We start from the raw sequence: 56,952 nt of genomic DNA, 5'->3' as shown, positions 1-56,952 counted from the left end.
AGAATCGTACAAGAGCACAAAAGCAATGGAAAGGAAAAATCCAATGACGAACGCCATGACGATGTTTAATAGCGGTCTTGGAGAGACGGGATTGGGATTATCCGATGCCTTTGCTTCCGAAATTACCTGTATGTTGTCGATCTTCATGATGTCCTTGATCTCTTCCACGGAAATGCGGGACAACGTGTTGGCGATCTCCACTGCAGTCACTGGCGACGGGTCTCGAACCGTAAGTTCGATCACCTGGGATGATTTTACGGGCTTGACGGTGATTTTGCTGTCCAGTTCTGTCGGAGACATCCGCAGTTTCATCGCAATCATCGCCTTTTCAAGCACGCGTGGACTCTTGATGATGACCTGGTACGTGTCCATCAGCTTGATGCTCGTTTGAATGTCGTTATAATCAATCTCTCTTGCCTGCTCGTCACCGTTTGCAGGGTTCGGCATCACGAGCAGTTCTACAGTCGCTCCGTAGATTGGAGTCATGTACCAGTAGCTGTAAATGCCGATGCCAGAGGTGACAACCGTGGTGAAGACAATGACAATCCAGAATCGCCGCCAGATCATGTCAAACAGCTCGCGTACTCTCATATGCCCTCCCGGACGTGCAACGTGAATGTTCTTTTTACAGAACATTTCTTTTAGTTTACTCTATCTTTTGGGAAAATGGAATCATCACACATTCGTGATTATGCACATGATTCCGCTATATCCCTCCTTATTTTGACAATATTCTCCCGCTTCGTCTTACAAAGCAGCATCGTTCTTTATGAAGAATGATCCGGACATACATTTCCCAGGCAATGCCCGGCGCTCTCCTCATACCCAGACACCATTTTTTTCGATCTCATCCCATGTCATATAAATCCGGATAATATCTTCTTCCACCAGCGATTTCCCCGTCTGTACCTCGATGAACTCCAGATCGGTGATCGCCTTGATCGCATGCTTCGCTTCGGCGGGAATGGTGAGGACGTCACCTGCCTTTACATGGGAGATTTTGTCGTTCAGGCAAAAGATTCCCTCGCCCCGGATGATCGTCCACACTTCGCTGCGCATGTAGTGAAGCTGATAGCTCAAGTTTTTGCCTGCCGCGACCCCGATCCGCTTGGTCAGCACCTCTCTGCCTTCCACGGATTGGTCATGGTCCAGCACTCTGTACCAGCCCCATCGGCGCTCCTCGAACTTCGGCCGGGTCGCAATGTCCTTGACCAGCTCTTTTACGTGGTGGCTCACCGATTTTTCGGAAATCAGGATGCCGTCCGGGCTGGCTGCCACGATCGCGTTGGACAGGCCCATGACGACGACGGGAATGTCCAGCTCATTGACCAGGTGCGTAGATGGGGAGCTTGCGTCCACCAGACCTTTTCCGATCTGGCAATCTTTCATTTGATCGGTCAGCGTATTCCACGTTCCGAGATCGCTCCAGCTCCCTTCGTACGGAAGCACGACGATCCTGCTCGTTTTTTCCGTAATTTCATAATCGAAGCTGATCTTGGGCAGCGACTGGTACTGCCTGCGCAGCTCCTCGTAGTGAATGGGAATGCCTCTTTCGATCAGCCTGGCGATCATCGTCTCCAGGCGGAAGGCAAACACGCCGCAATTCCACAGCGCCTGCTCTGCGATGAGCTGGCGTGCCGCCGCCTGTGTCGGCTTTTCCGTAAAGCGGCGTACACGGCGATACGGCTTGTTCCCCTGTGGCTGCTCCGGAACGATATAGCCGTACTTTTCCGACGGGTAGGAAGGCTTCACCCCGATCAGCGCCAACTCCGAGTGCGAATCTTCCAGAACGGCTTTTAGTTCCTTCAGCTTTTCAAAAAAAGCGTCCTCCACGAAGGCGTCGACCGGAACAACCACGCACACTTCCTGCATGCTGATTTCCTTTCGGGCGTACAAATAGACAGCCGCGAGTGCGATCGCAGGAAAGGTGTCTCTCCGCTCTGGCTCGACCAGCAGCTCGACGTCGCTGCCGATCTGGCTCGTGATCATGTCGACCTGCGAGCTGCCGGTCGTAATCAATGCGTCTTCCTGCAAACCTGCTGCTTGCAGCTGCCGCCAGATGCGCTGGATCATCGACTCCGGCTCGCCCTGCTCATTGTGCAGAAGCCGCAGAAATTGCTTGGACCTGGCATCGTTGGACAAAGGCCACAATCTCTTTCCTGAACCGCCCGACAACAAAATCAGCTTCATGGGCACATCCTCCGTTCATCCGTTTTCACTCGTTATTCGCCGTATTTGCCCTGTCGTAATAGCCGAAGAGCCGCAAAAGCTTTTGTTTGTTCTCGTCATTGTCATCGCTCACCCCGGCCGCCTGTCCTCTCTGCAAGACGACGCGTATGGTCTGGAGCAAAATTTTGATGTCGAGCACGAACGAGTACGACTTGACGTACAAAATATCAAAGCGGAGTTTGTCTTCCACCTTCGTGCTGTAATTGGCCAACACTTGAGCCAGGCCAGTGATCCCCGGCTTGACGGACAAGCGGTAAGCGTAATCCGGGATGCTTTCCTGGAATTGCCGAATGAAAAAAGGGCGCTCCGGCCGCGGCCCGACGAGGCTCATTTCTCCTTTGAGCACGTTGAGCAGCTGGGGAATTTCGTCCAGGCGGGTGGCGCGCATCCATTTGCCGATCGGAGTGATTCGCGGGTCGTGAGCGGTGGCCAGAACCGGTCCGGTCCTGCTCTCCGCATCTGCCACCATGCTGCGGAACTTGTAGATCAAATAGGAACGCCCGCCTTCGCCCAGACGCTCCTGCTTGAAGATCGCAGGACCCGGCGAGGTCAGTTTGATGAGCACGTACAGCACCAGCATGACGGGCGACAGCAGGATGAGCATGAAAGACGATACGAGAATGTCAAAGCAGCGCTTCATCAGCCATTTTCCCGGCACCAGCCGCGGCGGCTGGATCGACAGCACGAGCAGATCGTCGATTTGCTGCGGTTCGGATTCGATGGCGAGCAGCTCGACCATTTCCGGTACGACCAGCACTTCCTTCCCTTGCTTGATACACAGACTGATGATCTCCGCCTTGTCTTCCCGATTCAGGCTGGGGCCGACCAGAACGACGTCGACCTCCGGCATTTTTTTGTGCAGCAATCGCCTGTTGTGGGCAGGCAGGAAGCCGTGGATGATAAACCAGCCCCTGGAGTGGTTCATGCATTTCTCTGCCAGCGACACGCCGCTCTCGAGGGTGGTGCCCACGACGAGCACCTTCTTGCTGCCGTGCCGCTTCCGCCCCAGATGCCAAAGAAAGGCACGGCTTGCCCCCAGCACGAGCATCTGCAAAAACGTCGCAAAGAGGATCACGCTGCGCGGAAAGGAAAAGCCTTTGCCCAAATACGTCAGCGACATGGTCAGGACCATGACCAGCAGCACGGCGAGGAAAATGGTGTAGAGGAGATGGTGCAGGCTTTTGCGCTTCCAGTTGGAGTACAGGTCAAACATGTAAAACGCGACGAAGCAAAAGATCGAAATCCATGGAAACAGCGTCAGGTACGGCTGCACATTGCGAAAGGGAACATCAAGCGAGAAACGGAAAAGAAAGGAAATCACATAGCATGCGTTCAACAATCCTGCATCGAGTAGTGCCAGCAAAAACAGGCGAAGCTTCAACGAGTTGCCACCCATAGGTCCCTCCTGCGTTTTTTCCAAAAAATCATCCGCTGACGATGGACATCGCGCTCCGTACATATTCGATCGTCTGGTGCAATCCCCGGTGCAAAGTGACCTGTGGCTCCCACTGCAGGATCTCCCTTGTCCTGTCGTTGCTTAGGCAGCTGTGGCGAATATCTCCTTCCCGGGCAGGCAGGTAGACCGGCTCGATGTGCAGGGACATCATTTCGTTCAGCAGCGTCACCAGGTCGTTGATGCTCAGGGCCTGGCTCGTGGATACATTGAGCACCTCCCGCGTTCCGTAGCGCAGGGCCGCCACATTGGCGGCAGCGACGTCCCCCACATGGATGAAGTCTCTCGTCTGCTGCCCGTCACCGTATATGCCCGGCGGGGTATTCTGCAGCATATTTTGGATGAAGCGAATAATCACTCCCCCCTCCCCTGCCAGCTCCTGGCGTTCGCCGTACACGTTGGCATAGCGCAGGATCGTGTAATCAAGGCTGCTCTGCTCGGACAGGACGCGGATGTAATGCTCGGGAGTGAATTTGGAGATGCCGTAGCAGGAAAGAGGGAGCGGCTGGTGGGTTTCATCGATGACGGCGGCGCTGGGCACACCGTAGATGGCTGCCGAGGAGGCGTAAATAAACTTTTGAACCTGATACCGGACCGCGCACTCCAGCAGCCGAAGCGTCCCGATGATGTTGACCATCGCGTCGTGCAGCGGCGAGGCCATCGAGTGCCGGACGTCAATTTGCGCGGCCTGATGAATGACGGCATCCGGCTTTTCCTGTGCGAACACCGCCTGCAGCTCCGGGCTCGTAATATCGCACAGATAAAACGCTGCGGACGGGTGAACCCGACTTTTTTTTCCTGTCGACAGATTGTCTACGACGACGACTTGCTGCTGCTGTGCGACGAGTTGATCGACAATGTGGGAACCGATAAAACCGGCACCGCCCGTCACTAGTACTTTCATCGTTCTCTCCTTTTTTCGTGGATACTTGTCAATACAGGCTCACTGACCTCTCCTCTGCCGATCGGGTAATACTCCACGCCCTGTTCCCGCATGACAGACGCATCCAGGCAGTTCCTTCCGTCGAACACGACCTTTGCCTTCATCCTCTGCAGTTGCCTGGCAAAGGCAGGGCGGGTGAACTCCTCCCATTCCGTCAGCACGAATGCGGCATCTGCGCCTTCCAGCGCCGCTTCGGCACTCGCGGCGAATTGGACTTGCCCCGGCAGAAGCGTGCGAGCGTTGCCCATGCTGACCGGATCGTAGGCCGCAACCTGCGCCCCGCGTTCCAGCAAGGCTCTGGCGACCACAAGGGAAGGTGCTTCCCGCATGTCGTCCGTGTCCGGCTTGAAGGCAAGCCCCAAAAGCGCCATCCGTTTTCCCCGCAAGTCGCCCCAGCGTTTGGCCGCCTTCTCGATGAGCAGAAGCTGCTGCCTGCCATTGACCTGTTCGACCGCCTGCAGAATGGAGAAGCTGTAGCCGGATCGCTCCGCCATCTTCAGCAGCGCCTTGACGTCCTTGGGGAAGCAGGAGCCGCCATAGCCGATGCCTGCCCGCAAAAACTTTTCGCCGATGCGCTGATCCATGCCCATTCCCCGGGCGACATCCTCGATGGTTGCCCCCAGCCGCTCGCACAAGTTGGCGATTTCATTGATAAAGCTGATCTTTGCAGCCAGAAAGGCATTGGACGCGTATTTGATCATCTCCGCGCTGCGAATGTCAGTGTGCAGGATGGGAATAGACAGCGGCCGGTACACCTCCTCAAGCATGCGCGCCGCTTCTCCCTCCTCCGTGCCGATGACGATTCGGTCGCCGTGGAACGTATCATACACGGCAGAGCCTTCCCGCAAAAACTCCGGATTGGCAGCGAACCTCACCTTCACCGGATGCGCCAGCTGGCCCGCGATCAGGGACTGCAAGGAATGGGTAGTCCCCACCGGCACCGTACTCTTCACGACGACGAGCACATCCTGCCGCACGTACCGCCCGATCGCACAAGCCGCTTCCGTAAGCGCGCGCAAGTCCGGCATCCCGTCTGCTCCCTGCGGCGTGCCGACTGCAAGGAAGATCACCTCGGCCCGCGCGAAGGCGTCAGCGTGGCTGACCGTAAACGAGAGTCGCTCCCTTTGCTGTTGTTTTTCCAGCAATTCGGCCAGCCCAGGCTCGAAGAAGGGAACGCGCCCCGCCTGCAGTTGTCCGATTTTTCCGTGATCGATGTCCACGCACGTCACGCAGTGGCCGATTTCTGCCAGGCATACGCCTGTCACAAGTCCGACGTACCCTGTTCCGACGATGGCAATTTTCATCTCGTTCGTCCCTTTCCCGTCAAGTCCAGCTCACGCTTTTTTTCCACGCATTCCATCCGTAGTGGACGAAGCACCATGATGCGCGGGCGATATTCAGCCCTTCGATGTCCCGGTACAGCCTCCATGTCTGATGTGCGGCCTTCCATTTGTTGCTGGAGATCGAGCCATCCACTTTGCGGTATTCGGCAAGCACCTCCTGAAGGCCGTACGCGGTATGCCCCTGCCTTAGAATCTGCAGCCACAGCGCCGTATCCTGCCGCGTGCGCAGGTTCGGCATCTGGACTGTCCCCAGCTTTTCCCTGTCCAGCATGACAGTCAGGCAGCCGATGATCGTGTTTTTCAGCAAGCCGGTATAATCAATCTGCTCCGGGATCGGGACGACGTGCCGGGCACCGGGCCCGTTCTCCCCTATGATGCGATACTGGGTAAACGAAAAGGCGATATCCCGCTCCTGCATGAAGGCGACCTGCCGTTCCAGCTTTTCCGGCAGCCACAGGTCATCGCTGTCCAGAAAGGCGATGTACTTGCCCCGCGCTGCCTGGATGCCCGTATTCCGGGCTACGGCTGCGCCGCTGTTGCAAGTAAGCTCGATCAGCCGGATGCGCGGGTCGCCGAACTCTTGCCGGATCAAGTCGACTGTCTCGTCCCGGGAGCAGTCATCGATCAGGATCAGCTCCCAGTGCGGGTACGTCTGGCTTTTCACCGACTCGATCGTCGCCCGGATGAATCGGGCAGCGTTATAGGCAGGTGTGATCACAGACACCAAAGGATGGGATTGCGTCATGGCGCGACACCTCTCACAAGCGGCTGGCCTTGGCTGGTCAGCGATTGGTACAGGCTGATTAACTTTTCTGACTCTTTTTCCCAGTTGTACTCGTTCAGCGTGAATTGCCTCCCTCTTTCCCCCATCTCCCTGGCCAGCTGCGGAAGATCGTGCAGCATCGCCAAGGCCCGGGCGATCTCCTGCGGATCGTTCTCGTTTACGAACACCCCGGCTTCGACCTGCCCCACTTTTTCCCTCCATGCCGCAAAATTGCTGGCGATAAACGGAATGCCAAACCGCATGTACTCGAATATTTTGTTCGGGCTCGTCTTGGCGTGGTCTCCGATGTTGCGAATGGTAATCAGCCCCGCGTCCGCCCGGATCATGTAGGCAAAAGCGCGTTCCTGCGGCATGCTGCCCAGCGCATCCACGTACTTCCAGCCGTTCTGCGCCTTCGCTTCCTCCAGGCCTTCCGGATTGTGCACGGGGCCGATCAGCCACAGCCGGGCAGGGAACAGCTCGTTGACGTACTCCATTGCCTTGACCATCTCCAACAGTCCACGGGAGCGGCCGATCGTCCCTGCGTAGATCACGCGAAACTCGTGCGGCTTCGGGAGCGACAGGCTGTGTGCGTACGCCCGCTCGATCAGCTCCCCTGCTGCAATCGGGGCATTCTCGATCACGACGCTCTTTTGCCCCAATCGGGCAGCGACGTCTGGCTGGGTGGCAATCGCTGCATCAAACACTCTCCCGGCCCACGCCTCCAGCTTCCCGACCGCCCCTGCGATGCAGGTGCGCAGCATGCCGGGAATCCATTCACGCATCTGGATTCGCTGGGTAAAATCTTCGTGTGTATCGTAGATGACCGTCTTCCCCAGCAGTTTCAGGAAGAAACCGAGCAAGAGCGTGTCGGGGTTGTGCAGATGAATGATCGCCGCTCTTGTCCGCAAAATTTTTGTCAACATCAGCGGCTGGAGCAGAAATCGCTGCAGCCGGTTTTTGTACCTTGGCACACTCTCGATTGCGAGCTGCCCGCGCGATTGCTCCTCCGCCTGCTCCTCTGCCACCCTGGCCAACAGCACGACCGGGTAGCCTGCCCTCGCAATCGTTTTCGCTTCCTTTTGATACACCCGGACATCGGTGTGCGCGTGTACCGGCGCAAAAATACAAACCTTCGTCGCTGCTCCCATCCCCTATCTACGCCCACCTTCTTCCTTATGTTCGTTCTTTATAAAGAACTATATTCCTAAGTATATGCGCCTAAAAGCCAAAACAAAAACGGCTAATTCCGCCGTTTTTATCCGTTTCACCCATTTTCCTGCGCTTTCCTTTACTTTTTCACGTTTGTTCTTAAAAAAGAACAAAAATAGTACAATCAGCCCGGTTCCCTGCGGCTTTCCCCCGGTCGTCTGTTTACAGCCCGGCTCTCGCACCGCTGGACGCCGCCACGAGAAACTCGCGAATATCCTCCAGCGAGATCCCGATTTTTTTTGCCTCCAGGATCAATTCCAGCCACTCATGGTCCATTTCTTCTGCGGCAACAGCTTTTGCATGCATGTATCTTCTGCTCCTTTCCCCTGGCTTTCAACGAAATCCGTGATTTTTCACGATTGGGCAAAAGGTTTCCTACCTGCTATAATGGTAGAATCAGCAAAGTAAAAGGATGATTCTTCCGATGATTGGAACGCGAATCAAACACCTGCGAAAAGAAAAGGGCTTATCCCTGTCGCAACTCGCTGAGCGGGCAGGCGTGGCCAAATCTTACTTAAGCTCCATTGAGCGAGACATTCAATCCAATCCTTCTCTGCAATTTATAGAAAAAATCGCCCAAGTGCTTGACGTTCCCATAAACGTGCTGATCGAGAAAGAACCGTTGACCGAACAAAATCTCGATGATGAGTGGAGCCAATTGGTTCTGGAAGCGATGAGATCAGGAGTCAGCAAAGAAGAATTTCGCGGATTTCTGGAGTTCCAGAAATGGAAGCTGGCGCAAAACAAGGAGTAGCCGTCGTCACGTCTCTTGCGTGATCGTCTGTCCTTGCATCCAATTTTCCAGATAGTGCAAAAGCGGCGTGCGCAATTCATCATTTCTCATGGCGAACTCGATCGTGGTCGTGATATACCCCAGCTTATCCCCGACATCGTATCGAACTCCCTCGAACTGATAAGCGAGCACGGTCTGCTGTTCGTTCAGCCGTTGAATTGCGTCCGTCAGCTGGATCTCGCCTCCCGCTCCCGTCTCTTGCCGCTCCAGGATGGCAAATATATCCGGTGTGAGTACATACCGCCCCATGATAGCCAGATTGGACGGGGCCGTCCCTCTTCGCGGCTTCTCCACAAATGCCCGTACCTGATACAGGCCGCCCTCTCCAGCGATCGGATCGATGACCCCATACCTCGATATGTATTCGTCCGGCACTTCCTGCACGCCGATGACCGAGCACCTTTTTTTGTCGAATATTTCAGATAACTGCCGGATGCACGGCACCTTCGCGCAGACGATGTCGTCTCCCAGCAGCACAGCGAATGGCTCATTCCCGACGAATCTTCGCGCACACCAAATGGCATGCCCAAGCCCGAGCGGTTCCTTTTGCCGGATGTAATGGATGTTGGCGATTTTCGCCGATTGGCGGACGCGATCCAGCAGGTCGAGCTTTTGCTTTTCCAGCAAATTTTGTTCCAGCTCGAACGCAGAGTCAAAATGATCCTCGATTGCCCGCTTTCCTTTTCCCGTCACGATGATGATGTCTTCAATTCCCGCTTCCACCGCTTCTTCCACGATGTATTGGATGGTCGGCTTATCGACGATCGGCAGCATTTCCTTGGGCATCGCCTTGGTCGCAGGCAAGAAGCGCGTCCCCAGCCCTGCCGCCGGGATAATTGCCTTTTTGATGGATGAATGAGCCACGTTCCCACTACCTCCTAGAAAAACCGGATCAAGTCTGTCAATGCTCCCTGCAGACGAACCAGCTTGGCTTCCGCTTCCTCGCGGGAGTTCGGCGAACAGCTGCTAACGTATACCTTCATCTTCGGCTCCGTTCCTGACGGGCGCACAGCCAGCCACGATCCGTCCTCCAGAACGAATTTCAGTACATTCGATTTCGGGAGCGTGAGCGGCTTCATCTGCCTTGTCAAGGCGACGGTCAGCACCTGGCGCTCGTAATCCTCGACCTGCAGAACCGCATAGCCCGCGATCTGTCCAGGCGGGTTCGTCCGCAGCATGGCCATGCATTTTTCCATCTGCTCGCGCCCTTCCTTGCCCGCAATCGTCAGCGATTGCAGCGCTTCGCAAAAATAGCCGTACTTGCCGTAAATCTCCTCCAGCACGGCGAACAGATCTCTGCCCTGCTTCCGGTAAAACAGGGCCATTTCCGCCACCAGCACCGCTATTTGCACCGCGTCTTTGTCCCGCACAAAATCTCCCGCCAAATAGCCGTAGCTTTCTTCGTAACCGAAGACAAATGTATGCGGCCCACTCGTGCAGCACTCCTCGATCTTCTCGCCGATGTATTTGAAGCCGGTGAGCGTATTTTCCGTCCGGACGCCAAAGGTGCGCGCGATTTTTTCCCCGAGATCCGAGGTGACGATCGTCTTGAGCATGAGGCCGTTGTGGATGCGCTCGCCATTTGCCGCTGACGACTGCAGCAAATAGTACAGGAGCAGCGCCCCTAGCTGATTGCCGTTTAACCTCTCGTAGCCGGTATCTGTCCGGACGAGCACGCCCAGCCGGTCGGCATCCGGGTCGGTCGCCATGATCAGGTCGGCCTGCGTCTGCTCGGCCAATTGCAACGCCTGTACAAACGCTTCCCGCTCTTCGGGGTTTGGCGATCGGACGGTGGGAAAGCGCGGATCAGGCACGGCTTGCTGTTCCACGAGCCGGACGCGGGTGAAGCCCGCTTTCGCCAGCAGGTCGGGAACGATTTTGTACCCGGTTCCGTGCAGCGGCGTATAAACGATGGACAGCAAGTGGCCCTCTTTTTCCAGCAGCGGCCGCTGGCGCAAAAGCTTCAGCACCTGCTCGCTGTACGCCAAAATGACCTCTTCTCCGATCAGGATGATGTTCCGGGCAGCGCCCTCTGGAGGCTGCGGAGCAATCAGGAGCGGGTCGCCGAGCTGCTGCATTTCTGTGTAAATGTCCTGTGCGTCCTGTTCCGTTATTTGACCGCCGTGTCGGTTGTAAACTTTGATCCCGTTGTATTCTGGTGGATTGTGGCTGGCTGTGAGCACGATACCTGCGGAGGCATGCAGATGGCGAATGGCAAAGGAGAGCAGTGGAGTCGGAGCAATTGCAGCAAACAAGTATACCGTTATTTCTGAATGAGCCAAAAGAGCCGCCATTTCATGCGCAAACTCTTTGGAGTATTTCCGTGAGTCGTAGGCGATGGCAACGCCTTGTTTCATTGCCGGTTTCCCTTTCTTTTGGAGGAAACGGGCGATTCCCAGGGCAGCTTTTCGGACCGTATAGACGTTGAGCCGGTTCCTTCCCGCCCCGATGATCCCCCTCATCCCTCCCGTTCCGAATTCCAGGTCTTTCTCGAAGCGGTCCTCGATCTGTTCGCGGCTGGAGCGGATCTGCTCCAGCTCCTCCAGGAGGTCAGCCGGCATGCCTTGGTGAGCAAGCCAGCGCGAATACTCTTCCATCGCTCCAGAGCCGAAAGCTGCTTTGTCGTTCCTCTCGAACATGAAAGTCCCTCCTACAATCACGTCATCCCGTGTTATCCTTGCGATCGCAGGCAGCACAGGGAGGTTCGGCGGATAGGCTTATACTACAATACGCCTATTTGGCTGACAATAGACTTAATTTGTCGTTTGGCAAGAACAATTCGCGAAAAATGAGCACCTTGTCGACCTGTCCATCGTATTTTTTCCCCCTTTTCCGGCAGGAACATAAAAGACACCTCTCTTGATTCGCCGAGGTGTCTATGCGCATGTTTACGCGCCTGTATAGCTGATCATCTGTACCCAGTCGGTGTTCAGCACGTTGCTTGAGCCCGTCGTCAACCGGCACCAGCCCAGCACGATGTATTTGCTGCCGGCGTTTCCTTTGACTACCGGTGCCGTATTTTCGATGATATCCCCTGCCTTCCAGTTGCCGGCGGTCGGCATCGCCGTGCCTTGCAGACGCTTGATCCCGTTCGCCATTGTTCCTTTGTAGACGACGCCGCCCACATTGATGCAAGTCGTCGCTCCTGATTCATCGACATAATGTCCCGTGCTGTTGTTGCTGTAGGAGACGTACGGGTTTCCGTTTGTCGGAAGCTGGCACATATGAAAGACTACGTTCGCGCCGTTCTGCACGATCTGGTTAAAGTTGTTGGCGATCGTCAGGCTGTACGTCCTGTCTGCCGGGTCAAAGGTCTGGTAATTCGGGAAGCGGCAGGCGTTGAACACGACGCGGGAATTTCCTGTCACGTAAATGATCGCAGACGTCCCGCGGGAGGGTGGCGCGCCATAAAGGTAGTAGGAGTAAAATCCGTTCACAACCCCGCTCGTATTTTCAAAATAGAGCACGTCGCCCTTGATGTCTTCCGCTCCGCAGCCGTTCAGCGTGATGCCGTTGCATTTTTTGAAGGAGTACGCGCGGGAAGCTCCGGACCTTACGTGATCGACGCCGCAGCTCGTAAACGTCGAGTACGCGAGCAAGGTGATGTCAAAGCCGACCTGCGCCGTGTTTGCCCAGACGCTGCTGGCGTGCAAAGTCGTGCCTGTCCCGTTGTTCGTTCCGTCGTCCTGCCAGCACAGGGCCGATACACAGTCCCGGACATAGAATCTGTCGATGGTTGTCATCCAGGAGTCATACGTGAAAAAGCCGTAATCGCAGGAGTAGGTTTGGATGTTACTGAAGGTGGCGTGCGTCGTGCGCGGTGCGTAAATGCCGTACCGTACGTGTTTGGGGGCGGTCGAGTAAAGGGTGAGATTCGAGAGAGAGGTGTTGTAGTTCGTGGTGTTGTCTGCATGGTCTACGAGGAAGAATGCATCCACATTGTAATCATCCGTGACTGCACCTCCCCGCGCCTTCCGGGTTTTGCCGCCGATCGTGGCGTTCGTCGTCTTTTCGATGATCGTGCAGGGGACGAAGCTGAACTTTCCGGTGTAAATATCATCGAGCACGACAGAGGAAATCGATGTCCCTGTGAGCACGACCCCCTGTGGCGGCAGCAGGATCGGCTTGCGTATTTTGAACCGCTGGATGGGAAAGACGACGACCCCCTGAATGTTCGATTCAAAGCCGTTGCTGCTATTGCTTGCTTTCTGTGTCACAGCATCCACGGCTCGCTGGATGGCGTCCGACCAGTCTTCGTTTGCTGTACCGACGTTCGTCGCAAACTGCTTGTAATCCGTGATCGAGACCACATTCGGCTGTGGCGTTATTATGCTCATCTATCTCCCCCCTTTTCTTGTCCTGAATTGGACCTGCTATACGATATGCGGCAAATCCGTTTTGGACACGGCTTCCTCCATTTTCCGCAGCCATCTGGCAACCGATTTGCAGGCAAAGGGCAAGGACACACCACCCATGAACGCGAGAAAAAGGCTGACTGCCGCAGCATCAGCCCTTTTTCCTGCGTGTCGTCTTCTATGAATCCTGTTTGGCCGCCTCTGGATGATTTTCCGGAACATTCCCGTTTCGGACCGCGTCGATTTCGCTTTTGATGCGGGATCGCTCCTCTGCCGACACCGCGTAGTAGTAGATTCCGTTTATCATTTCTCCCTTGCCGTTGATTTTCAGGACGTTCACCTGATCGAGCGCGCTTTTGTAATGAAACATGAGGTTTTTCATGTCGTCGAAGGTGAGGTTCGTCTTGACGCTCGCTCCGATATCCCCCAGCACTTCGTCCAGCTTGTTGACCGTGCTGATCTCCTTGGCCTTGTTCATCAATTGCTTCAGGATCAGCTGCTGGCGCTTGTTCCGGCCGAAATCCCCTTCCGGATCGTCGTGGCGCATCCGGGCGTACGCGAGCGCCTTTTTTCCGTCCAGGGCGACTTTCCCCTTCGGAAACGAAAAGCCTTCGTACTGGAAAGCCCGCTCGTTGTCCACCACGACTCCGCCGAGCGAGTCGATGATATGCAAAAAGCCTTCCATGTCCACTTTCACGTAGTAGTCGACAGGCGTGTCCAAGAAACTCTCGACTGTTCGCACCGTGGAAGCCATCCCGCCGAACGCGTAGGCGTGGTTGATTTTGTCCTGCTTGCCGATATTTGCGATCAGAGTGCGCGTATCGCGTGGGATGCTAAGCATCAGCGTCTTCTTCAGCACCGGGTTGCAGACCAGGTAAATGAGCGTATCGGAACGCCCCTCGTCCGTGCCGCGCTTGTCGACGCCGAACACCAAAATGGAGAGAGGCTTCTCCCCCTGCGGCACTTCCTTGGTCAACTGCTCGCCGGGCTCCGCTGTCTGCCCTGCTGCCGCCTGCAGCGATTGTGCCGACTGCACCTGCGGCGATGGCTGTGCAGGCGCCTGCCCCTGATCGCTCGGCCCCAAAGCCAATGGTTCGTAGATCGCGTTTGCGGTCTGCTCCACATTTTTGTAGAGCTGGTAAGCGTACAAGGAAGCTGCAGCAACGCCCATCCCCAGTACAACGAGTACGATTCGCATGACTTTTTTCATCCGCCAGTCTCTCCCTGTCCCGATCTTTGGACAACTCTCTACTCCTAGCGTATTCCGAATCACGGCAGCTGTTTACCGGAAGCGAAAAATTTGCGGGCGCACGCTGCGGACCGATGCGCGAGAGCAGCAATCCGTTCCGAATGAGAAAAAAAACAGCGATCGTGTTGGATCGCTGCCTCTCGCTGTCTGTCTTCACCCGACTATCTGCAGGTTGGGATTGTATCGTTTGACGTACTGGTAGATCGCATCGCCCTTCAGCTGGGTCTGCTCTGCCACGAGCGGCTGCCTGGCGAAATGAGCGGCGAGCTCCTCCTTGCCCCGCTCCAGACGCTTGCGGGCGACATCCGGCAGTGTCAGCACATGCGGCACCAGCACCTGGAAATACCAAACACCTTGATGCTCCTCGGAAACGTCGATTTCCAGCTCCATGTCGCTGCTCTCAAATGCGTACAGATGCGTGAACAACGCTTCCCGCTCAGCGGAGCTAAAGGGGGCGATGTCGACGCGGTACACGCTCAAGTAGTACTCTTCGTTAAACAGGACGATTTCCGGATCAATCACTTGATACGTTTTGGTTACCAGATCCATCGTACCTCCCTCATAGTACATGTCATATCCAGTAGCATACTATAAATTTGAATATTTAGGCAACTCAGTCGTGACCGTTTCCATCAAACCAACAACGGCGTCAAGCCAAACGAGATGAGCGCGACTGCTACGATTCGCATCGCCATGCCGACCAATGCAGCTGACAGCGCCTCCTTGGGCGTAAGGTCGGAGTTGGCTGACCAGATCGCCGGAATTTGCCCGAAGACGTCTGAAAGCGGCAGGCCCGAAGCTGCGAGCACGAAGGCCCCCACAACCATTCGCGGGTCGATCGTAGCGGCCATCTCTTTCAACTGTCCCATCGCCAGGGTTGGTGAAGCCATGATTGCCGTGATTCCCGTCTTTGGCTCGACGCCAATCCAGCTAAGGCCGGCGGAAAGGGTACTCTCAATCAGCTTCCACACCCCTGCGTAATCCAGCAGCCCAATGATCCCGAAGATTACGGCTGCCGCCGGGATGACCAGCAGAAACAGCAGCTCTGCACCTTCCTTTGCCCCGTTGAACAGCGTCGTAAAAAAGGGCGTACTCGGAGTAAACGAGGGAAGATCACGTAACGACACCGACTTGGTATCCCGGTAAATGGTCCGGCTCAAGATGAACGGCACCACAACGAGTGGGGCGAAAATAGCGAAGAACACAACAGGAAAAGCTTTGATACCGGCAACGGACAGGCAAAGGAGGCCGAGCATAAAACAGGAAAACGACTGCTGCGATTGCACCATAGTGGCGATTGCGATCTTTTGCTCGTCTTTCGTTGCCCCAGCCCGTCTCAAGATCGGTCCGCCGATTCGGCCAGCAGCGTTGATATCGCCGAGAATATTGTAAATGCCGGGGATGACCACGGACGGATTGACGTGGATCCGCTCTGTGATGGGCACAAAGATTCGCATCAGCGCGTCGGTAAAGCCCAGCCGTTCCAACATTCTCCCTGTCATCACACTAAGGATGATCGCGACCCCCACCGTCCCCATCAAAAACACGTCGACCACGATCGGCTTTACCCTGTTTAGCATCGCGGTAAAGGCATCGCCCAGCACGCTCGGTTGGAAAATCAAAAGCATCGTGACGGCTACGACCAGTCCCAGCCCCACCCATTCCATTTGGCTGAATGCTCTTTTCTGTACCTCCTGCTGAAGCGCATAGGCGCTTTTCAGTTGCTCTTGCGGTTTTGCCATTTCCTATTCCCCCTTTTGCAAGTATGGAGTATCGCTACACTTTCACTTTTTGAAGCAGATAGTGATTGGCCATCTTCTCTGCATATTCCCGGATTCGTTCCCCCCCCATTTCTCTTAGTGGTATAGAGGTCACCCTCTCGCGAAACACAACTACTTCCACGCCGGGAAGGAGCTTTTCCAGCGCATAAGCCAGAGGAAGGCCGTTCTCCAAAATCTCCAGAACATGGCAGTTTCCAAAGACGAGCTGCAACCCCATTCGCTTCGCCTCACGCACCAATTCGCTGTCGTCACGGACGCGGCTGATGGACGCAAGCACGGTGTCGATCTCGGGGAATTCCTCCTTGGCACGGCGTAAATGGGACGGAGAAAAGCCGGTGTGAGGGAAGATGTGCAGCACATGCTCGACGGGACTTTCTCGGCTGCCAAGCACGATTCTCCCTTGTGTGACCGCCGAAGCCTCGATTGCTGCTGCGCTTCCGCGGATTTCCTGCTCCATCTTCAGCAGCTCCTTTTCTTCTCCCAGTCCCATGAACGACTCCAGCCGCGAAAGGATGTCACCCAGCACGTTGATCTCGGGGAACACCGTCCCGACAAACAACACGTTTCCTTCCACGCCGCCGTAATGAATGTCCGCGTGCCGGACCTGGTGACCATGCAAAAAGGCGATGCCAGGATGAAGGCCGTGAAAAGCTTCATGCAGCTCCAGTACGGCCAGGCCAAAGAGACCCAGGTAGTTTTTCAGCGTTACCCCGCCCGAGCTTGCCGCATCGGCGATCGGGTGGTGGGCGACAATCGCGTCGACTCCGGTAGCAGCAGCGAGTTCGATGTCATGCTCCGAGAGGGTCATCGCCACTGCCAGTTTTTTCACCGGTTGAGCCGGATGGCCCCACACCAATCCCGGGTTCTCCAGCACCCTTTTTCCCCGGATACCGGAATCCTTCCAGATGGAAAAGGAATGATCCGGATCGGCATTGCTCACTCTTCCTCCTGATAATTTGTCTAGTGCCCGCACTACATCATGAACGGTTGTCATCTTGCCATCCTCCCTTTTATGGAAAATAAAAAGAGCCGACAGTACCAAACAAACAGGAAATGGAAAAAGCCAAATCCCGTTTATTTGCGTACTGACGGCCGTCCTGCACTCGTCGTCGAGTTCATTCTACCAGTCAGCTTTGCTTTTGGAGGTACGTCTCCACATTCCGCTCGAGTACCACTACGGTTGCCGACAGTTCGGTTTCCGGGTCGTAATCCTTGAGAATCGAGACCACCTTGATTTCGTACTTCGCTTCAAGCCGTTGTTTCAACTGCCCTTTAAACTCGTCGATCAAGAGAATGTCCATCATGCGAGTGAGCTCCCGATTCTTCTCATCGACCGAACGAATGGCGGGTACACGCCGATGGTAGGTCATGAACAAAATCCTATCCCCGACAAAATCGACGCGCAGTCGTGTGACTCCGATTTGAAACAGCTGCAGATTCACGTCATTGTAGACTTTCGTCAATTCCTGCTTTAACTGTCCTGCACTGATCACTAGCGGATTCATTTAGACCGCACCCCGTATGCTGCTGATTTCGAATAAGTTATTCCATACTATAATGGACAGGGGTACTATTGTCAATATTTTGACAAAAAATAAAATTCTGAATTGAAATAGGCGTGCTCAAAACAAACAGAAAAAACAGGGAAACCGCCTGTTCAGCGATTTCCCCCGTTATGCTCCACATTACAGCAGCGTAGACCCTTCCGCTACCGCCAGCGCATCTTCGCGGGTGATCAACACCGCACGGGCTTTGCCGCCGTTTTGTCCCGCGACGTAGCCATCCGCCTCCATCATCTCGATCAGACGGGCAGCCCGGTTGTAGCCGACCCGGAACCGGCGCTGCAGGGCGGATGCGGAAGCCTGGCCCTGCTCCGCCACGAAGACGAGCGCTTCCAGGTACAGCGGATCATCGCCTGCGTCGTACGACTGAACCTGCTGCTCCAAATCTTCCTTGCTGAACATGTACGAAGGCTTGCGCTGCCTTTTGATGACCTGGGTAATCCGTTCGATCTCGTCGTCCGATACGAAGTTCCCTTGCAAGCGGACCGGCGCCGTCCCGCTCTCGAGGAACAGCATGTCCCCGCGCCCCAGCAGCCGCTCTGCGCCTGACTGGTCGAGGATCGTGCGGGAGTCCACCTGGGAAAATACCGCGAACGCCAGACGAGTCGGCACGTTTGCCTTGATGTTCCCGGTGATGACATCGACAGACGGACGCTGCGTCGCCAGCAGCAGGTGAATCCCGCATGCGCGCGCCTTTTGGGCGATGCGAATTATGCAGTCTTCGACATCCTGCGGCGATACCATCATCAGGTCGGCCAGCTCGTCGATCACAATGACGATATACGGGAGCGTGTCATCCGTCGTCTGGTTGTATCGGTCAATATCCCGGACACCGGCGTCCACGAACAGCGCATACCGCTTCTCCATTTCCTCGACTGCCCATTTGAGGGCCGCTGTCGCCTGTTTCGCTTCCGTCACGACAGGCGTCACGAGATGCGGCAGGTGGTTGTACGGCGCCAGCTCGACCATTTTCGGGTCGATCAAAAGCAGCCGTACCTGTTCGGGAGTCGCCTTGTACAACAAGCTGACGATAATCGAGTTGATGCAGACGCTCTTCCCGGAACCGGTGGCGCCTGCGATCAATCCGTGCGGCATCTTTTTGATGTCGGCTACAATCGGCTCTCCGCCGATGTCCATGCCCAGCGCTACTGCCAGCGGCGAGCTGTGCTTCTGGAACTTGTCTGAGCCGATGATCGTGCTGATCATGACCGGGCGGCTTGTCAGGTTGGGCACCTCGATCCCGATCGCGTTGCGCCCCGGAATCGGCGCCTCGATGCGGATGTCCTTGGCCGCCAGGTTGAGCTTGATGTCATCGATCAGGCTGGTGATCTTGTTCACTTTCACCCCCGGAGCAGGCTGCAGCTCGAAGCGGGTAACAGACGGCCCTTTGACGATCCCGACCACTTGTGCGGAGACGTTGAAGTTGGACAGCGTCTCCTCCAGCAGCAGCTTTTGCAGTTGGGTGTGCTCGTCGTCGTCATCGCTTGGGACCTCGCCCGGATTGAGCAAATCCAGCGGCGGCAACACGTAAGCAGGCACCTGCTCGACCTGTGCTTGTGCGGCAGGCTCCACGGCGACAGCGGTGTGCGATGGAGCAGCCGCCGCCGTCTGTTCCAAGGTGGAAGCGGCCGCGGTGGAAACGACCGCTTGTTCCAGTGCAGGGGGGAAGGCCGGTTCTGTCAGAGCTGCTACTGGCTGTGCTGTCGCGGCAGTCGCCGGTTCCGAAGTGGAAGCCACTGGCTGCTCCGTTTCGGCAGTCTCCTGTTCTGACGCAGGAGTAACTAGCTGCTCTGTTGCGGCAATCTCCTGTTCCGTCGCGGGAGCAACCGGCTGCTCCGCTGCGGCAGTCTCCTGTTCCGTCGCGGAAGCCACTGGCTGCTCCGTTTCGGCAGTCTCACTTTCTGGAGTGTCTGCCTCCGCTCTATCCCCAACATCTGCCTGGTCCAGGTCACTCGAGAATGCTGCCGCCGGTTCCGGGCTGTCATCCAGCAGGTCAGCTCCGGCCCGCGCGATCAAGCGATTCACATCCCGCAGTTCGCCTGCGAAGTCAGTTGCCCCCAAGGCAGTCTCTGTCAGCTCCTGCTGCCCAGACCATGGCGCATCATCTGCCGCTTCATTCGCGACTGCTGCTTTCACAACGGCTGTCCCTGCACTTTTCTGGCTGTCTGTCTCCGCTCTCTGCGTTTCCAAATAAGCGGCCCAGACAGCAGCCTTCTCTGACGTTGACAATTCCGCGAGTGCGGTTTCTTTCGGGTCTGCCCGCAGCTCGTCACTCAGTTCCTGATTCGGTTCCTGCGGCAGCACAGTCGTCCACTCCTCGGTAGCAGATCGGGAGGGATCAAAACCGTCTGCAGCCAACTCTTCACCCGCAGCACCAATTGTGCCTTCTACTTCTCTCGATGCTTCGTCAGGCAGCGCTGCTTCGTCAGGCAGCTTTGCGTCCGCTGACAGCACTGCGTCGTCGGGCGCCAACACTTCAGCAGACTGCTCTGGCTGGGTTGACTGCTCTACGGCTTTCTCCAGCTGCTCCCACTGCTTCAGCTGGTTCAAATGCTCCTCCTGCTCGAGACGTGGATAGACAATCCCTGCTGTCGTATGAATCCGATGCTCTTCCTCGCGCGTCGCCGGCGTAATTTTGCCGTAGACCGGCGAGACGATCTCGGACGGCTTGTACGCTTTGCGCGGCTCATCCGGCTGGTGCGCCGCTCTCCGCTCCGGCCGCATTTCGGCTGGGCGGGCCGGATGATCGGAGGCTTTGCCGAAAGATGCCTTCGCTATTTCGCTGTTTCTGCGTGTCTCTGCACCTCTGCTGACGGCGGAGAGCGAAGTCAAATCCCGCTTGGCCACACCCGCGTCGCGATCTGCGCCCTGCTGGCGTTCGCGCGCAGGCTGCTTCTGTTCCATTCCCTCTGCCGGCTTGTCTTTTCTTCTTTTCTCCAGATAGTCATCAGGAACGACAGGAAAACGAAAGCGACGTTCCCTCTCCTGTCTGGACTCGTCGCCTGTCCGGCTGTATGCCCGCTCTTTCGGGTAGATGCTTTTTGTCTTTGCCTGGAGCTGACGGGGAGCAGGTTGTACCTTTGGACGAACGTCTTCTTCGTACGACTGTTCCTCTTCCCCCCGAAAAAAACTCATCAGCTTTTGAAGCCACAACCACATGTTGCAACGCCCTTTCTCTCGCAAACCATCTTTTCCCTCTCATCTTACCACGAAACCGCTGCGGTGTTGGCGAGATTGTGATTTTTTTCCGTTTTTGCGAAACTTTTTCGCTATTCAGACGTAGTACAAGGAAGTGACTGCAAAAAGATACATAGGGGAGGAACAGCACATGTTTTGGAAAAAAGGGAGCGCTCTGCTCGCTGCTGGTATGCTGATGCTTACCGGATGTTCAAGCGAAGCATCCTTGGTGCGCGACTCGTTCGTAGCGTCTGTCGAAAAACAAAACTACGATTTTCAAGGGACGCTGAAGCTGACCGGCGACATCGAAAAACTGCAAGCCGCGCTCGGGGCAACGGCCGAGCAAAAAGACGAGCAAGCCCTTGTGGCGGCACTCAAGGCAGGGGTAACCGCAAAAGGCTCCCAGTTGGATCGGAAAAACGCAAAAATCAACATTGAAGTCAACGACGACAAAGTGCTGCGCGACAAGAAGCTGTGGGACGGCGAAAAGAAGGCTTCCGTCGAGCTGATCCTCAGCGACGACAATTTCTTCGTCAAAACGCCGCTGGACAACAAATACTTGCAAGTCGCTGCACCTACGGCCGAGTTGATGGGCGGCTTGGGTCAAACGGGCGCAGACCCTGCCAAGCTGAAAGAGTACCGGGACAAAATGACTGACCTTGCGATTACTTTCCTGAAAAAATACATCGCCAAATACGGCTACACGCTCTCCGACGCCAAAAACCTCGGTGTAGAGACCGTCACGCTGCCAAACGGCGAAAAGACGCAGGCCACTCACGTGAACATCAAGATCGATGCCAAGGAACTCGTGAAGATGTTCTTCTACACAGCCAATGACGCTGTTGCGAGCAAAGAGGTCAAAGACTTTGCCATCGACTTGCTGGTGCTCGAAAGCTCCCTGGAGGAGGAACTGAATCCGGAGCTGGGCAAAACGACGGAAGCGGAAAAACGCGCCAATGCCGAAAAAACGGTGACTGAAGGACTCGCAGTTGCGAAGAAGTGGCTGGAGGAAACAGGCAAAGTGTACACGCCTGACAAGATCGTGGAAGAAATGAAAAAAGATGGCTTCCAGGGACTCGACTGGACCCTCGACTTCTACATCGACAACGCCAAAATGCCTGTTCACCAAAAGAGCGTGCTGAACGTCACTGTCCAGACGACGGATATGCCGCAACCGTTGACTCTCGGACTGGAAGCAGACGAGTACACGTACAACTTCGGAAAAGCGACCAAATACGAAATTCCTGGCAAAGACGCCGGATTGACCGTCGAACAGCTCTACGAAGACGAAAAAGCGATCGACAACTTCAGCGCGAAAGGCTTCCTGCGCCCGGTAGCAGAGAGGATGCTGGAGGAGTACAAATGGCAGAAGGAATGGGAAGCGGAGCTGGAGAAAGAGCAGCAAGCCGAAACCGTCACTCCGTAGCAAAAGCCTTGGAAAACCTGGTTGCGCCTGGCATTGACGCAGCCTCCGTCCCCAAAGGACACAAGTCTCGCTATGTTTCACCTGTTCCGGATAAGAAACGGATCGGATTTACAAAAAACAAGCACGGCGCCGCGAGCGTCGTGCTTGTTTGCATGTACTTCAGATTCAGATGATGCCTTTTTGCTGCAAATAATCGAGGACGGTTTGTACGGACTGCTCCACCGACCATTTTCCGCTCTCGATCACCAGCTCGGGTGCGACCGGTTCTTCATAGGGCGAGGAGATTCCCGTAAACTGGCCGATTTCACCCGCTCTCGCCTTCCCGTACAAACCTTTTACATCGCGCCGCTCGCATTCCTCCAGCGGGCATTTGACGTAAACCTCGATGAACTCGTCCTTTTCGACCAGGCTTCGCGCCAGATCGCGGTCTTCCTGGAACGGGGAAATAAAAGCCGTCAGCACGATGACTCCCGCATCGACGAACAGCTTGGCTACTTCCCCGATCCGGCGAATGTTTTCCTTCCTGTCCTCCGCTCCGAATCCAAGGCCGCGGTTGAGCCCGTGGCGGATGTTGTCTCCGTCCAGCACATAGCTGGAAAGCCCGCGCTGGTGCAGCTCGTGCTCCACCGCATTGGCGAGCGTCGACTTGCCTGCGCCGGACAGGCCGGTAAACCAGATCACGCAGCTTTTATGGCCGGCGCGCTTCTGCCGATCCTCCTTGGTGACCGTCGTAGCATGCCAGACGATGTTGGCGGTCAGTTCCTTCGACATCGCAATCCCCTCCTAGTCCCTGCTGCCGACGAGCGCCTGCAATCCTTCGATCAGGACGCGGGCCACTTCCGGACGGCTGAATTCAGGCGGCGGCGCTTCTTTGCGCGACAGCATTTCCCGCACTTTGGTGCCGGACAGCGCGACGTGATGCTCGGCGTCGTGCGGGCACGTCTTGTTCGAGGCCATATTGCCGCAAGTGCGGCAGAAAAAGCTGTTTTCAAAAAAGAGCGGTGTGATGCCCAGTTCTTCGGCGGTGAAGTTGCGGAAAATCAATTGAGCATCGTACGTGCCGTAGTAATTGCCCACTCCTGCATGGTCACGCCCGACGATGAAGTGCGTGCAACCGAAGTTTTTCCGCACCATGGCGTGAAAAATGGCTTCGCGCGGGCCTGCGTAGCGCATCGCCGCCGGGAATACGGCCAGCTGCACGCGGTTTTTCGGATAATATTTGTCGAGCAGCACCTGGTAACTCTTCATGCGCACGTCCGCCGGAATGTCATCTGCCTTGGTTTCTCCGACCAGCGGATTGAGGAACAGGCCGTCGACGATTTCCAGCGCGGATTTCTGAATGTATTCGTGGGCGCGGTGCACCGGATTGCGCGTCTGGAAGCCGACGACAGTCTTCCAGCCCTTCTCTGCAAACAGCGCACGCGTCTCGGCCGGATCGTAGTAGTGGCTGGCAAATTCGCCTTTTTCCGTCCGCCTCACCAGTGTGATGGGACCGCCGAGATAAACGGGCGGGCGCTCGAACAGCTTTTTCACCCCGGGGTGTTGGATGTCGTCCGTCCCGTATACATGACGCGCTTCCGCGACTTTGTCAGGGGTGTAAATGTCTGTGATGGTGAGCAAGCCGTACACCGTTCCCTGATGCTCCAGCCGCACCTGATCGCCCAGCGCCAGATTGCTTGCCACCGCCTCCGTCACTGGCAGCGTGATCGGGATGCTCCAGACCGTCCCGTCCGCCAGCCTCATCCGCTCCACTACGGATTCGTAATTGCTGCGATCCAGAAACCCTGTGATCGGGCTGTATCCGCCGATGGCGATCAGCTCCAGGTCCGAGAGCGCGAAGGCATCCAGCTCCACCGCTCTCGTCACCCCGGACCAATCTGCCTGCGGATCAAAACGATTGACCAAAATTCCACCATGAGGTGTGCTTCCACTCATTGCTCCCACTTCCTATCTTGTTGGTTGTACGCTGATGCGCCGATTACTTCGCCACATGAAGCCCGCACTCCGTTTTGCCGGCATGACCTGCCCATCTGCCTGCGCGGGGATCTTCTCCCGGTGCTACCGCTCGCGTGCAGGGCGCACACCCGATGCTCGGGTAATGTCGGTCGTGCAATTCGTTGTACGGCAGCTCAAAAGCGCGGATATACTGCCAGATCTCCTCGGACTTCCAATGGATAAGCGGACAAATCTTCAAAGATTCAAACTTCTCGTCGCGATTGACAAACTGCACGTGTGCCCGGGTATGGGACTGCTCCCGGCGCAGCCCGGACATCCACGCTGTCGCTCCCCTCAGCGCCTGGTCCATCGGCTCCACCTTGCGAAGCTGACAGCACAGATCCGGCTGACTTTTCCACAGCTCTTCCCCATATGCCGCAGCCTGCTCCGCCAGCGACAGCTTTGGCTCCTTGACCGTGATGCGCAGGTGCGGATAGCGCGTCCGCACTTTTTCGATCAGGTCGTACGTCTCCTGAAAATGCAGATGGGTGTCCAGAAAGATGATCGAAGCATCCTTTTTCACACCGCTGATCATGTCGATGAGCACCATCGCTTCCGCCCCGAAGCTGCAGGAGTAGATCAGCTCATCCCCGAACGTCTGATAAGCCCACTTGATGACATCCAACGTATCTCCCTTGGCCAGCTCCGCATTGATGGCTGCCAGCCTTTCGTCTGTTGCCGTAGCATAACTCCAATGGCTCATATGCCCCCTCCTTGATCATTGATGGAACTGTTCTCCCTGCGGATGAGACGAATCAGTACAACGAAGCCAAGCGTAGCGACAAAAACGCTGACAAGCGCAACCAGCATGTACAGATCCGACCGCATAAACACATGGACGAAAGCAAAGGAAACAACCAGAGAAGAGACGGGCGAAACGATCCAGACCATGATGATCTGCTTGATGATGCCTTTTTGCCACAGCTTGAACCCGTTTTCCGCCGTGCCAACCCCAAGGATGGCACATGTCGTCGCCTGGGTAAGCGGCACCGGAATCCCGAACAGGGAAGCTGCGATGACGAGCGTCCCCCCGGTAGCGGATACCGCGCTACCTTGCAGCAGCGACAGCGATGTAATTTTCTTCCCGTTCGTCTCCAGCACCTTGCCGCCCAGCCAGACACAGCCGACAGCAACCGCGACGCCGCCCAGCCATATGCCCGCAGTTGTATCCATCAAGCCGGCACCGACCAAAGGGCCGACTGCATTGGCCACGTTGTTCATCCCGGCCGAAAAGGCTTCATACACGCCACAGGCGACCAGGAGCCACCGCAGCCAGCGTTCGGCTGTCGTTCCCGGCTTTTGCAGGTTCGGATAACGGTGATTGACCCGGCGAATCAGCTTGCCTAAAAGGTACGCGCCGATGAAAGCGACGACCGGGACAAGCACCCAAAAGCTGACAATCACCAGCAATTTCAGTAAGTAAATGGACTGATAGGCGAGACCCACTCCGACGATCGAGCCGACCGTCACCTCGCTGGTCGAGAGGGGCACCCCCAGCAAGTTTGCCCCGAACAGCGTGATCGTGGCGGACGCCAGCACAATGACGACAGCCTCCACGTTCATGAGATTGGACGGAATAATCCCGCCGCTGATCGTTTTGACGACCTCACCGCCGCCCAAAACTGCGCCGAGCAGGGCAGCTACAGCTACCAGCACCATGGCGATCCGCTTGTTTTGCACGGCTCCGCTGCCGTAAGCTGCGCCCATCGATGCCGCTGTCCCGCTCGCTCCGATATTCATGGCAAAAAACAAAGCAATGGCAATTGCGACATAACTCCATCCCACGGGGTCGAACACCTCCCATCACGCCCGTTGACTATTATGAATAGAGGTGTACCGCACCTCGCATAGCTTGCAGCAAATCACATCCATCGCCTGCGCACTCGACGACTTCGCTCCAGCCCATTTCCTTCGCCCGGCGAATCGTGTCTGCGCCTGCGCAAAGTATTCGCCTCATCCGCCAGTCTGCACCGGCAAACCGGGACAAGGGAGCCAAGGCGTCCGGATCGTCTGTGGCAATCCAGTCGAATGAATCCGGGGCGAACCACTCCGCCGCCGGGTGGGTTTCATCCCAGTCAACAACACCTGCCTGCACGCGGTGAATCGCGATGCCAGGCGCGATCTGCATCACGCTGCTCTCGTTCCTGCTCACATGCAGCACCCGCTCGCCTCCCCAAAATGGCAACGCGCGCTGCAACGCGGCCGGAGAAGTCGGCTCCTCGAGCACGAACTGCGGGAATATCCCCCGCTCTTCCAAGGCATTCGCGGCTTGCTTCCCGCAGGCGACGATGTTCGACTGGAGACGGCGAACATCGAAGCGGCGCTTTGCCAGCCCCCGAAAAAAGGCAGCGACCTGGGGGGCACCGTCGAATACAAGCCAGGGATAGGCGGCGAAATCATCCGGCAGTCCCTGACTGGCGCCTATGGCAGGCGACTGCTCGCGGAGCGGAATGGGCCAGACTTCTGCCCCCAACCTTTCCAACTCTTGTGCGAGCGCTGACTCCCCCGCTTGCCCCGCAGCGACCGCCACTCGCTGTCCGAACAACGGCTTGCTCTCATACCAGTTCAGCGCGTCCCGCAGGCGGACGACTTCTCCGACCACGATGATGGCCGGTGCCTTAAAGCCTGCTTCCGCCACCTTTTGATCGATCGTCTCCAGCCTGCCGGTCAGCGTCTCTTGCTTGCCCAGCGTCCCCCAGCGAACGAGAGCGACAGGCGTATCCGGGGACTTGCCGCTGGCGAGGAGCTGCTCCTTGATCCGCGGGAGGTTTTTGACACCCATGTAGATGACCAGCGTCTCCACGGCTGCCAGAGCGGCCCAGTCCGGCTCCTTCCCGCTGTTTTTCTCGCACAGATGACCGGTAACGAAAGCAACCGACGAATTGAACTCCCGGTGCGTCAGCGGAATGCCCGCATAGAGCGGTACGGCCATGCCGGACGTGATCCCCGGCACGATCTCGTAGCGTACCCCGTGCGCCACGCAGACCTGCGCTTCTTCTCCGACTCGCCCGAACATGCTGGGGTCTCCCCCTTTCAGCCGAACCACGGTGTGGCCGCGCTGCGCTTCGCGGACCAGGAGAGAATTGATCTTCTCCTGGGGCAGCGTGTGCCGGTCCGCTTCCTTGCCGCAGTACACCAGCCGCGCACCCTCACGCACATGTGCGAGCAGCAGCGGATTGGCCAGGCGGTCGTAGACGACCACATCGGCCCGCCCGAGAGCCTCTTTCCCTCTGATCGTCAACAATTTGGGGTCGCCCGGTCCTGCCCCGACAAACACGACGCTGCCTGTTTTCATCGCGATCGCTCCCTTGCTGCCAGTTCTTTTCTGTCACTCGTCTGTCTAGTCGAAACGGGATGTCTCGATGACGTAGCCTACACCCTGCCGGCCGACCGGCTTCTTTTCCACCAGGCTAAGCTGCTTGATGCGTGGCGGCGCTACCGTATGCCGCAAGATGTTGTTTTCCGCCGCGCTGAAGGCTCGCTCATCCGATTTTGCGAGCACGATGACTGTCAATAGCCGCCCTTCCTCCAGCTCGGCCTCCAGTTTGTACAGATAGCTCTCTGTCTGCTCTTCCGCCATGATGTTCCCCTCGTTTCTTTTTCCCGCCAGTCTGTCTTACGCAGTCTGCAGGATAGAATCTACCTGTGCCTGAATCCGTTCCAGCCCGACCCGCTCCACGTAGCGCCAGTACGACTCACCCTCCAGGCGGTCCTCCTTGTAGAGCGTAATCAGCTGCGCCAGGAACGGTCCCAGCTTGTCAGCGGTGATGCGCGCGTTCAGCTTGCGGTTGAACTGCGGCTCTTCCAGCGTACCGCCTACGTGAATGTCGAACGCCTCCACCATTCCCTCTGGCGTCTTGACCAATGCCCCTTGCAGGCCGATGTCCGCGATTTGCCGCTGTCCGCACGAGTTCGGGCAGCCGATCATATGAATGCGCAGCGGTGTATCCAGCTCCAATACCTCATCCAGGTAAAGCGCGAGGGAGCGCATCCGTTCCTTCGTTTCGACGATCGCCAGGTTGCAGTATTCCGTGCCTGTGCAGGAGACGGCGTAACCGACGAAAGTGTTCGGCGTCAGCTTGAAGCGGTTGACGATCAGCGGCTCCTGCTGGAACGCTGCCACCTTTTCCTGCGGGATATTGCGAATCAGCACGTTCTGCGTGTTGCACGTACCGATTGTTCCGTCGCCGTACTCGTCAGCCAGTCGAGCCAGTTCCACCAGCTCTGCCGCATTCATGCGCCCGACCGGAACGGACAGCCCTGCGTAGTAGAGACCTGCCTGCTTCTGCTCGTGAATGCCGTAGAAATACCCGCCGTTCCAGCCGCGCAAGAGGTCTTCTCCCAACGGCTCAAGCTCGCCGACGAGCTTCACCAGCTCTTCCTTGAACTTCTCGGCTCCCCAGTCCGCCATGAGGAATTTCAGGCGGGCATGCGTCCGTTTTTGCCGGTAGCCGAAATCGCGGAACAGCGTGGTGACTCCTTCCGCCACTTTGACGACTTCTTCCGGTCGGACAAAAACGTCCAGCTTCTGCGCCAGGTATGGCTTGGCGGACAGCCCTCCGCCCACCCAGACGTGGAACCCGATGACTTCCTCCCCGGCGATCGTCTTTTTGGCCGGCGTAAACGCCAGGTCGTTGATTTGCGCATGGGCGGCGTTGTAAACATTGGCGGAGATGGACATCTTGTATTTGCGCGGCAGGTTGGAAAACTCCCTGTTCAAGAGGAAGAACTTTTCCAGCTCTGCGACGAGCGGCCGCGTGTCCAGCACCTCATGCGGGTCAATCCCTGCCAGCGGATTGCCCATGATCGTCCGCGGGCAGTCGCCACAGGCCTCGAACGAGGAAAGACCAACAGATGCGAGACGGTCGAAGATGTCGGCCAGCGTCTCCACGGTCAGCCAGTGAAACTGTACTGCCTGCCGGGTGGTCACATCCACGAGGTCGCGCCCGTAATCTTCGGCGATTTTGGCCAGGACGCGCGCCTGATCGCTGCTTAGAATGCCGCCGGGAATCCGCACGCGCATCATGAAGTGGCCGTCTTTAGGGCGCTGCTGATAGACGCCAGCCCATTTGAAACGGTCCATGTCAGAAGGTTCAATCGATTGAAAACCTTCTTTGGAATACTTGTTCACGATCGTCTCGATGACATCCAGGCCGTCTTTTTCAAGCTTCGTGAGCTCCATTTTGTTCAGGGACGGATCATCTGCCCACTTCCACTGTTTTCTCTCTGCCATTTACATACACGCTCCTTTGCGTAAAGAGATCATTTCGTAAGGCGGCACGCACCGATTGCGTAATCCATTCTGCCATCAGCGGGTGTGGCAGGTAGGCGCTGCCGTCATAGCGGAAAGGCAAGCCTTCCAGCCTTTGCGGAATCGCCCTGCGGGTAAAGTACCCCTGGCTGACGAACAAGGGGACGACGATGAGATCGCCGCTTTCGGCAAGCGCACAGGCTTGTTCCCGCAGCGTGTCCGGACGCAGCGTGCCATAGCCTGCAGCCGCGAACAAAAAGCGGTTTTGCAGTCGAAGCGTCAGCCGCTGCAGGAGCCGCTCCCACTTCGCCTGGCCGCTGCTCGACACGTTGCCATGGCCGACAAGCAGCAGGGCTTCCGAGCGCGGATTGACCGTGAGTGCCTGTACGCGCTCCGTCACGATCTTTTCCACGACCGGATGATCCTCCAATGGAGAACACCACAGGGTCCTCGCCCGCGACTCGCGCACAGCCAGCGCTTCCTCCTGCGCCCCCGGCTCGAGTCCCAGCATGGCGCGAATCTCTGTGACGTGAGAACTGCCTGCCGTCACAAACAGCGGAACGGTCACGATGCGTCTTGCGCCGGCTTTCTCCAGACAGATCCATTCGTCTGCGATGCTGCGGCCCTCGACCCCGCCGAGAAAGGCAACCCGGACAGGCAAGTCGAGACAGCATTGCCGAACGGCCGATTCGACCAGCTCTACCCACTCCGGATCAGGCGAACCATGGGCAATCAACAGGACCGCGGTCTTCTCCATGGAACTCCCTCCTTATTCCACTCTCATTTATAAATCATATTTGTTTACTCGGGATTATAATAGGCTTCCTTGGCCCCGTCAACTATGAAAAATATTTCATTTCGGCATAATATTTTGAACCGGGTGATTTCCGGGCGTTTCTTCACGTATTGGAAAAAACTTTGTTCACGCAGTCTCCGGATCTGCGGATAAATTTGCATAATAAAAAAGACCGGCGGACGGCGCAATTGGCCGACTAAGCCGGGCATGATGCAAAATGACCTTTCCCGATTTCAGGCAGTGTCTGACTGGCTCCTAGTAGCTGATGAGCGCCGCCATCAGCAGGCCTGCCGCAATGCTCAGACGAGAGGCGAAAATACCTACGGATAGCTTGCCATTCGGAATTTCGGACACGACCTTGAACGGGGTGACCCATTCAAATAGAGCGTCGTGCCGCAGTCTTCTTCATGCCAGTCGAGCGAGCTGAACCAGATGTGCTCCGACCGCCATCCCTGCCTGCGATACGCTGCGAGCAGCTGCGCAAAGGCTGGCGCGATCTGGGCGTCCATCCCTTCGTTCGGGTCCTGCATGCCAAAAAAGCGGCAGGCGGGCCCGTTTGCGTAAAAGGCTTCGACGATTCCCGTAGGCGTGTCGCTGTTGAACTCCAGCATTTTGATCCCTTCTGCCGTCTCGGCAAAGTCGAACCGTCCGATGACCGTGGGGAGTTTGCGCGATACTGCCGTCCGGACCGCCTGCAGCGCCTGCGCGGGCACGCCCAGTTCGCATAATAATGAATCTTCTGCCTGCTGCAGCACCGGCAGCACTCTTGCAAAAATGGCTCCGAGCCGGTCCGTCGCCTCCGCCACCTCCTGGCGAAATGCGCGCGTGATGCGATGCGCGTCAGCCAGCGCGTACTCCTCCCCGTATATCCGGTCCCAGGTAAACACGCCCTCCTCGCGCATCGGCCCGTACAGCCGTTCCCGCTTCTGCAAATATGGCATCATGGTCATCTCCTGCTTACCCCGAGCTTGCAAATGCAGCAGGGCATCGTCATCGTCCTTGAAGTAGTACGTATGTACCAGCGGATAGATCGCCGTACCCTCTCTGTACTCGCGCAGCTCCATCTGGATGCTGCCCCATCTCGCCGAAGCCGTATGTGCGTAATCGAGCGCCTGTTCCTCCGTCGAGCGCTTGACGTAGATGACGTAGCATTCCGGCTCCACGGCGCACGACGTCTTTTCGTAGACGACATGCCCCTTGACGAGATAATCGCAGGCGAAGCGCAAGGATACCTCATCCTTGTCAATGCGGTCGTAGAAAAACAGGACGGGATATCCCCTCGCCTCATCCAGCAATCGATATTCCAACCGCGCCATCGTCTTTCCTCCCTCTTTCCAGCATTCAAAACCTCCAAAAATATACGAATCTGTAAATATTCGGTTTTCACATACGCAAAAAAATCGGCAGATCGGCGTAACTGCCGCTGCCGGAGTCCATAGCGCCTGCTCCTACTCCTGGATCATGCCGCGAATGGTTTCATGCAAATGCCCGTTGCTCGCCAGCAGGGAACGAACACTGTCCTGCCGGAAAGCCTCGTGCCGATACGGATTGCCCTGCCAGTCCGTGATCGTGGCTCCGGCTTCCCGGGCGATCACGATGCCTGCAGCCACATCCATGATTCCCGAGCGCTGCATGACCACGTAGTCCAGCCAGCCGTTGGCGAGCAGGCACCAGTCCAGAGCTGGCGCCACGTTGCGCAGCAAACGCTTGGTGTTCATCACAAATGGCTCGGTAAAGGCCAGCTCCTGTTCTTTCGTCACCGTGTTTCTCCCCCGGATGTATGTCCCCACCGCCCGGGTCACGTCGGTGCGGTCGTTGACACTGAGGCGCTTGCCGTTCAGGTAGGCACCGTTTCCTTTTTCCGCCCAGAACATTTGGCCCGCTACCGGGTTGTAGACGACGCCCAGCACCAGCTCGCCCTGATGCTGCAAGGCGATCGAGACAGAAAAGTAAGGGAGGCCGATGAAGTAGTTATTCGTGCCGTCAAGCGGGTCGACGATCCACAAATACTCCTCATCCCGGGAAACCATCCCGACCTCCTCGGAAAAAATCGTATGCGCCGGGAAATGGCGGTGGAGCACCTCGATGATGCGCCGCTCGCTCTCCTTGTCCTCCGGCAGTTTCACGTCGTTGTGCAGCTCCTCGTCCGGCACGAGCTGCTCCAAAAACCGCTCCTTCAAGTACGCCCCGGCTACATTCGCCGCTTCCTTGGCAATCTCCAGCATCTGTCTTCTCTCCTTCTTTTCTCTCATGATCCATTGATTTCACTTGCGCACCTGTCTGCACCCTGACTATGATAGAAAGATACCCGATCGGCCACCACGACAGGAGGGGATATGAAATGAACAGCGACTTCATCCGCTTGAAAAACATGGAAGGCGAGCTGAAGTTCTCCCAGATGAACCATAGCCTTGGTTGCTCCGTGACCAGCAAGGAGCTGGTATTCTTCAAGCCCCACATGACTTATCACCTGTTCCTGCACGACATCGTCAGCATGGTGCCGGTCAAGCTCGACACACCCCCGGTCTCGTTCCGCTATCAGAGCGAGACGATCCACTCCACCTTTGGCTCCGACTACTACAAGCTCGTGGTCAAATGGGCGCGGGTTGTCTCCCGTTCCGGCATCGTCGAGCACGAGAACATGGAGTTCATCGTGCCGCTCTCGTCTAAAGTGCTGTCCTACATCTCGCAATACAGCGGCCTTGTCGCCATCAAGTGAGGCAAGAGTGTTCCCGTCATCGCCTGGAGATGTCCAAATGTACAGTCAGACCAGACCATCGCCCGAAACCTCTCTCCTGCACAGGAGCAGAGGTTTTGCCGTTTCTTCTATTTCCGGCTCAGGACGATGAACGTACCTGTGCCATGCGCGATCCGCTTGTCCCGCTCATCGTACACGCTGCCCTCCATGACGACGAGCGTCTGTCCGCGGTGCAGGAAGGTCGCTTCCGCCCGCAGACGCTCGCCTTTGCCGGGGCGCAAATAGTTCATTTTCAGCTCGGTCGTCACAGCGTATTGCTCCGGCGGGAGGGAGCGATTGATGAGCGAGCCCATCACCGAGTCGACCAATGTCGCCAGGATGCCGCCGTGCGCCGCGCCGCCCGAGTTGTGCATAAACACAGTCAGCGGGATCTCGAAGCGATAGGTGCGCTCGTCCACGAACTCTCCCTTCAGGCCGAGAAAGCCGGACAAAAAGGAGCTGCCCCGCTCGCGTCTCTGGCGAATGGCCTGCAGGGCGAGCGCGAGAATTTGCTGCTCTTCCTCGCTGCCCTCCTCCAAGATTCCTTTCAATTCCTCTATCATTTTGTTCACTCCAGCGCAAATAGAATCGATCTCTCTATTGTAGCCCAAACATCTCCATAATTCTATCTTTCCCCCGCTAGTCAAGGGCCGGAGCGGAGTTGCCTGCAAGCAAACCTGAACGAATGTTCAGACTTTTACGGTTGTTTCAATCCGTTAAGAAGTGATAAGATAGTTCAAAACTAAAGACAGGCATCACCTAATAGGAAGGGAGATTTTTCAATTGGCCAGACAACGCAGTGATATGATCAAAAAAGGATTTGACCGTGCGCCTCACCGCAGCTTGCTGCGTGCAGCCGGCGTCAAAGATGAAGATTTCGACAAACCGTTTATCGCGATTTGCAACTCCTATATCGACATCATTCCGGGTCACGTGCATTTGCAAGAATTCGGAAAGATCGTCAAAGAGGCCGTGCGTGCGGCAGGCATGGTGCCGTTTGAATTCAACACGATCGGAGTAGACGACGGAATCGCCATGGGCCACATCGGGATGCGCTACTCCCTCCCCAGCCGCGAAATTATCGCAGACAGCCTCGAGACCGTCGTCGCCGCTCACTGGTTCGACGGCATGATCTGTATTCCGAACTGTGACAAAATTACGCCGGGCATGATCATGGGCGCACTCCGCGTCAACATCCCAACCGTCTTCGTCACAGGCGGCCCGATGAAAGCGGGCAAGACGAGCGATGGCCGCTCCATTTCCCTGTCCTCCGTATTTGAAGGGGTCGGCGCGCATCAGGCGGGACTGATCGACGACAAGCAGTTGGCAGAGCTGGAGCAATACGGCTGTCCGACCTGCGGTTCCTGTTCCGGCATGTTTACCGCCAACTCGATGAACTGCCTGCTGGAAGCAATCGGACTGGCTCTCCCAGGCAACGGTACCGTACTCGCTGTCTCTCCGGAGCGTAAAGAGCTGGTCAAAGCATCGGCTGAAAAACTGAAACTGCTGATCGAACGCGACATCAAACCGCGCGACATCGTCACACTGGAAGCGATCGACGACGCATTCGCGCTGGACATGGCGATGGGCGGCTCCACCAACACCGTCCTGCATACGCTGGCGATCGCCCAGGAAGCCGGCATCGATTATCCGATCGAGCGCATCAACGAAGTGGCGAAGCGCGTTCCGCACATTTGCAAGCTGGCTCCGTCCTCCGCATACCATATCGAGGATTGCCATGAAGCAGGCGGCGTCTCTGCTGTATTGAAGGAAATTTCCCGAAAACCGGGCGCCATCCACCCCGACCGCATCACCGTCACCGGTCAGACGCTGGCCGAGAACATCGCAAATGCCGAGATCAAAAACGACCAGGTCATCCGCCGTCTGGAGAACCCGTACAGCGAATCTGGCGGCCTGTCCGTCCTGTTCGGCAATCTGGCGGAAAAAGGCGCGATCATCAAAACGGGCGGCGTCGATCCGTCCATCAAGCGCCACGAAGGGCCTGCGATCTGCTTCGACTCCCAGGATGAAGCCTTGGCGGGCATCGCATCCGGCAAAATCAAGCCGGGCCACGTCGTCGTCATCCGCTACGAAGGGCCAAAGGGCGGCCCAGGCATGCCGGAAATGCTGGCTCCTACCTCGCAGATCGTCGGGATGGGGCTGGGCAAGGAAGTAGCGCTCGTTACCGACGGACGCTTCTCCGGCGCTTCCCGCGGCATCAGCATCGGCCACGTATCGCCTGAAGCGGCTGAAGGCGGACCGATCGCCTTTATCCAGGACGGTGACATCATCTCCATCGACCTCGAGGAACGCTCCATCCAGCTGCATGTCGACGAAGCCGAACTGGCCCGCCGCGCAGAAGGCTGGAAGGAATTCGAGCCGAAAGTGAAAAACGGCTACCTGGCCCGCTACTCCAAACTGGTGACCAATGCAAGCACGGGCGCTGTTCTGAAATACTAAGCCAACAGCAAGCCCCCTTACTTACAGCGTAAGGGGGTTTTTGCGTGCCTTTTCATCGACTTCACCGCGCAAAAAGGGAGCCCCCCGTCTTTTTTCGGACGAGCGGGCTCCCGCACCTTGCAGCCAGCTTTCCGCATGAGCGGCGCTGACAGGATTTGCATGTTGTCCCATTCGCAACTATTGCAATCGCAAGACGTATTAGGAGAAAGAGATGTTCGTTACAGGACACGGCGCGCAGAGACGAAACGCTTCTCCCATGACGTTCCTTTGAACGCCGTGAAGGTCACTCCCGGCGCCCCGTAAGTATGCAGCAGTTTGTTGTTGCCGGCGTAGATGGCGACATGCGTAATTCGTTTGCTGGTCGTCGTCTTGCTGGCTTTGAAGAAGACCAGATCGCCTTTTTTCAGGTTGTTCTTGGAGACGCTGACACCCTTTTTCGCCTGGTCGCGGGATGTGCGCGGCAGCGATTTGCCGACCGCGACTTTGAACACCCGCTGCGTGAAAGAAGAGCAGTCGAATACTTTGGTTGTGGCGCTGCTTGCGCCGAATTTATAAGGTGTGCCCAAGTATTTTTTGCCTGTGTTGATGACTTTATCGGCTTTGGCTTGCGTCCAGGCTGCATGCGCTACATTTTGCTCTCCCGGAAGCGGAGCGACGATGGCCGTGAATCCAAGAGCCAGTCCCATCATGATGCCGACAATTCCCTTATGTAATTTCATGCTGTTCATCCTCCCTTTCAATCGTCTTGGAATCGGGGCAAGTTTGCTCCCGTTCCATTACGCATAAAAGCTTCTGCGAGCTTGTCCACGCTGCTCGCGGTTCCCTTTTGCAGGAAGCTTTTTGTATGCAAAGTTTGGCTGACCTCTCACTTGTTCTCTACTCTACCATCGCCTTTGGCTCCGTAATATTCCCAAATTATTTCCAATCCCGTACCCACTTCTGGATAAACTTTCTGCTTGACGCTCAAAAGCCTGATTTCAAAGGCATTCCGCAAATTTTCAGTTAATTTTTCTGCCAGAATGTACCTCGCAATTCAACCAAATTTATCCTCTGCATATCACGCCATTTCCGCGCTACATATGACTTATGACCTAGTTCCCTTTACAGAAAATCCCTTCCGGATGGCATGTGCGTTCTCTCCTGACTGGAAGCTCGTATCTCTCTCACCCTGCCATGCTTGCAACCTTGCAAGAGTCATCGTAAAGTAGATAGGAGTTCTTTATATAAGGAGGCACATATGCGACTGCGCAACATACCAGGTGCCGAATCGGCCCTGCGCGAATATCCGACGTTCGTAGACAATCCCGTATCCTTCAAGGGGCGGTGGAAGGAGCGGTTCGGGAACGACAATCCGATCCACGTCGAGATCGGCTGCGGAAAAGGACGCTTCATTAATACGCTGGCAGAGCGTTACCCCGATGTGAACTTCATCGCCGTGGAGTTGAAGGCAGAGGTCGTCCTGCGCGCGGCACAGCGCACCGAATACAGGGACATCCCCAATCTGGCATTCGTCCAGTTCAACGCCGCAGAATTGACCGACCTGTTCGACGATCACGAAATTTCCCGTCTGTACCTCAATTTCAGCGATCCGTGGCCGAAAACCCGCCACGCCAAACGCCGCCTGACCTACGCCAGCTTCCTGAACACGTATCGCCGGGTGCTGAAGCCGGATGGCGAAATTCATATGAAGACAGACAATGAAAAGCTGTTCGAGTTTTCGCTCAATCAGTTCGCCCAGGAGCGGTTCCAGCTGCGCAACATCACGTTCGACCTGCATCAGTCCAAGCTGGCGGAAGACAATGTGATGACGGAGTACGAGGAGCGTTTCTCATCCCGAGGCCAGCGCATTTATCGCTGCGAGGCGCACTGCAGCTTCTCCTGAAAACACGAAAAAAGGAAGCCTGGATGATGACCCGGCTTCCTTTTTTCGTGCTATTACATTTTCCTGTTTTTACACATCCCGCCTGCCGAACAAGCGCACTGCCAGCCACAACGCCGCCACCCCGTAGATGAGCGTATAAACCAGCATGGCATCGCTCGGCACCGAGGCACTGCCGAAAATGCCTTTAGATGCAAAGGAAATCGGGTCATCCGCCGTATCGAACAGGGCGATCGTCGCCTTGCGGAACATGGCGTCCGTCGGGAAGATCAGGCTGGAGATGATGCCGATGTTCACGAGCGACGTCTGTCCGATGATCGTGCCCAGCTGCTCGATAAACCCGCCGATGAAGCTGATTCCGTACAAAATGATGAGAACGATTCCTCCGGTTACAGTCGTCGTGACGCTGCTAAGCAGCAGAGAGACACAGACGAGAATGATCGGCATCAGCACGAAAAAGCCCGCTCCGGCCAGAACCTTTTCCATGCTGACTGGCACAGCCAGTGCGCCCCCGCCGACAAATTGATTGATTCCCAGCAAGCCGAAATACATGATCAGCGCGTAAATAACGAGCAGGCTGGCGAGCCCGCAAAACTTCCCGAGCAAATACGTGCGACGCGGCAGCGCCCGCGCCAGCCATGTGTCGATCTGATGGCTTTCAACCTCCGAGGCGATGCTCCCGACACTGCTCAAAATGGCAAGAAGAGCCGTAATGAACGAGCCGAAAAACAGCCCCATCCCCAGCATCTGCGTGGACAGAAAGCCTCGCTCCAGCCTGGACTGCGCATCACTTCCCAACGCTTCCCCCAATTCCCTGGACGCATACCAGGTCCCTACCCCGAACAGCAGCAAAAAGGCGAGCGACATCAGGATGGTGATCGTAAAAATGCGTTTGGAGATCATCTCCCTATACGTGATTTTCATGATCGGCCACATGCGCTTCCCCCTCCTTCCTTTGCACCCAGTACAAGAACACTTCCTCCAGTGACTGCCGCTTCCGCACGACTTCATGCACGGCGACTCCGCGCGCCAGCAAGGCTTCCAAAAGCTGCGGCACTCGCCCCTCGCCATCCAGCGTGACCAGCCATTGCTCCAGCTCCGCTTCGCTTTTGACCCGGCTCTTTTGCTGGACAAATGACGGCAGCTGCTCCAACGCAGCCTCACTGTCATTGCCCAGCGTCAGCTCGACCTGCGGCAGCACCGCGTTCAGCTTTTTCCACTCCCCGTGCACCACCAGCTCGCCGCGATGGATAATCCCGACATGATCGCAGACCGACTCCATCTCACTAAGCAGGTGGCTGTTGAGAAAGATCGTCTTGCCCTGATCCCGCAGTTCGGCAATCAGCTCGCGCACTTCTTTTCGCCCGATCGGGTCGAGGGCGGAGGTAGGCTCATCCAGAAAGATCAGCTCCGGGTCGGACAAGAGGGCGCAAGCAAGCCCGATCCGCTGCTGCATGCCTTTGGAATACCCGCGAATCCGTTCCTTTTCTCTCCCCGCAAGCCCTACCCGCGCCACGACATCGCGGATGACCGTTTTGCGCGTACTGCTGGACAAACCGCACAGCTCGGCATGGTGTTCGAGCAGCTGCTGACCTGTCAGCCAGTCCGGGTAACGGAACAGCTCCGGCAAATAGCCGACTTTCTGCCTCGATTCCACGCTGCCGATCGGCTCCCCGAGCATGACTCCCTTCCCGCCTGTCGGGTGCAGCAAGCCGAGCAGCGTTCGGACAAAGGTGCTCTTGCCCGCGCCATTTTGCCCCAGAAAACCGAATACGGAGCCTCTGGGCACTTGCAAGGTGACATTTTTGCAGCCGCCCCTGCCCTCGTATTGCTTGGACAATTCCCACGTCTCAATGACATAATCCGCCATAACTTCCGGCCCCCCTCCCAAAACGGGACGAAGCAGAGCGCCCCCAACCAGGCTGCTCTGCTCACCCGTTCGTTCTGACTTTATTCCATTTCTCCTGCGAGCTGCAGCAAGTCGTCGGCTTTCGTATCAGAGCCTTCCAGCATGTGGATGCGTCCGTCCTGCTGCCAGACGATCTGATTGTAATTCTCGCTCGTGCGAAGAATCGCGCTTGCGCCATGCACCCTAACTTCTTTCATCTTGCTGTCCTTGCCCGTCATGTAAGGCACAGGCAAGGTGTGCTGCCAATCCTTGATGCCAAGCATCTGCTTCTTCACATTGTCCGGGATGAACGGCAGGGAAAGAATGGTTTCGCGCAGCTGTTCGAGATCTACCCCTTCCGGCGCTTGCAGCTCGGGAGTATCCACGACCGTGTAATTCAGCCGTTCTTTTCCTTTGTTCAGCCAGATCGAATGCATCTCCGGCACTTTCAGCTCAAATGGCTTGCCGTCCAGCTTTTCATCGAATCGCTGATCGACCGCCAGCTGGGCGAGCAGCTTGTTGGCCTTCTCTACATTCACTTCCAGTTGGACGGTAAAGGCGGGTCTTACCTCGACGCTGTCGACGTCCAGCCCTTGCGGCAGCTTCGGCAGCTTCGGCAGCTTCACGCCCGCCTTTTCTGCGTCCTCGCGGCTGTCGTACATCCGGGCCTCCTTGTCTTTCTGTCCGTCTTCCTTGATCGAGATTTTGCCGATTCCTTTCAGCTCCATCTCGCCCGCTTTGCCGCTGGACATCCACGCTTCGACTTGCTGCAAATCGTCCTGCGTCACTTTCACAAATTCTACTTTATCCATCCGGAAAATAGACAGGAAGTCGCTCGCTGCCGCCTGCACCTGCGGGAAGGAGAGCGATACCGCCAGCACAGCTGCCGCCGAAGCGCCAGTCACCCATCTTTTCGTCGTCTTGTTCATGTTTTTCCAGCTCCTTTTTCTAACCTGCTTTTGCGCGGAGTGGGCCAGTGTCGAAGCGGTCCCGGCGTTCTGTCCCAGCCTGTCTGCAAATCGCTGCCAAGCTGCTTCCGTATCGACCTGGACCTGCTCGGCCCCGCGAAACAGCCCCTGCTCCATCGTCTCCCGTGTCCACGCATCGAGTGCGGACAGCTCTGCCATCAGCTGACGGCACTGTTCGCACTGGCTGACGTGCTCGCTGATTTGCAAGCTCGTCTCGCTGCTGCACTCCCCATCCAAATACGCCTGCATCAAGCCTGCATCCGCACAGTTCACCCTTTGCCCCCCTTTACAGAACGATACATGCTGCGAAACTTGCTCTTGGCCCGCGCCAGCAAGGTGCCTACCGAGCCGACCTGCGTTCCTGTCGCCTGCGCCAGCTCGGCATAGGCGAAGCCCGAATACTTCATGACGAGCAAGGTACGCTCCCTCTCGTCCAATTGCGCCAGAACGTCGCGCACATCCTGGATCGTCTCCTGGGCTAGCCACATCTCCTCCGTGGAAGGGGCGGCTGTTTCCTGCAACGCCCTTTCCCGCTCCTGCCGATCCTGTCTGCGCTTTTCCGCTCGCAAATGATTGCAGGCGGCGTTCACGGCAGCGCGGGACAGCCACGCCGGTATATGCTGGATGGCAGAGCGATCCGTATGATAAAAGGAGAGGAACACATCCTGCGCGATGTCTTCGGCTGTCTGTTGGTCTTTGACGATGCGCATGATCTGTCTCACTACGAAAGGGTAATAGGCGGTAAACAAGTCTCGAAAGGAATCCGCCTCCTTCGGGACCAGCATGGATTTCATCGCCAGCTTTGCCTGCACCTCCAATCGCTATCCCTCCAATCTGATGGCGTCACATCCGGTGCCGTCGGGTCCTTTCGCTTCCTTACATCTACTAGAAACCGCCGACCGTAATTTTGTGACAGCGCGGATAAACATTTATTCTTCCCAGTATCTGTCGCGGTTTTCCAAAAAGCGGCGCGTCAGCTGGTAATGGTCGGTGACCATCTTTTTTCCCTCCACCCTAACTTTTCCAACCACCCCGTCCGATACTTCCTAATAGGGGGGAGTATCGTGGACAAGGTTTCCTTTCTGCAGGAAAAAAGTACCTATCATATGAAATATCCCGATCAGAGCGATCTTTCCTTTTATCGGTGGTACACCGAGCAGCATCCGGACGAGGCGATTGGCTGGTATCACCTTGGGCGGGAGTATGCGGAGCGCGGCGAACAGGAGCAGGCCTTGTCTGCTCTGCGCCGGGCTCTGCACGCAAAGCCCGGCCCTTACTACAACGAAGCACGGGAGGCGTACCAGGCGCTGCTTCGCGAGCGCAAGCAGCAGGAATGGCGGAGCAAAACGCGCCGGCTGCTCGCCACCCTGCTTTTTCTCTACTTTCAGTTTGCCTTTTCTCCGTCTCCCTTGACAGAGCCTGGCCCGGCCGCCGCTACGACTGCCCCCGTCTCCCCGGCTATCTCCAAAGAGCAGCCGCATGTGGAGGTCATCGCAGTCCCCGCGCAGCTCGGTGCGGATCAGCTCAAGGATCAGGTGCGGCAATACGTGGAAAACCGCCGCCCGTCACTCTCTCAGCCTTATTCTGTCATCGTCGTGCCAGAAGTCGCGGGAGCTCCGCTGTTTACGCCGCTGCTCTTTTACCAGCCCGCGAACGTCATGGGAGTGCTGCGGTATCATCCGCTCAACCGAACCGTCATCAGCCAGACGTGGTTCCCGCGTCCGGGAGCCTACCCGCAAGATTCGCTGCTTCGTCCCGCCCGCACCGCCCTGGGACAGGAACAGCAGGTGCTCGAACACGTCTTGCTCTTGCGCAACGCCCTGTACCGCTTTTACCAGCAAAAAGGCAGCCTGCCGGACAGCCTTTCCCAGCTTGCGGGAGCCTACCCCGGCAACTATTTGCCCCAGGTCCCTGCGCCTCCTGCCGGGCTCGGACTGAAGAGTTACCTGTACCGTCCCGCGTCTTTCCGTCCGGAAGCCGCCTGGGCCAGCCTCCGCGACGTCTTGCCGCTGCCGGGCTATCCGGAGCCGCTCGTCCCGCTGGAGCCGCTGCAGATCCGGATCGCGGAAGCCACGTATACGATGCGGCTCATGAGCGGCTCACAAGTCGTGCGCAGTTACCCGATCGGGATCGGCAAAGACGGTCTGTCTCCCGAAGGCTACTTTACCATTTTGCAAAAGATCAACCATCCTCGCGGGCACGACAATATCTACGGCACCAGAGGCATGGTGTTTGAGAGCAGCGGGTACGCCATTCACGGCACCAACCACCCGGAGAGCATCGGCGCCTCCCTCTCGCTCGGCTGCATACGCATGCTCAATGCCGCTGTCGAGGAGCTGTACTCCTTCGTCTCGCTCGGAACGGAGGTCATTGCCACCGATGCCCCGGTCCAGACCTTGGCGTGGAGCAATCCCGCCCCGCTCATCCTGCCGGCGCGTCCCGCGGAAGAAACACCCCAGGTAGTCTACCGCTGGCTGCATTGACGCAATTCACATCAGTGAAGACGCATAAGGCTCGCAAATCGTTACGCTCCATTCTTTTCCGGGCGGAGCATCCTCTCTTCCCTCTCTCCCGCTCGCGAGCAAAACAAAAAGCGCGCTCCCCGAGGAACGCGCTTTTGTTCGTACATTTATTTTTCTTCCAATTGGCTTATCGTCTTTTCTTCCGGCTTCCAATGATCGAGCACTTTTCCCTGCAATACCTTGCCTTTGATGAATTCGACCTGCTGCTCGGTAAAATCACGAGTCCACTCGATTCCCAATTCTTCCGCCAGCCTCACGACAGTCAACAGTTCTGACCAAGCGACATAGCGCTTGTACCAGAAAAACTGCGGCTGCTCGTTCATGTATGGGTAGAGATCGTCAAAATCGGTGTGTTTGCAGTCGAGAGCTCGCTCAAAATTCACTTTGGCTTGGCGCAGTTGTTCCAAAAAGAATGCGGGTAAATCCTTTTGTGCGTAGTCAGACATGGACTGTCCCCCCTTGTCTCCCGATTTATAGGTATTGTACCACGCGGAAGAAGATGTGCAAATAGGTGAAACTGTTTGAGTTGTTTATCTTATTCCCGCTTCTAGCCGTTGGTGCCGCCCTGATTCGGGGTTTGGCCGTTTTGGTCTGGCGGCGGCGGAAGCTCGATCCCTTGGGATGGCGGCGTTTGCTGGTCTCCACCCGGGTTCACGATATCTGGTGGAGGAGCGGGCGTCTCTCCCGGATTCGTTCCGTTTCCGCCATTTGCCGGATTCTGGCCGTTGGACTGTCCGTTCTGCCCGCCATTTCCGCCAGTTTCCGAAGCAGGCGGCTGTTGATCCGTGCTTCCTTCTTGTGCATCGGGCTGCCCGCTTTCCTGGTTGCCATTGTCGGCATCCTCTCCTGCATTGAGCAGGTTTTCCAGCTGCTTCGTGTTGATTTCCGCAATGTTGGACGGCATCTCTTCCTGTCCGTCGGCATTGCGGGGAACGACGACGTAGCGATAAGGTGTCGGACTGTCCAGCTCGTCGACAAAGGCCATTTCCTTCAGACCGGAAGCGATCTGTTGACGATCCCCGTTCGGGAGGACACGGTATACGTCATAGGTGTAATCCGGCGATCCGCCAATCCAGCTGAGGACTGCTTTCAGCTTGCCGTTGTCGAGCGTCATATCGGCAGCCAGCTGCAGCGGCGGCTCGGTCTGTTCCTGCTCTTGCTCTTTTTGCACTCCGCCCGGCGGCTCGAAGTCGCGGGCTTTTACCCCTTTCAGACCTTCCGCCAGCACTTTGGAGAACATCTGGGCGGTCAAGCTGCTGCCCTGGCGCATCAGGTGCTGTTTGTCCTCGGGGTCAAAGCCCATCCAGACGGCCCCGACGTATTCGGGGGTATAGCCGACGAACCAGGCGTCCTTGTTGACATCGCTGCCGCCCGCAATCGATTGGGTCGTTCCGGTCTTCCCTGCCACATGGCGGCCGGAAATGCGCGCGGCCTTCCCGGTCCCTTCCTGGACGGCGCGCACGAGCATGGTGTGAACTTCCCAGGCGGACTGCGGCTTCAGCACTTCCGTCTGCTTCGGTTCGTACACGCGCTCGATGCCGATGGTCTTGTTGGTCAGCTTCGTGATCGAATGCGCTTCGGACATCACCCCGCCGTTGGCGAAAGCCGTATACGCCTGCGCCATTTTCAGCGGTGAAGTCCCTTTGCTAAGTCCCCCCAGCGCGATGGCCAGGTTGCGGTCTTCCGGCGCGAGGTCGATGCCGAATTTTTCCAGATATTTGATCCCCGTGTTGACGCCAATCTCGTTCAACAGCCAGACCGCCGGCACGTTGAGCGACTCGATCAAGGCGCGGTTCATGCTGACGGACTTGCTGTACTGGTTGTTGTAGTTGCGCGGCTCATAGCCGTTAAAGCTCTGGCGCTCGTTGCTAAGGGACGAGTTGGATTCCCACTTTCCCGGGTCAGTATCGATCGCCGGCGCGTACACGGCCAGCGGCTTGAACGACGACCCCGGCTGACGCTGCATGTCGGTCGCGTAGTTGAAGCCTTTGGGCGCGTAATGACGGCCGCCCATCATCCCGGCGATTCCGCCGTTTTTGGCATCGACGACGATCATCGCCGACTCCACGCCCCGTTGTGCTCCGTCTTTCGGAAAGTTTTTCGCGTTGGCATACTGTTCGATCATCGCGTCCTGCAACTTCGGATCAAAGGTCGTATACACTTCCCAGCCGCCGCGGTACAGCTCTTCTTCGCTCACGCCGTATTTGGCTTCCGCCTCTTCGAGCATGTGATCGAAGAACGCCCGGTAGCCTTTTTTCAGGCTGGCCCCCGCCACTTCCGTCGGCGCTGTCGGCAGCGGTTCTGCCTGCGCTTCATTCTTTTGCGCTTCGGTGATGATGCCTTGCTCATACATCAGCCGGATGACCGTGTCGCGGCGAAGCTTTGCCTGCTCCGGGTTGTTGAATGGCGAATAGGTCGTCGGCGCTTTCGGGATCGCGGCCAGCATGGCGGCTTCCGCAATCGAGAACTTCTCGTCCGATACGGAGTGGCCAAAGTAGTAATTCGCCGCGTCCTCCACCCCGAATTCCCCTTCGCCCAGGTAGACGCGGTTCAGGTACATTTCGAGGATCTGGTCCTTGGAATACTTGCGCTCCAGGCCGATGGCAATGCTCATTTCTTTCGTCTTCCGCCAAAATGTCTGGTCAAGGCTGAGGAATACGTTCCTCGCCAGTTGTTGGGTGATCGTGCTGCCTCCCTCCGCCAGTGATCCTTTGCGGATGTCATTGAGGATGGCGCCGCCGATCCGGATCATGTCCACGCCTTTGTGCTCGAAAAAGCGTTTGTCCTCGACGGCGAGAAAGGCGTTGACGAGCATTTTCGGCATTTCGTTGATCGGTTTGTATTCACGGTTTTTTTGACGGATCAGGCTCGTCATTTCTTTCCCATTCTTGTCGTAGATGACCGTTGGTTCTGCTTTCAGGTCTTTCAGTTTCTGTTCATTTTCTTCAATCATCCGATCTCCAGCGTACAACAGGGCAAAATACCCTCCGATGACACTGAGGACCAGGAAGATTGCAAACGATGCGGCAATCATCAGCAAGTTGCTTTTTTTCTTCCTGACTTTTTTCTTGGCCTTTGTTGCCATTGCTTACCTCCTGGTTTCTCGCTCCCCCACACATGTTATAGACGGTTACTTTTGAAAAAAGTTTCTGGCCTTTGGCACGTGTCTATCATTCCACACTCGCTGCGGTTTGTCATCAGGAAACCTGGGATGGCGGAAAAAATCTGGAGTGGGCGGCCGCATTTGCCTGCCTTAAATTGGCGCAGTGCGGCACCTCTCCTGTCAATGGTTCCTATACTACCACCGTTTTGCCTGTTTGTGGCTTCATAGTACTGGAAAAAGCCTATCTCCCGAATCCGGAAGATAGGCCGTTTCTTCAATATAGGGGATATGGGTCGTCACTTGAGCAGCTTTTCTGCCTCTGCCACGACGTTTTCCACGGTGAAGCCGTATTCCTTCATGATGCGCTCGCCTGGGGCGGATGCGCCGAAGTGGTTGATGGCGATCACCGTGCCGCTATCTCCCGCGTAGCGCTCCCAACCGAGCGGAGAGCCCATTTCCACGGCTACACGCGCCTTGACGGTCGGTGGAATGACGGAATCGCGATATTCCTTGCTCTGGCGCTCGAACAGGTTCCAGCTTGGCATGGACACGACGCGCGTCTCGATGCCGCGGGATTGCAGCTGTTCACGGGCTTGCATGACGAGGGAGACCTCGGAGCCGGTCGCGAGCAGGATGAGCTGCGGGTTGCCGCTCGGAGCGTCTGCCAGCACGTACGCTCCTTTGGTGACGCCTTCTGCCGCTTTCTCGATCGTCTCCGGCAGGACAGGCAGGTTTTGGCGAGTGAGCACGAGCACCACTGGCTCGTCCGTGCGGGACACGGCGTATTTCCACGCCTCGTTCGTCTCGACGGCATCCGCCGGGCGCAAAACCGTCAAGCCAGGCATGGCGCGCAAGGAAGCGAGCTGTTCGATCGGCTCGTGCGTCGGTCCGTCTTCGCCAACAGCGATGGAATCATGCGTAAACACGTACACGACCGGTTGCTTCATCAGCGCGGACAAACGGATCGCCGGACGGACGTAGTCGGAGAACACGAAGAACGTACCGCCGTATACTTTCACGCCACCGTGCAAAGCCATCCCGTTCAGGGCAGCACCCATCGCAAATTCGCGGACACCGAACCAGATGTTGCGGCCGTCGTAGCTGCCCGGCAGGAAGTTGCCTGCTTCTTTGATCACGGTGTTGTTGGAGTGAGCCAGGTCGGCAGAACCGCCCAGGAAGAACGGAATCGTGCCCGCCAGCGCGTTGATCGCATTGCCGGACGCGACGCGCGTAGCCAGCTTGGCTCCCGCTTCGTACTTCGGCATGTTGCTGTCCCAGCCTGCAGGCAGTTCACCCTCTGCGGCTGTCTGGAATTGCTGCGCCAGCTCCGGATACGCTTTGGCGTATGCCGCAAACAGGTCGCGCCATGCCGCTTCCGCCTTTCCCCCTTGCTCCGCCAGCTTCGCGTAAAACTCGGCTACTTCATCCGGTACGTGGAATTCGCTTTCGTGGTTCCAGCCGTAGTTTTGCTTGGTCAGCTTCACTTCTTCCTTGCCCAGCGGCGCACCGTGGGATGCGTTGGAGCCGCCTTTGTTCGGACTGCCGTAGCCGATGACGGTTTTAACTTCGATCAAGGTCGGCCGGTCCAGATCCTGTTTGGCCTCGGCGATCGCCTTTTCGATCGCTGCCAGGTCATTGCCGTCTTCCACGCGCAAATATTGCCAGCCGTACGCCTGATAACGCTGCGCCACATTTTCCGAGAATGAGCGGGAGAGCTCGCCGTCGAGGGAGATGTCGTTGGAATCGTAGAGCACGATCATTTTGCCCAGCTTCAGATGTGCCGCCAGGGAAGACGCCTCGCTCGACACGCCTTCCATCAGGTCGCCGTCGCCGCAGATGACGTACGTGTAGTGGTTCACGATGTCGAAGTTGTCGCGGTTGTACACGGCTGCCAGATGCTTTTCCGCCATTGCCATCCCGACTGCCATCGCAATTCCCTGGCCCAGCGGACCTGTCGTCGCATCGACGCCCGGTGTGTGGCCGAATTCCGGGTGACCCGGCGTTTTGCTGCCCCACTGGCGGAAGTTATGTAAGTCTTCCAGAGAAACATCGTATTTCATCAGATGCAACATCGAGTATAATAGCATTGAGCCGTGTCCTGCCGAGAGGACGAACCGGTCGCGGTCGATCCATTTCGGATTGCCCGGATTTACTTTCATGAAGCGGCTCCACAGGACATGCGCCATCGGAGCTGCCCCCATCGGCATGCCTGGATGGCCGGAATTGGCCTTTTCGATCGCATCGATCGCCAATGTGCGGATCGTATTAATCGACAGTTGATCAACAGACGTTTGCTGAGTCATCTCGCTAAATCCCCCTTGCTTTTTGGAAAACAGTTTTGTGTGTACAGCTCAACGGATGAAACATACTGCCCAATTATAGCATAGTTCCCCCCATACAAGCATGTCTGCTCGTGAAATTAGGAGGCACACCTTCATGACATCTACCATCTATCTGATTATCGGAATCGTTCTTGCCCTGGCAGGGTTCGGCATGCTGTTTTCGGCCATGGCGAGCTCTCCCGCATTGAAAAAAAACCGCGAAAAACTCCGCAAGAAAGCTGCGGAAAATCACCGTCCCGAGAAAGGCTGAAAAACGGCTCGGCAGCTTAATCACAGCTCGCATCCGGATTGCTGCGGCACTTGGGCAGCAATCGTCTGTTTCGCACTCGCACAAACATGCGAAAGCCCCTGCGCGATTCTTCACTTCCTGCAGGGGCTTATTCGTACTCGCTTCTTTTTTCGTTTCCCGCGGCTCCTTCTTCAGAGGGGAGCCAGCCCCCCGTCCGCCGCAGTTGCCGTACCAGCACGTACAGTACCGCGATACAGAGGAGGCCCGTCAACGAGATTTTGCTGTAGGGGTAGATCGCTGCCTGGAGCAGATCCACCTTGTCAGACAGCCAGTAGCCCGCAAAAAAATAATGGGCGGTCCATAGGAAGCTGCTCGGCAAAACGTACAGCAGGCAGCGGCGCAAGTCAAACCGGTGGACACCTGCCCAAAAGGGAAGCAGGTGTCGCGCGACGGGAAAGAACACCCCAAGGCACAGCATCCACCCTGCAAAAGGGATGCGAAATGGTGTGTGCCCGCTCCCTCTGCCAGGGTGGAAATTGGACCGAAGCACTCCCCCGACCAGCGCGCCCAGCAAGTAGCAAGCGGTCAGCACCAGCGCTACGGCGGCGTATGCGGCGGCAAACGACTGTCCGATGTGCATGGCGGATTGCGCCGCTTCTGCTCCTGCGGTCAACACGACGAGCTCATCCGGTATCAGCTTCCCTGTCATTGCCTCGACCACCGCGATGAAAGCGGCAAACGATCCTGCTGGCTCCACGATTGATCCCTCCTCCGGCTGCCTTGCATTCATGCTACCGGAGAAACCTTTCAAAAAGGGAGAGAAAGATTTAAGAATTTCTAAAGGATTTCTGAATAATTTCTGAACGAAAAAAACGTGCTTACCGCCACCGCTCCTGCCATGGTCAGCAAACACGTTCATCCGCTCATCGCTCTTCTGCCTTGCGCTTGCTGCGCACAGCAGACATCGCCTCCAGAAACTCTTCCCTGTCAATGACATTCAATTCGTACATCTCCCGTATCTCATCCTCGATCAGGAGCAGATCCCCCTCGGGGTCCCCTGTATAAACAAACAGGCCAAAGCGGTGCAGAAACGCTTTTAAGTCGAAATCACTCGGGCGAGCATTCACTGTTCTCCCTCCAGATCGGTTTCCATCCTGGCGAGGACGGCATCGTAGTCAAACTCGACAGCAAAGCCGGTAATCACGATGATCTTCGCGCTCGGATACGCTTCTTGCCACGCCCCCTCTTCTTCCGGTTTCAACCCGACGATATAGAGCGGATCTGTTGACAGGAGCGGATCGGCCATGCAGAGCTGCAAAAACTCTCGCGTACGCTCCTGCTCGTGCGCTGCGTTCAGCACCAGCACAGCGCGATTTACCTCGCCCAACTTGCGCGCTTTAGCCAGCTGCTCGAACGTTTTCGCCGTCGGGACCAGCGCGTTCACCTCGGGGAAACGGTCGAGAATCTCATCCAGCCAGTCGTCTTCTTGCCAGGCCAGGTAGTATAGCATTGCGGTAGACATGTTGATAAACACCTCATGAATATATACTTGACAACTTTCAGTGCAATTCTTTTTCTTTTCTATTATAGCACGCAAGGGAAGAGCCTGACCATTTCGCTCGCTTGACTTCGCCCCACCCTTCACGTAAGGTGGAAAATGCAAGCAATGTTTCTGGCAATCTGATTCTGTGTGAAAAGAGGTATCTTCCATGAATAAGAAGCACCTTGCCCTCTTGTTCTTGATTGCTTTTCTCACCATGCTGGGCTTTGGCATCATCATTCCGATCCTGCCGTACTTTGCGGAAAGGCTGGGCGCATCATCCTTGCAAATAGGCGTTCTCTTTGCCAGCTACAATATCATGCAGCTGGTGTTTGCTCCCGTCTGGGGGGCGCTCTCGGATCGCATCGGGCGAAAGCCGCTCGTGGCCTTCGGATTGCTCGGTTTTTCCATCACGTTTATCCTGTTTGGATTGGCCGAGAGTTATTCCGCCATGCTGTTTTACCGGATCGTCGGCGGGATCGTCTCCGCCGCAGCCATGCCTACGGTAACGGCGATGGTCGCGGACCTGTTTCCGCCGGAAGAGCGCGCCAAAGGCATGGGCGTGATCGGCGCGGGCACCGGCCTCAGCTTTGTCTTCGGTCCCGTCATCGGCGGACTGTTGAGCGGATACGGATTCGCAGTGCCCTTTTTCGCGTCCGGGTTCGTCGCCCTGCTCACCTTCTTCGTGATCCTGTTCGCCCTGCCGGAGAGTCTGCCGCCCGAAAAGCGGACGGGACAAGCCAGGCAGCGCAAGGGAAATCCGCTCGTTTCCCTGTTTGGCTCCCTGTCCTTGCTGTACGCCATCCTGTTCGTCGTCTCGTTCGCCTTTTCCGGGCTGGAGACGACGTTCGCCCTGTACATCAACGATTTGTACGGCTTTACCTCCAGAGACCTGGGTTACATGTTCCTCGTCATGGGCATCATCGCCGCCATGGTGCAGGGCGGATTGATCGGCAGAATGGTCAAGAAAATGGGGGAAGCGGCTGTTTTGACACTGGGGATCGTATTGTACGGCATCGGCTTTTTCGCCATCCCGCTGTCTGGCAACTTTTGGGTGCTGGCCCTGATCCTCTCCCTCTTTGGGGCCGGGCAAGGCATGATCCGCGCGACGGCGACTGCAATGATCACGCACCGCACGACCCAAGGGCAAGGCGTCACGACAGGGGCAATCAGCTCGATGGACAGCCTGGGACGCATTCTCGGCCCGCTCGCAGGCGGCGCCGTATACCAGTTCACCTCCAGCGGCCCGTTCCTCTTGGGCGGCGCGCTGATGGTGGTCATCCTGCTCTGGTTCCGCACCAGCTACAAGCGTTTGCCGGAGCCGAGCGCGCAGGCGTAATGGCACCGAACAAAAAAGGGGCTGTCCCGAAGCCGTAAAAACGGCTGAGGGACGCCCTCTGCTTTTCTCGACCCGTTATGTACAATGAAGTTCCAAATTGTTGACAGACATATCACTCATTTTTTCGTTCTTTTTCCGATGAGACTACAAGAATTGCTGAACCCATGGATGCTGTATGGTGATTGAATCGAAAATCTGTACTTGCTGCGGGAACGGATTGAAGTTATGTAATCGATTCGCTCTTATCACATTTTGAAAGTACTGTTCGGCTTCACTTAAACTAAATTTGTCTAATTTAACTCCAAGTAACAGTAATTGCGCAAAATTGAGCACAATCTTTTTGCCATTGGTTTCTTCGCTAATTTTCTTTCGAGCATCACCATCATCGCTAATAATTCCATCTATCCCCAACCCAACTGAATACGCATAACACTCAAGTTCCCCTGGGTCTAGAACTGCTCGCATTTCTTTTTTTACTCGTTGTAGTTCCTTTCTATCATGATCAGACATGGATGCCCATTTATCCGCTGTTCTTTTTACCCAATTCCCTTCGTTCAAGTAATAAAATAATTGGGTATGCACACCTCTTAGTTTAAGTTCTTCTTCTACTTTTGGCGGAATGTAGATTTCTTCAATGACTGCTGGTACAAGAACACGAAAGATATTACCATGAATTATGTGAACGAGGACATCTGTGTCTGAAACTACGATAGATTTATTCAAGATAACCACTTCCGTCTTCAGGAATCTCAAGTGATAAACCGAGGAGTCCTTCTAAGTGTTTAACCTTCTTTCTGGTCAGTCTGTGGTGTCGAATATTGTCTGTTAGTGCTTGCATAAATTTAGCGGGTATCCTAGAAGTAGGCAGCGGGGAAATCAGTTGAATTGGATATCCTGCTTCTCTTGTCACCTTTATTAGACGCTCAGGATCATCTTTCGTACTGTACTCTTTAAACGATTCGTGTTGCTTATCTGATAAAATCATAAATTTATTTAGCATTCTAATGGTTTGACGGAAGCTAAGCTGAAAATGATGTTGAATTCGGATAATATCTGAAATGGTTACGCGCGAAAAATCAGCAATGTTGTAGTCTAACATATATTTTGCGACTGCTTCTTCCGGCATAAGAAAATAATCGGCAAATTTAAACGCAAAGTATTCTAATACCTTCATTTGATGAGCCTTTTCTTCTTCCGGAATTTCCTTCCACTTTTTCACTGTTTCCAAATCACGCAACAAGTGACAATATTCGTGAGCCATTGTGTAAAGTTGTCTGCCTAAACTTTCGCTGGCATTTACAAAGATGGCTTTCTTTTGGCTGAAGATACGGACAAATCCTGCTGTTCCTAGATTTTTTATCTGAAATACCAGGATTCCTTCCCTTTCAAGCGTGTGTATAATATCTAAAGGTTCATGAATGGAAATTCCAAGCCGATCACGTGTCTGCTTCGCGAATTCTCTCGCACTTAACTGGATGTTCAACTTCAAAGCATCTGTCAATTCAACAGGCCCTTCTGGTCGATTAAACATAGCTGACACCACCGCCTCTATGCTTACGATACAGCTCTTCTTGTGCAATCAATTCCATGTATATATTATCCGACCAATCAAGAAGTTGTTCTTCAACCCCATCCTCATCCTCTCCAGAACGGAACAAGATAACTCCTTCTAGTTCGGTATCATCATCTTTCAGAAGTTCCTCCACCTCTAACCCTAAAAAATTGCAGATTAGCTGCGCATCTGTAAGCAAGCAAGCTGTTCGTCCTGATTCAATATTTGCATAACGATCACGTGTCATATTAATATTTTGCGCAACAAACTCCTGCGTAAAAGATAGGTCCACACGTGCTTGGCGAATGCGCTTCCCTATTACTACATCCCTTGATTTTGACATAACTGCCCACTCCTTTGAGAACTGGCTACTCTTATTATACACCATAATTACACAAACCTTAATGTCTTAGTGTAATATCTACACGGAAGATATGGGGGATTCTGCATAATTATCAATCGGTATAACCTCCCCAAAGTTCCCCCGCTCCACCTGTTAAAAAAAGAGCGGCTGGCTGCTTTTTCTTTCGACAGCCTGCCACTCTTTTCTGTTTCATCCCCTCCGGTATTTCTGCGGAAGCAGATCTATGAGCCAGATTTTGTGGGCTGAAATGGCCACTCCCAGCGCAATCGCTTCCGCACACACCGCGACTCTCCAGATAACCTTACACCTCCTGCAGTGCAAACCAAGACTGATACAGCATTTCAATCTGATGCTGGAGCTGCTCGCTTTGTGCTTGCCACTCGAGCAGCTGCTCGTAGCCGCTTTCTTCCGTAGTAAGACGTGCCAGCACTTCGTCACGCTCCCGCTCCAGCTTCGCAATTTTCTGCTCCAGCTCCGCCAGCTTGTATGGATTGGGGCGCCTTGGCTCTTCGGCCAGCCGGGGAACTGCCGCTGCTTCAACCGGATGCGGCTCGGCCTTACTCCCCTCCGCTTTCGCCTTGCTGCTTAGCCGCTGTTTGCGCTTCTCCCGCGCTTCCTCGTACGTGCCGACATCGTGGACGAGCCGCCCGTCCTCCACCCAGAACACGCCATCCACCATTTTTTGCAGGAAAAAGCGGTCATGGGAGACGATCAAAAGCGAGCCTTTGAAATCAGCCAGGGCTTCCTCCAGCGTCTCCCTCGACTCGATGTCCAGATGGTTGGTCGGTTCGTCCAGCACGAGCAGATTGATCTTTTGGTGCATCAGTTGGGCCAGCCGCAGGCGCATGCGCTCTCCACCGCTCAGTTGGTCGACCTTTTTAAACACATGCTCCCCGTAAAACAGGAACCGCGCCAGCAGATGACGCGCCTGTGCCTCCGTGACCTGCGCGACGTCCCGGAACAGGTCGATGACGCGCCTGCTCTGATCCCCCTCCAGTGGCTGCTGGGACAAGTAGCCGACCTTGACGCTGCTGCCGATTTTCACTGTGCCCGCGTCCGGCTCAATCTCGCCGAGCAGCATGCGGATCAATGTGGACTTGCCGCAGCCGTTCGGGCCGAGCAGCGCCTTGCGCTCGCCGTACCGCAGCAAAAGCTCTGCGTCCGCGAACAAGGTCTTGTCGCCGTAAGCCTTGTGCACACCGGATGCGACCAGCACGTCCTGCCCGCTGCGCTCCGTTTTTTGAATGGCGAGCTCCATCCGCTCCGCCTTCAGCCGCGGCCTGTCGATGCGCTCCATGCGTGCCAACGCTTTTTCCATGCTCTTGGCCCGGCGGTGAAAGGCTTCGTTCGGCGGATTGGAGCGGTTGCCCCACTCCTTGAGCCGCTTGATCGCCTCCTGCATCTTCCTGATCTTCTTCTGCTGTTCCTGATAAGCGGCGAACTGCCGGAGCAAACGTTCCTCGCGCTCCTTGACGAACGCGCTGTAATTGCCGATGTACGATTCCGCTTCGCCGCCATCGACGTGGAAGATAGACGTGACGACGGCATCGAGGAAGTAACGGTCATGGGAAATGATCAGGACGGTGCCCGGGTAGTCCCGCAAAAACTGCTCCAGCCACTCCATCGACCAGGCGTCGAGGTGGTTTGTCGGCTCGTCGAGCAGCAGCACGTCACTGCGCTGGCACAGCAGTTTGGCAAGGCCGATCTTCGTTTTCTCCCCGCCGCTCAAGAGGGCAAACGGCGTTGCCAGCAGTTCGTCGGAAATACCCAGCCCTTGGGTGACCTGCGTCATTTTCGTCTCCCACTGATAGCCGTCCCGCTGCTCGAAGTCCTCCTGAAGCCTCTGGTAGCGATTCATCAGCCTCTCCAACGCATCCGCTGCTTCGGACACCTGCGCCATTTGCTGCTCGAGGCTGCGCATCTCCTCCTGCAGCCGAAGCACGTCGGCAAACGCGCTTGCGATGACGTCGCGCGCCAGCCACTCCCTGGGATAGTCTGGCGTCTGCGGCAAATACGCCCAGACGCTGCCTTTTGCCCGGTATAACTCGCCTGCATCCGGGGGTTCGATGCCGGCCAGCAGCTTGAACAACGTCGTCTTTCCTGCGCCATTCGGCCCGACGATGCCGACCCGCTCGCCCGCCTTGATCTCGATGGTGATGTCTTGCAAAACAAGATTTGCCCCGTACGATTTTTGTATATGTTGCGTTGCAGCTACGATCATGTTTTCTTCCTCCCTGGATTGGGCGGCACAACCGAGCGGAAGCAGATGAAAAAAGCCGCAGGCCTGCGCCCGCGGCATCACGAAGAGAGTAAACCATTGTGACAGCTTCTGCCGCCTTTGGTCCGTCTCTGTCAAGTCAGCTTGAACTGGCAAACTGTGTCCGCTCGATGCATGGTACGCCTCTGGTATGTCCGTTCCGTTGTATGGCGAAAAATGGGCAGACTGATCCCGTTGTATGCCACATCATGTGTCATACTGGTAACTTCTACCACAAACCACGCGTGAACGGCTCCAGCCATGTACCTGCACCTCCATCCAGGAAAATTTTTACTTATCCTTCACTATACAGCAAAAGGAGGCAAATCTCAACCGCCTCCTGCCAAAAAGGGATACTCGCCTACTGCTGCGTCGCAAATAGCGGCTTGTTCGTATCGGCATCGAGGAAGACGACCGTCGTATAGGGCGGCACAACCGCTTTCGCCACGATATACGGATACGTGATCGCCTGGGTGTACATCCTGCCAGGCTCGGGTTTGGTCAGCTTGACGTAAACGTACAGCTGCTCCCAGCTCCACGCGGTATGCGTCACCTTCAAGCCGTAGCCCGGGTTCGGCGATTCGCCGCGAGCGATGACATACAGGTCCCCCTGGCGGTAAATGCCCTGCTTTTTCCGGACGGAATCGACAAACGCCTGTTGTTCCTGCGTCAGGTTGTCATGCGTCAGCAGGGTGAAGCCGCCCTCATACTTTGCGGCCATGATTTCCACCGCCTTCTTCCCGGCGTTCCACGCAATGGTGCCGCCTGCCTGTTCGACGAGCCAGCGAAGGGGCAGGTAGATTTGTCCGTTTTGCACGATGGCCCCTTGTCCGGTCTCGCTCCATTTCCCGTTCACCGCCACCCTCCCGTCGCCAAGCGAAAAGGTAAACGCCTGCTGCGCATGCAGCTTCAGGGTGCCGCTTCCCGCAGACAGCGTCCAGTCTCCTTGCATGATCCGGCTCGCGTCTTCTGCGGCTACGTACGTCCGCTGGTTGACCAGAATCGGCGAATTTTTCAGTGTCATCTGCTCGCCATCCACGTACACGGTTGCCGCAGCTGAAGATGCAGCAGGCGCCGCAGCTGCCGGCCAAGCCGCCAGAAGCTGCATCCCGAGCGCGGCGGCAATCAAGCATTTGCCCTTCATGGTCATTCCTCCATTAAAGTGTACGGAACTTTTGTTGTTTCTATCTTGTTAGACTTGCAATTGCCGTTATTCGTTTCACAGGTCCCATGAGAAAACCCGATTTCCGCACGCGGCGTAAATCGGGTCGAAATCTCGCTTGTTCAATGCAAAAACCAGTTGCCCATAAACACGACTGCCGGGATCGTCAACATCGCCAGCAAGGTCGAGAACACCGTCGTCATGGCGCCCATTTCTTCGTCGCCCTTGTAGCGGCCGAACAGGATGGAGGCGAGCGTCAGCGTCGGCATCGCGACCTGCACG

General features: G+C 56.2%; 52 protein-coding genes and 2 pseudogenes (2 of these 54 only partly in view). 8 read left to right on the top strand and 46 right to left on the bottom strand.

What is annotated here, in order from left to right:
- The 8 genes from ACFSO0_RS12795 to ACFSO0_RS12760 form a co-directional block, all read right to left on the bottom strand.
- On the bottom strand, positions 1-591 hold the 5' portion of the coding sequence (locus ACFSO0_RS12795; RefSeq protein WP_376880815.1) for a YveK family protein. It extends 69 nt beyond the left edge of the window; only the first 591 of its 660 coding nucleotides appear in the window; it begins with the start codon at positions 589-591; its stop codon lies off the left edge, out of view.
- A 228-nt stretch (positions 592-819) separates the two neighbouring features.
- A complete protein-coding gene (locus ACFSO0_RS12790) occupies positions 820-2,190 on the bottom strand; it encodes a sugar phosphate nucleotidyltransferase (protein ID WP_376880813.1) in 1,371 nt (456 codons plus the stop codon).
- A gap of 25 nt (positions 2,191-2,215) precedes the next feature.
- Positions 2,216-3,625, bottom strand: coding sequence for a sugar transferase (locus ACFSO0_RS12785; protein ID WP_376880811.1), 1,410 nt, complete (start codon positions 3,623-3,625; stop codon positions 2,216-2,218).
- Positions 3,626-3,653: 28 nt separating this feature from the next.
- Complete coding sequence (locus ACFSO0_RS12780) at positions 3,654-4,586, bottom strand: NAD-dependent epimerase/dehydratase family protein (RefSeq protein WP_376880808.1); 933 nt, start codon at positions 4,584-4,586, stop codon at positions 3,654-3,656.
- Positions 4,583-5,929 (bottom strand): UDP-glucose dehydrogenase family protein, encoded by a 1,347-nt coding sequence (locus tag ACFSO0_RS12775; protein ID WP_376880806.1) that lies wholly within the window; start codon positions 5,927-5,929, stop codon positions 4,583-4,585. Before ACFSO0_RS12775 ends, ACFSO0_RS12780 begins: the two co-directional genes overlap by 4 nt.
- 19 nt (positions 5,930-5,948) lie before the next feature.
- Complete coding sequence (locus tag ACFSO0_RS12770; RefSeq protein ID WP_376880804.1) at positions 5,949-6,713, bottom strand: glycosyltransferase family 2 protein; 765 nt, start codon at positions 6,711-6,713, stop codon at positions 5,949-5,951.
- Positions 6,710-7,882, bottom strand: a complete 1,173-nt coding sequence (locus ACFSO0_RS12765; protein ID WP_376880802.1) for a glycosyltransferase family 4 protein — start codon at positions 7,880-7,882, stop codon at positions 6,710-6,712. The genes ACFSO0_RS12770 and ACFSO0_RS12765 overlap by 4 nt, the downstream gene beginning before the upstream one ends.
- 223 nt (positions 7,883-8,105) lie before the next feature.
- Positions 8,106-8,249 (bottom strand): anti-repressor SinI family protein, encoded by a 144-nt coding sequence (locus ACFSO0_RS12760; protein ID WP_376880799.1) that lies wholly within the window; start codon positions 8,247-8,249, stop codon positions 8,106-8,108.
- A 118-nt stretch (positions 8,250-8,367) separates the two neighbouring features.
- On the opposite strand from ACFSO0_RS12760, the gene ACFSO0_RS12755 reads away from it, so the two are divergent.
- Positions 8,368-8,697 (top strand): helix-turn-helix domain-containing protein, encoded by a 330-nt coding sequence (locus ACFSO0_RS12755; RefSeq protein ID WP_376881066.1) that lies wholly within the window; start codon positions 8,368-8,370, stop codon positions 8,695-8,697.
- A 6-nt stretch (positions 8,698-8,703) separates the two neighbouring features.
- Here ACFSO0_RS12755 and galU read toward each other — a convergent pair whose 3' ends face one another.
- The 9 genes from galU to ACFSO0_RS12710 form a co-directional block, all read right to left on the bottom strand.
- Positions 8,704-9,600 carry a UTP--glucose-1-phosphate uridylyltransferase GalU gene (gene galU / locus ACFSO0_RS12750; RefSeq protein WP_376880797.1) on the bottom strand — a complete coding sequence of 299 codons (897 nt, stop codon included), beginning with the start codon at positions 9,598-9,600 and terminating at the stop codon, positions 8,704-8,706.
- 14 nt (positions 9,601-9,614) lie between these two features.
- Complete coding sequence (locus ACFSO0_RS12745) at positions 9,615-11,375, bottom strand: phospho-sugar mutase (RefSeq protein WP_376880794.1); 1,761 nt, start codon at positions 11,373-11,375, stop codon at positions 9,615-9,617.
- A gap of 249 nt (positions 11,376-11,624) precedes the next feature.
- Positions 11,625-13,073, bottom strand: a complete 1,449-nt coding sequence (locus ACFSO0_RS12740; RefSeq protein ID WP_376880792.1) for a hypothetical protein — start codon at positions 13,071-13,073, stop codon at positions 11,625-11,627.
- A gap of 196 nt (positions 13,074-13,269) precedes the next feature.
- Positions 13,270-14,301 carry an LCP family glycopolymer transferase gene (locus tag ACFSO0_RS12735; protein ID WP_376880789.1) on the bottom strand — a complete coding sequence of 344 codons (1,032 nt, stop codon included), beginning with the start codon at positions 14,299-14,301 and terminating at the stop codon, positions 13,270-13,272.
- A gap of 192 nt (positions 14,302-14,493) precedes the next feature.
- Positions 14,494-14,889 (bottom strand): glycoside hydrolase family protein, encoded by a 396-nt coding sequence (locus tag ACFSO0_RS12730; RefSeq protein WP_376880786.1) that lies wholly within the window; start codon positions 14,887-14,889, stop codon positions 14,494-14,496.
- 83 nt (positions 14,890-14,972) lie between these two features.
- Positions 14,973-16,082, bottom strand: coding sequence for a hypothetical protein (locus ACFSO0_RS12725; RefSeq protein ID WP_376880784.1), 1,110 nt, complete (start codon positions 16,080-16,082; stop codon positions 14,973-14,975).
- A gap of 34 nt (positions 16,083-16,116) precedes the next feature.
- Complete coding sequence (locus tag ACFSO0_RS12720; RefSeq protein WP_376880781.1) at positions 16,117-17,115, bottom strand: Nif3-like dinuclear metal center hexameric protein; 999 nt, start codon at positions 17,113-17,115, stop codon at positions 16,117-16,119.
- A 133-nt stretch (positions 17,116-17,248) separates the two neighbouring features.
- Positions 17,249-17,626: a Na-translocating system protein MpsC family protein gene (locus tag ACFSO0_RS12715; RefSeq protein ID WP_376880778.1), complete on the bottom strand. Its 378-nt coding sequence runs from the start codon at positions 17,624-17,626 to the stop codon at positions 17,249-17,251.
- Positions 17,627-17,806: 180 nt separating this feature from the next.
- On the bottom strand, positions 17,807-20,842 hold the full coding sequence (locus tag ACFSO0_RS12710) for a DNA translocase FtsK (RefSeq protein WP_376880776.1): 3,036 nt from the start codon (positions 20,840-20,842) through the stop codon (positions 17,807-17,809).
- A gap of 169 nt (positions 20,843-21,011) precedes the next feature.
- On the opposite strand from ACFSO0_RS12710, the gene ACFSO0_RS12705 reads away from it, so the two are divergent.
- Positions 21,012-22,286, top strand: coding sequence for a hypothetical protein (locus ACFSO0_RS12705; protein WP_376880773.1), 1,275 nt, complete (start codon positions 21,012-21,014; stop codon positions 22,284-22,286).
- Positions 22,287-22,451: 165 nt separating this feature from the next.
- Here the strand turns inward: ACFSO0_RS12705 and cysC are convergent, their stop codons facing one another.
- The 11 genes and pseudogenes from cysC to ACFSO0_RS12650 all read right to left on the bottom strand — a co-directional run bounded on the left by cysC (position 22,452) and on the right by ACFSO0_RS12650 (position 32,553).
- Positions 22,452-23,057 carry an adenylyl-sulfate kinase gene (gene cysC / locus ACFSO0_RS12700; RefSeq protein WP_376880771.1) on the bottom strand — a complete coding sequence of 202 codons (606 nt, stop codon included), beginning with the start codon at positions 23,055-23,057 and terminating at the stop codon, positions 22,452-22,454.
- Positions 23,058-23,069: 12 nt separating this feature from the next.
- Complete coding sequence (gene sat / locus ACFSO0_RS12695) at positions 23,070-24,221, bottom strand: sulfate adenylyltransferase (protein ID WP_376880768.1); 1,152 nt, start codon at positions 24,219-24,221, stop codon at positions 23,070-23,072.
- A gap of 43 nt (positions 24,222-24,264) precedes the next feature.
- A complete protein-coding gene (locus ACFSO0_RS12690; RefSeq protein WP_376880765.1) occupies positions 24,265-24,984 on the bottom strand; it encodes a phosphoadenylyl-sulfate reductase in 720 nt (239 codons plus the stop codon).
- The gene (locus tag ACFSO0_RS12685) at positions 24,981-26,066 is read right to left on the bottom strand and encodes a sulfate permease (protein WP_376880763.1); all 1,086 of its coding nucleotides are present in this window, start codon (positions 26,064-26,066) and stop codon (positions 24,981-24,983) included. Before ACFSO0_RS12685 ends, ACFSO0_RS12690 begins: the two co-directional genes overlap by 4 nt.
- Before the next feature lie 34 nt (positions 26,067-26,100).
- Positions 26,101-27,576: a uroporphyrinogen-III C-methyltransferase gene (cobA, locus tag ACFSO0_RS12680; protein ID WP_376880761.1), complete on the bottom strand. Its 1,476-nt coding sequence runs from the start codon at positions 27,574-27,576 to the stop codon at positions 26,101-26,103.
- Between the two features lie 45 nt (positions 27,577-27,621).
- Positions 27,622-27,861, bottom strand: coding sequence for a DUF3906 family protein (locus ACFSO0_RS12675; protein WP_376880758.1), 240 nt, complete (start codon positions 27,859-27,861; stop codon positions 27,622-27,624).
- Positions 27,862-27,897: 36 nt separating this feature from the next.
- Complete coding sequence (locus ACFSO0_RS12670) at positions 27,898-29,514, bottom strand: nitrite/sulfite reductase (protein WP_376880756.1); 1,617 nt, start codon at positions 29,512-29,514, stop codon at positions 27,898-27,900.
- Positions 29,480-30,289, bottom strand: a complete 810-nt coding sequence (locus ACFSO0_RS12665; protein WP_376880754.1) for a sirohydrochlorin chelatase — start codon at positions 30,287-30,289, stop codon at positions 29,480-29,482. Before ACFSO0_RS12665 ends, ACFSO0_RS12670 begins: the two co-directional genes overlap by 35 nt.
- Before the next feature lie 294 nt (positions 30,290-30,583).
- Positions 30,584-30,712 (bottom strand): annotated as a pseudogene (locus ACFSO0_RS12660) (DUF350 domain-containing protein); the annotation flags it as partial.
- 50 nt (positions 30,713-30,762) lie between these two features.
- A pseudogene (locus ACFSO0_RS12655) lies at positions 30,763-31,230 on the bottom strand (glutathionylspermidine synthase family protein); the annotation flags it as partial.
- 546 nt (positions 31,231-31,776) lie between these two features.
- A complete protein-coding gene (locus ACFSO0_RS12650) occupies positions 31,777-32,553 on the bottom strand; it encodes an inositol monophosphatase family protein (RefSeq protein WP_376880751.1) in 777 nt (258 codons plus the stop codon).
- A gap of 116 nt (positions 32,554-32,669) precedes the next feature.
- Between ACFSO0_RS12650 and ACFSO0_RS12645 the strand changes: the two genes are divergently transcribed.
- On the top strand, positions 32,670-33,047 hold the full coding sequence (locus ACFSO0_RS12645) for a hypothetical protein (RefSeq protein ID WP_376880748.1): 378 nt from the start codon (positions 32,670-32,672) through the stop codon (positions 33,045-33,047).
- A gap of 107 nt (positions 33,048-33,154) precedes the next feature.
- Here the strand turns inward: ACFSO0_RS12645 and ACFSO0_RS12640 are convergent, their stop codons facing one another.
- Positions 33,155-33,628, bottom strand: a complete 474-nt coding sequence (locus ACFSO0_RS12640; protein ID WP_376880745.1) for a PaaI family thioesterase — start codon at positions 33,626-33,628, stop codon at positions 33,155-33,157.
- 220 nt (positions 33,629-33,848) lie between these two features.
- Between ACFSO0_RS12640 and ilvD the strand changes: the two genes are divergently transcribed.
- On the top strand, positions 33,849-35,525 hold the full coding sequence (ilvD, locus tag ACFSO0_RS12635) for a dihydroxy-acid dehydratase (RefSeq protein ID WP_376880743.1): 1,677 nt from the start codon (positions 33,849-33,851) through the stop codon (positions 35,523-35,525).
- 218 nt (positions 35,526-35,743) lie between these two features.
- Here the strand turns inward: ilvD and ACFSO0_RS12630 are convergent, their stop codons facing one another.
- Complete coding sequence (locus tag ACFSO0_RS12630; RefSeq protein ID WP_376880741.1) at positions 35,744-36,244, bottom strand: C40 family peptidase; 501 nt, start codon at positions 36,242-36,244, stop codon at positions 35,744-35,746.
- Positions 36,245-36,762: 518 nt separating this feature from the next.
- On the opposite strand from ACFSO0_RS12630, the gene trmB reads away from it, so the two are divergent.
- Positions 36,763-37,407 (top strand): tRNA (guanosine(46)-N7)-methyltransferase TrmB, encoded by a 645-nt coding sequence (trmB, locus tag ACFSO0_RS12625; protein WP_376880738.1) that lies wholly within the window; start codon positions 36,763-36,765, stop codon positions 37,405-37,407.
- A gap of 69 nt (positions 37,408-37,476) precedes the next feature.
- On the opposite strand, the gene ACFSO0_RS12620 is transcribed toward trmB, so the two are convergent.
- The 4 genes from ACFSO0_RS12620 to ACFSO0_RS12605 form a co-directional block, all read right to left on the bottom strand.
- Entirely contained in the window at positions 37,477-38,340 is an 864-nt protein-coding gene (locus ACFSO0_RS12620) for an ABC transporter permease (protein ID WP_376880735.1), read from the bottom strand.
- Positions 38,312-39,274, bottom strand: coding sequence for an ATP-binding cassette domain-containing protein (locus tag ACFSO0_RS12615; RefSeq protein ID WP_376880733.1), 963 nt, complete (start codon positions 39,272-39,274; stop codon positions 38,312-38,314). Before ACFSO0_RS12615 ends, ACFSO0_RS12620 begins: the two co-directional genes overlap by 29 nt.
- 80 nt (positions 39,275-39,354) lie before the next feature.
- The gene (locus ACFSO0_RS12610) at positions 39,355-40,533 is read right to left on the bottom strand and encodes an anti-sigma factor family protein (RefSeq protein WP_376880730.1); all 1,179 of its coding nucleotides are present in this window, start codon (positions 40,531-40,533) and stop codon (positions 39,355-39,357) included.
- Positions 40,530-41,072, bottom strand: a complete 543-nt coding sequence (locus ACFSO0_RS12605) for an RNA polymerase sigma factor SigX (protein WP_376881063.1) — start codon at positions 41,070-41,072, stop codon at positions 40,530-40,532. Before ACFSO0_RS12605 ends, ACFSO0_RS12610 begins: the two co-directional genes overlap by 4 nt.
- Positions 41,073-41,324: 252 nt before the next feature.
- Between ACFSO0_RS12605 and ACFSO0_RS12600 the strand changes: the two genes are divergently transcribed.
- Positions 41,325-42,743: a L,D-transpeptidase family protein gene (locus ACFSO0_RS12600; protein ID WP_376880728.1), complete on the top strand. Its 1,419-nt coding sequence runs from the start codon at positions 41,325-41,327 to the stop codon at positions 42,741-42,743.
- A gap of 146 nt (positions 42,744-42,889) precedes the next feature.
- Here ACFSO0_RS12600 and ACFSO0_RS12595 read toward each other — a convergent pair whose 3' ends face one another.
- From ACFSO0_RS12595 to tkt, 3 genes are all read right to left on the bottom strand, one after another.
- Positions 42,890-43,228: a hypothetical protein gene (locus tag ACFSO0_RS12595; protein ID WP_376880725.1), complete on the bottom strand. Its 339-nt coding sequence runs from the start codon at positions 43,226-43,228 to the stop codon at positions 42,890-42,892.
- A 101-nt stretch (positions 43,229-43,329) separates the two neighbouring features.
- On the bottom strand, positions 43,330-45,867 hold the full coding sequence (locus tag ACFSO0_RS12590) for a PBP1A family penicillin-binding protein (RefSeq protein WP_376880723.1): 2,538 nt from the start codon (positions 45,865-45,867) through the stop codon (positions 43,330-43,332).
- 314 nt (positions 45,868-46,181) lie between these two features.
- Positions 46,182-48,188, bottom strand: a complete 2,007-nt coding sequence (gene tkt / locus ACFSO0_RS12585; RefSeq protein ID WP_376880721.1) for a transketolase — start codon at positions 48,186-48,188, stop codon at positions 46,182-46,184.
- Positions 48,189-48,321: 133 nt separating this feature from the next.
- On the opposite strand from tkt, the gene ACFSO0_RS12580 reads away from it, so the two are divergent.
- On the top strand, positions 48,322-48,477 hold the full coding sequence (locus ACFSO0_RS12580) for a hypothetical protein (protein ID WP_376880718.1): 156 nt from the start codon (positions 48,322-48,324) through the stop codon (positions 48,475-48,477).
- 127 nt (positions 48,478-48,604) lie between these two features.
- Here the strand turns inward: ACFSO0_RS12580 and ACFSO0_RS12575 are convergent, their stop codons facing one another.
- From ACFSO0_RS12575 to ACFSO0_RS12565, 3 genes are all read right to left on the bottom strand, one after another.
- Positions 48,605-49,213: a DedA family protein gene (locus tag ACFSO0_RS12575; protein WP_376880715.1), complete on the bottom strand. Its 609-nt coding sequence runs from the start codon at positions 49,211-49,213 to the stop codon at positions 48,605-48,607.
- A gap of 166 nt (positions 49,214-49,379) precedes the next feature.
- Positions 49,380-49,583, bottom strand: a complete 204-nt coding sequence (locus ACFSO0_RS12570) for a YqgQ family protein (RefSeq protein WP_376880713.1) — start codon at positions 49,581-49,583, stop codon at positions 49,380-49,382.
- Positions 49,580-49,978 (bottom strand): hypothetical protein, encoded by a 399-nt coding sequence (locus ACFSO0_RS12565; RefSeq protein ID WP_376880710.1) that lies wholly within the window; start codon positions 49,976-49,978, stop codon positions 49,580-49,582. Before ACFSO0_RS12565 ends, ACFSO0_RS12570 begins: the two co-directional genes overlap by 4 nt.
- A 187-nt stretch (positions 49,979-50,165) precedes the next feature.
- Between ACFSO0_RS12565 and ACFSO0_RS12560 the strand changes: the two genes are divergently transcribed.
- Complete coding sequence (locus tag ACFSO0_RS12560; protein WP_376880707.1) at positions 50,166-51,335, top strand: MFS transporter; 1,170 nt, start codon at positions 50,166-50,168, stop codon at positions 51,333-51,335.
- A 144-nt stretch (positions 51,336-51,479) separates the two neighbouring features.
- On the opposite strand, the gene ACFSO0_RS12555 is transcribed toward ACFSO0_RS12560, so the two are convergent.
- The 6 genes from ACFSO0_RS12555 to ACFSO0_RS12530 all read right to left on the bottom strand — a co-directional run.
- Entirely contained in the window at positions 51,480-52,058 is a 579-nt protein-coding gene (locus ACFSO0_RS12555) for a PIN domain-containing protein (RefSeq protein WP_376880704.1), read from the bottom strand.
- A complete protein-coding gene (locus ACFSO0_RS12550; RefSeq protein ID WP_376880702.1) occupies positions 52,051-52,866 on the bottom strand; it encodes an ImmA/IrrE family metallo-endopeptidase in 816 nt (271 codons plus the stop codon). The genes ACFSO0_RS12555 and ACFSO0_RS12550 overlap by 8 nt, the downstream gene beginning before the upstream one ends.
- Positions 52,859-53,230, bottom strand: coding sequence for a helix-turn-helix domain-containing protein (locus ACFSO0_RS12545; protein WP_376880699.1), 372 nt, complete (start codon positions 53,228-53,230; stop codon positions 52,859-52,861). Before ACFSO0_RS12545 ends, ACFSO0_RS12550 begins: the two co-directional genes overlap by 8 nt.
- A 322-nt stretch (positions 53,231-53,552) precedes the next feature.
- The gene (abc-f, locus tag ACFSO0_RS12540) at positions 53,553-55,472 is read right to left on the bottom strand and encodes a ribosomal protection-like ABC-F family protein (protein ID WP_376880697.1); all 1,920 of its coding nucleotides are present in this window, start codon (positions 55,470-55,472) and stop codon (positions 53,553-53,555) included.
- 397 nt (positions 55,473-55,869) lie between these two features.
- Positions 55,870-56,652, bottom strand: coding sequence for a stalk domain-containing protein (locus ACFSO0_RS12535; RefSeq protein ID WP_376880694.1), 783 nt, complete (start codon positions 56,650-56,652; stop codon positions 55,870-55,872).
- Between the two features lie 140 nt (positions 56,653-56,792).
- A protein-coding gene (locus tag ACFSO0_RS12530) for an AEC family transporter (protein ID WP_376880692.1) crosses the window boundary here: on the bottom strand, positions 56,793-56,952 show its final stretch. 779 nt of this gene lie beyond the right edge of the window; the window shows 160 of its 939 coding nt (coding positions 780-939); its start codon lies off the right edge, out of view; its stop codon occupies positions 56,793-56,795.

It is taken from the genome of Brevibacillus sp. GCM10020057, assembly GCF_042683565.1.
In the GTDB taxonomy this organism is placed as follows: domain Bacteria; phylum Bacillota; class Bacilli; order Brevibacillales; family Brevibacillaceae; genus Brevibacillus.
This window is presented reverse-complemented; position numbering and strand designations above follow the sequence as displayed.

Bases quoted from the DNA above. Each gene is read 5' to 3' on its own strand.
- ACFSO0_RS12790 (WP_376880813.1), bottom strand. From the start codon at position 2,190: ATGAAGCTGATTTTGTTGTCGGGCGGTTCAGGAAAGAGATTGTGGCCT.
- ACFSO0_RS12785 (WP_376880811.1), bottom strand. From the start codon at position 3,625: ATGGGTGGCAACTCGTTGAAGCTTCGCCTGTTTTTGCTGGCACTACTC.
- ACFSO0_RS12780 (WP_376880808.1), bottom strand. From the start codon at position 4,586: ATGAAAGTACTAGTGACGGGCGGTGCCGGTTTTATCGGTTCCCACATT.
- ACFSO0_RS12775 (WP_376880806.1), bottom strand. From the start codon at position 5,929: ATGAAAATTGCCATCGTCGGAACAGGGTACGTCGGACTTGTGACAGGC.
- ACFSO0_RS12770 (WP_376880804.1), bottom strand. From the start codon at position 6,713: ATGACGCAATCCCATCCTTTGGTGTCTGTGATCACACCTGCCTATAAC.
- ACFSO0_RS12765 (WP_376880802.1), bottom strand. From the start codon at position 7,882: ATGGGAGCAGCGACGAAGGTTTGTATTTTTGCGCCGGTACACGCGCAC.
- ACFSO0_RS12760 (WP_376880799.1), bottom strand. From the start codon at position 8,249: ATGCATGCAAAAGCTGTTGCCGCAGAAGAAATGGACCATGAGTGGCTG.
- ACFSO0_RS12755 (WP_376881066.1), top strand. From the start codon at position 8,368: ATGATTGGAACGCGAATCAAACACCTGCGAAAAGAAAAGGGCTTATCC.
- ACFSO0_RS12745 (WP_376880794.1), bottom strand. From the start codon at position 11,375: ATGTTCGAGAGGAACGACAAAGCAGCTTTCGGCTCTGGAGCGATGGAA.
- ACFSO0_RS12740 (WP_376880792.1), bottom strand. From the start codon at position 13,073: ATGAGCATAATAACGCCACAGCCGAATGTGGTCTCGATCACGGATTAC.
- ACFSO0_RS12735 (WP_376880789.1), bottom strand. From the start codon at position 14,301: ATGAAAAAAGTCATGCGAATCGTACTCGTTGTACTGGGGATGGGCGTT.
- ACFSO0_RS12730 (WP_376880786.1), bottom strand. From the start codon at position 14,889: ATGGATCTGGTAACCAAAACGTATCAAGTGATTGATCCGGAAATCGTC.
- ACFSO0_RS12725 (WP_376880784.1), bottom strand. From the start codon at position 16,082: ATGGCAAAACCGCAAGAGCAACTGAAAAGCGCCTATGCGCTTCAGCAG.
- ACFSO0_RS12720 (WP_376880781.1), bottom strand. From the start codon at position 17,115: ATGACAACCGTTCATGATGTAGTGCGGGCACTAGACAAATTATCAGGA.
- ACFSO0_RS12715 (WP_376880778.1), bottom strand. From the start codon at position 17,626: ATGAATCCGCTAGTGATCAGTGCAGGACAGTTAAAGCAGGAATTGACG.
- ACFSO0_RS12710 (WP_376880776.1), bottom strand. From the start codon at position 20,842: ATGTGGTTGTGGCTTCAAAAGCTGATGAGTTTTTTTCGGGGGGAAGAG.
- ACFSO0_RS12705 (WP_376880773.1), top strand. From the start codon at position 21,012: ATGTTTTGGAAAAAAGGGAGCGCTCTGCTCGCTGCTGGTATGCTGATG.
- cysC (WP_376880771.1), bottom strand. From the start codon at position 23,057: ATGTCGAAGGAACTGACCGCCAACATCGTCTGGCATGCTACGACGGTC.
- sat (WP_376880768.1), bottom strand. From the start codon at position 24,221: ATGAGTGGAAGCACACCTCATGGTGGAATTTTGGTCAATCGTTTTGAT.
- ACFSO0_RS12690 (WP_376880765.1), bottom strand. From the start codon at position 24,984: ATGAGCCATTGGAGTTATGCTACGGCAACAGACGAAAGGCTGGCAGCC.
- cobA (WP_376880761.1), bottom strand. From the start codon at position 27,576: ATGAAAACAGGCAGCGTCGTGTTTGTCGGGGCAGGACCGGGCGACCCC.
- ACFSO0_RS12675 (WP_376880758.1), bottom strand. From the start codon at position 27,861: ATGGCGGAAGAGCAGACAGAGAGCTATCTGTACAAACTGGAGGCCGAG.
- ACFSO0_RS12670 (WP_376880756.1), bottom strand. From the start codon at position 29,514: ATGGCAGAGAGAAAACAGTGGAAGTGGGCAGATGATCCGTCCCTGAAC.
- ACFSO0_RS12665 (WP_376880754.1), bottom strand. From the start codon at position 30,289: ATGGAGAAGACCGCGGTCCTGTTGATTGCCCATGGTTCGCCTGATCCG.
- ACFSO0_RS12650 (WP_376880751.1), bottom strand. From the start codon at position 32,553: ATGCTGGAGATTGCCAAGGAAGCGGCGAATGTAGCCGGGGCGTACTTG.
- ACFSO0_RS12645 (WP_376880748.1), top strand. From the start codon at position 32,670: ATGAACAGCGACTTCATCCGCTTGAAAAACATGGAAGGCGAGCTGAAG.
- ACFSO0_RS12640 (WP_376880745.1), bottom strand. From the start codon at position 33,628: ATGATAGAGGAATTGAAAGGAATCTTGGAGGAGGGCAGCGAGGAAGAG.
- ACFSO0_RS12630 (WP_376880741.1), bottom strand. From the start codon at position 36,244: ATGAAATTACATAAGGGAATTGTCGGCATCATGATGGGACTGGCTCTT.
- trmB (WP_376880738.1), top strand. From the start codon at position 36,763: ATGCGACTGCGCAACATACCAGGTGCCGAATCGGCCCTGCGCGAATAT.
- ACFSO0_RS12620 (WP_376880735.1), bottom strand. From the start codon at position 38,340: ATGTGGCCGATCATGAAAATCACGTATAGGGAGATGATCTCCAAACGC.
- ACFSO0_RS12615 (WP_376880733.1), bottom strand. From the start codon at position 39,274: ATGGCGGATTATGTCATTGAGACGTGGGAATTGTCCAAGCAATACGAG.
- ACFSO0_RS12595 (WP_376880725.1), bottom strand. From the start codon at position 43,228: ATGTCTGACTACGCACAAAAGGATTTACCCGCATTCTTTTTGGAACAA.
- ACFSO0_RS12590 (WP_376880723.1), bottom strand. From the start codon at position 45,867: ATGGCAACAAAGGCCAAGAAAAAAGTCAGGAAGAAAAAAAGCAACTTG.
- tkt (WP_376880721.1), bottom strand. From the start codon at position 48,188: ATGACTCAGCAAACGTCTGTTGATCAACTGTCGATTAATACGATCCGC.
- ACFSO0_RS12580 (WP_376880718.1), top strand. From the start codon at position 48,322: ATGACATCTACCATCTATCTGATTATCGGAATCGTTCTTGCCCTGGCA.
- ACFSO0_RS12565 (WP_376880710.1), bottom strand. From the start codon at position 49,978: ATGTCTACCGCAATGCTATACTACCTGGCCTGGCAAGAAGACGACTGG.
- ACFSO0_RS12560 (WP_376880707.1), top strand. From the start codon at position 50,166: ATGAATAAGAAGCACCTTGCCCTCTTGTTCTTGATTGCTTTTCTCACC.
- ACFSO0_RS12550 (WP_376880702.1), bottom strand. From the start codon at position 52,866: ATGTTTAATCGACCAGAAGGGCCTGTTGAATTGACAGATGCTTTGAAG.
- ACFSO0_RS12545 (WP_376880699.1), bottom strand. From the start codon at position 53,230: ATGTCAAAATCAAGGGATGTAGTAATAGGGAAGCGCATTCGCCAAGCA.
- abc-f (WP_376880697.1), bottom strand. From the start codon at position 55,472: ATGATCGTAGCTGCAACGCAACATATACAAAAATCGTACGGGGCAAAT.
- ACFSO0_RS12535 (WP_376880694.1), bottom strand. From the start codon at position 56,652: ATGAAGGGCAAATGCTTGATTGCCGCCGCGCTCGGGATGCAGCTTCTG.